A 57,671-nucleotide genomic window follows, 5' to 3' on the forward strand; every position below is an offset into this window, starting at 1 on the left:
CAAGCTATTCGCAAATGGAATGGTGAGGGGAGCCGCAAGGTGAATAGTAGTGCCATGACAATCATTGCTGCAAATATGCAGCAGGGGGATGCAATTAAAAAAAACTACTAGAGATGGAAGCCCAATAATCTTTAGTGAATGGAAGCTGTTACCGGTTATAAATGGTGTGCAAAAGGTACAACGAACAGAATACACACTGGACTCCATTATAAATGGTGGAGAGCCATTGGATGGTTCGACACCAAGTGGAAAGGTGGAGCAGCTGAATCTATTTGGCTTTGATGATGAGGTTGATGAAGGGCCAAAGAGACGGTTCAAGTCGTGCAAATTGGTTGATATTTATAAGGAAGAGATGGAGGAAGTTAAGAGTTAATTGGGTGAATAATTCGATAATATTGCCCATTCCCCAAATTATGGACTTGGAAAACCGTTGTAGTTAACTGTGTGGGTGCTGGTCCACGGCACGCAGACAAGGCAAATAAATAAAAATTTATGTGATTTCTGTTACGGCGTGATTCTGGTCTTTCATCGGGTTCATGCCGTTCATTTTTTTCTTTAGGGTATTTATAGCTGTACCAGTTGATTGCCGCCACCCTAGCGGTTTTTTTTGTTCGTAGCTTGAACATAACGCGTCTGACAGACGTTAGATGTAGGTGCGAAGTGACAATGCTTATAGCATAGCTTCCTTTTAAAACTGTTATTCTGCTAGGCGCTATTCCAAGTATTTGGACATCCTGATAGTATTTGCCCGAGTTATGTGCTTGGTTGTAAGGCGGTTAGCTAGCGGATTTCGCCAGCCCGCCGCGAGTGACGTCACAGCGAAATCACTACATTTTTAGAATGCTTTTGGGATTGAAATAGCTCACATGTTTTTAAATGACGGCAGGAGACGAAAACGCTGTAACTTGAAGCGTTGATTTAAGGGCAATAATCGAGTACAATTGCCTAAAATGACGGGGAGTGACGAAAATTGGCAAAAGTAAGTATATCGACGAAACAAAGCCTCCTGCGGCTGTTCAATGCGTATTTTAAGCAAGATGATGATGACTTCATAAAACAACTAAATGAATTTTTTTGGTTCTGAGCATAAAACGACTGAGAGAGGATTACCTTATGAAGTGGTTTTTGAACAAGTGAGAAGAGGTTATCGTGAGGGTTCTTATGTACCTCATCTGTGAAGTCTGATTCTTCACCTGCAGGAACTCTCCAACAGACATCGGCTCGCGATGAGTGGAGACGGCGGCATGGTGCCACTATTGAAAAAAACACGTATTAAATCTGAAACTGATAAATTGCTTTTACCTGTGAATATTAGGAAAAAGGTTGAGATTCTTGAAAATCAGTTTCTCCATCGTAAGGATCTTGAAGAACGAGGCCTACAAGCGATGAACAGAGTATTGCTTGTAGGAGCACCTGGGGGTGGGAAAACAAGCCTCGCAAAGCAAATATCTCTTGATTTAGATCTCAATATGGATTTTCATAGTATTGCTTCCATCATTGACGCTGCATTAGGAGGTACGGGTAAACAAATACATAACATTTTTAAATCCGTCTCCTCGGAAATGTTATTTTTAGATGAATTTGATGCGATAGGTGCGAGCCGCGATCAAGGGAATGATCTTGGGGAGATGAGAAGAGTTGTTAATGTCCTGCTGCAAGAGATGGATAACCTTAGTTCAGACTCATTATTGGTTGCTGCTACAAACTTTCCTGAAAAACTTGATTCTGCAGTGTTGAGAAGGTTTTCAACCGTTATTGAGCTCCCAAAGCCTGATATTAGGCAGCGAGTACGATATATGCAGGAATTTTCATTAGAGCATAAAATATCAATTGAGAAAAAGGAAGTAATTCGGACTGCCAAAATCACTGACGGTCTTAGTTACGCGGATTTAAGGTCGTTTATGATGAATTTCGCAATAGCAGAGGTTTCAGGATATGAAAAAGAATTGCGGTTATCTAAGTACTACATTGAAGAGCTTAGTATGAGGCAAACGATTAATGACCAGGCACTTGCGAAGTGGGTAAATGATAAGAGCATCTCAATAACTGATTTATCGGAGGCTCTCGATGTGCCAAGAACGACTTTGTCAGACCGATTGAAGAGGGTAGGTGGTAATGATGAAAAAGAATAAACCTCATTTTCAGATTTCAGACCAGGACACATTCGAAAGGAGAGCGAAGCATCGATTAATACCTAAGCCAAAGGAGAACTTCAATTACGAAGAACATTCGGATAACTTGGGGCGGGAATTTCATGCAGTAATTGCATCTAGCAATAAGTCAATGTTTACGATTCCAAATGCCGAAACAATATTTAAGCTTCAATTGGACGAGGGAGAAAAGATAGAGCAGCGGGGGCGCTATGAAGCAATTTTTACAGATCAGGGGCTAACGGTGCGTGCCATACTGGGAGAGTCAGAGGCAATCGTTTCGAGTACTGAGAGTAATGTTAGGCGACTGGCTCGGCAGATTAACGATTATGGGAAGTCCGAAAGAGAACGAGCGGTTTGGGATTATGTGCAGAATATTTCCCCGTTTTCACCAGCCGAAAAAAATAGACACATCATTAGCTAACGCTGCGTCTTCTTCTAAAAATATTGATATAAACGTTATCATTGCGGGAGTGTGGGATTTTCATAATCAGGAGCAGTTACAGATGTTGCTTGATCAGCTAAAGGACAAGTTTCCTGAACAACCTGAAATTGAAACCGCAGAGCTGAGTGATGATACCTTATCTGCACATATGATTATTCCGTCTAGCGCACTAGCAGAATTAGCTAATGAGAACTTTGTGCTTGCAATCGAACCGAACGACTATTTTGTTGGTGAAGCAACACTGGTAGATAAAGCTGGATCTCTCGCTAACGCAAAGCTAAATGACGATATTGATATTGAAAAGTTGCCTACTGTTGCGATAATCGATGACGGTATTAAGCTGCCTGGAGATCTCCAGGCGGCCGTAAAGTATGTGTATCGGCTACCTAATCAACTGGAGGAAATTTCCGGTGAGGCTAATCACGGCACTCGTGTAGCATCTCGTTGCATTTTTGGTGAAGATCTTGAGAAGCAGGCAAAGTTAGGGGCGTTTACTCCTAAAGTTCAGGTAATTGATGTTCCAATAATGTCAGAACGTAACTCAGCAACAGACTTAGTTAAGAAGATTAGGCAAGTTGTGAAGGACCTTCATGATGAATGTGCAACCTTTTTATTTGCTTATAACGCCGAGGTGCCTTTTACACAAAAAAAGTGTTAGTCTGCTCGGAGCCGAGTTAGATAGCTTGATCTATGAATATGGAGTCAACTTTGTGACACCAACAGGAAATCACAAGCTTCGTAATCGGTATCAATCCATGAGTGATGTGATATCAGATTCGGGGGCAAGGATTAGTGCCCCGGCTGATGGGCTGTTAATAACCAGCGTGGGATCAATATCGCAAAGCGGAGACCTATCGACCTTCAGCCGTGTGGGCACCGGATTCAATGAGTCCATGAAGCCTGGGTTAGTTTATCCTGGTGGTAATTTACCTCTGAACAACGAGAACGGAGGAGAGTTTGTCCAGGTAACTGATCGTGAGGGATTTCTCACACGTGACTCGGGGACGAGTTTCAGCTCGCCATTAGCGGCAGCTGACTTAGCTATAGTTCAAGCGTATTGCCTTAACACTTTTGCTAAAGCACAACTTTATAAAGATCGAAACCGAACCGCTTCATTTGAAGCTAAAGCGCTAATGTATCACCGTGGAAGCGAAGCCGACACCATGCCATTTAATTCGCAAATTGGATTTGGAGAAACAAATATTGAACGAGTCCTATCATCCGACAATGACAACGCAACCTACATTCGATATGGTACTTTGAAACGAAAGCAAGTGTTAACTGTTAAATTCTTAGTGCCAAAGGTATTGGAGAGCATTCGAAAACGAGGAGTGGCAAGCTTACGCGTTGCAGTAACGGTTGTTGATTTTCCAAGTGCAAGAAGAATTAATGGTAAGGACTATCTTGATGGATATGTCGATACTAGTTTTCATAGTGTAAATTCAAAAGGAAATGCTCAAACTCGTAACCCATCAGCTAAACAGGGACGGCAAAAATGGACAAATATTCATCATTTTTCAGAGGATTTCAATGCCTATCAATCAGGTGATTGGGAACTCACCCTTGAATATTATTCACGGCCAAGCATTCCTGATGACGATGAGATTGATTACGTTGTCCTAATTTCTGTTGAAGATATTAGTGGAAATAATGTCGATTTGTACAGCGAAATTGAAGCTACTAACCGATTCAATATTGAAAACTTTATTGCTGTTAATCATGAAGGTAAACTATATGAGGAGGACGAAAATGACGAGTAAAATATACATTCAACCAATTTCCGGGGAGAATGATAATTCAGCTGTTGGCGAATTATACATGCCATCATCCGTTGGTGAGGCAGGAGTGGAATTTACTTCAGAAATGATGCGCGACTTGAAGGAATCTCTTCGAAATTTTGTGGGTTCGTTGGCTGACAATCCAATCGATGGGTGGACAATTGAACAAATTGAACTAGGAATTTCATTTTCATCGGACGTCAAGGCGTGGGTGATTAATGTAGGTGGGTCCGGGACGATGAAGATTAAGCTGAAACCGGCAAAATAGGGAAACTGAACTGCCCTCCCATAGTTGAAGTAAATATTGACCAGTTAACTTGCGGGCATGGTCTAGTATCCTACTGGTGTCAAATCGGCTGGTTTTATTCTGATATATTCATTGTTCTAGTGTAAGCATCCAATGACCAACCGTATTGGGAAAAGGTTTTTTTTCGTCAAGTAGAGTTGATGGATCTTTATTGTTTTTCCGCCTTACTGAACTGAACTATGAATCAAACCCGTTCCAGGAATTTACGATTGATGAAATTATTCACGCTAGTTTAACTGTATGCTGTATTATTAATCTTCTTCGTGGTGCTGTTAATACCTTCAAGGAAGCCATTTTAGTACACATATATTTCATCAACTACTTGTGTATTATACTTATTCAATGTTTTAATAGGCTGATCTATCTGGTTTCTTTAATGACATGATCGATACCTGATTGGTACTGCAACGAGTTCTGGCGGGCTTGTTATAGCTGATTGCCTAGTAGATTACGCCGCTTTTGTTCCAGTTTCCTCATCTGGTTGATCAGACTAAAGGCGACCGACCGACGAAAGTGTTGGTTCGAGGTATTAGCGTATTCGAATAATTTCCTGCGAACACAGTCCCTGACAAGCGCAGTTTTGAATGTAAGATGTCCTACAATTTACGACGGATATTTCCACATTATTCCGTTACGACAACAGCCGCTCATAAAACGAGTTCAAATCCCGGGATTCCAAAATAGACTTAAACTTCTGATCATCCGACAGAAAGTCCATGAGATTCTCGTATATGCTCCGAAACTCGTCCTTATATTTTTCCGATATTGAAATGATGTACACCATATTTACTTCAGCACCATCCCAGGTAATGCCGTCTTCGTTGAGAATGACGGCTACTTTTGTTTTGGGCGAGTTAAAGCTCATCGGGTGTGGGATCGCAATATTCTTGAATGACGTCGAGCCCATCGATTCTCGTTCCAAAATTTCGTCGTAAAAGTTATCGTTCACAACCTGCTGTTTGCGCATTTCATCTATTGCTGGTTTGAGGACTTCATCTTTTGTTGTGTGCCCGGATAGATGCCAGAACAGCTTAGGTTCAAAGAAGGTGAAGAACTGATTGCGCACGTCATTTTTCTTTTTGTGCATGAACGCACGGTCGATTTTGTCCTGAATTTCTGATTTTTGGTTATCGAGATTGAACGGGTCGAGCTCGATGCTATATTTTGGTGAATAGTGCGTCGAGTCATTTGTGAACGAGGTGAAGACGACGTCGTATGGGGATGTGTCGTAGTCTGGCGAGACCTTTTCGACTGTTTGAATGATGGTAATATCGCGCGAAAAATTAACCCTTAGAAAATCATGAACGCGATTTGCAAGGTTTAGGTAGTTGGGTGCAATTAGGATCGCCCGTAGTTTCTGCGGTGTATGCTTTTGCCGCTCGATTTCTGCCCCAATGTGCAGGGCAATAAAGGCAGTTTCGTCCTCCGGAATATGAATGTTCCACAACTCGCCAATCTGAAAAGCTACATAGGTTGCGATATCGAATATCAGTGGGAAATTGTTCCGGATGTTGGGTCTGATAGGGTTGCGAATAGAGTGCTCATGCTGGATGCGGTAAACCAGGTTGTGCACGTGAATGGTGAAGGGTTCAACAAAGTTATTTGAGCTGAGGTCAACCATGTACAGACTCCGCACCAACTTTGCAATTGTCAGAATGTTGCTGCGTAGTTCTTCATCTACTTTGGTTGTATCCGTATCGTCGTGCGGAATGTTTGCGTTTGATTTAATCAGCACTTCAATCTCCGTGGCTTCAGAATTACTGATTGATATATCTAGTTCATGCTCGATCGAGGTAATGAAGAATTCAGTATAGTCTGACATTAAGCTCCGCTTAGTTTCACTGGATGACGATACCGTATTGCCTGATGATAATCGGGCAATCAAAATCAGTAGGTGTAGTAGTAAGTTATTGTAGGCGAATTCGTTAACGTTGAGATTGTATTTGTTAATCATCTCGTCAACGGCATATTGCAGTACGCTGGTTCTTCTTTTGCCAAATGCTTCCTCTAGGTAACGCACGCTCAGTAAGTTGCCCGTGTTTTCGCGGTAGATTAAATGGCTAAATAATTGCCGCTTACTACTTTCGGCGCCGGTTATGGATAGACGGTCCTTATTGGAAACTATTGTAAGCGACCACTTGGCTAGTTGTTGGTTACTATATTGAATGGTTCTTCTTAACGTTTGGTAGGAAACGTATAGTTCGTTTGCTAAATCAAAGATGTCTGCTGTTGCTGAACGCAACAGCTTTTTTTACTATGTAGGCATACCGTTCTTCATCGTTCTGTGGAATGTGGTCCCCGACCTCATTGCTGATACGTAGTAACTCAGTGGCTGCAAGTCGGTCTAGTACCTGGTAGCCTGATCAGAAGAATCGATGATTTTCGAGGGACTGAGGCCGTTAATTTCGTGGACATAGTTGCGGACTGTGCGGGTCGATATGTTAAGTTCGGTTGCGATTTGACGGCTTGTCAGCGCGCCATCCGTCTTCATTAGTAAGCGAATAAGCAAAACCAGTTTTTGTTTCATGATTCTTCTCCGTTTCTACGTAATAACCACTAACCCACACTTAATGATTAGGGTTATGGCAAGGCTGGTCAACTCATAGTTTGCCTATGGCGGGGAAATTAACTTTTCCGCTAGTAAGGCAATCACTGTTTCCGCAGCGCCGGCAAAAATCGAGTCGAGCGTAATCGAAGTTGCGAATATAGTTTAGGCATAAAGTAAGCTTACTTGATCAAACATTTTTGAACTATGGGTAATTCAAACACACTATTGGAGGCAATTATTATGGCAGAACAGAAGCGTATTCTCCTTGTCTGCGGAATGGGTATGTCGAGTGGCTTTTTAGCAACGAGTGCTCGCAAAGCGGCTAAGAAACTGGGGCAAGATTATAAAATTGAGGCTCGCAGTGAAACGGAAGCAACGTCCTTTCTATCCTCTATTGATGGGCTGTTAATTGGCCCGCACTACGCACAGAAGCTACCTGCTTTTCGGGAGGCAGCGTCCAAATTCAACGTGCCGGTTGACGTCATTCCTGAAGAGATTTACGGCACGCTCGATGGTAGGGGGCTCGTTGGTTTCATCAACGACAGCCTGTTAGCTCAGTAATGGGGGACACATACTATGAATAAGCTAGTCAATTGGCTTTCCGTTAAGGCGGCCCCGGCGATGAAGAAATTTATTTCTCGTCCATGGATTGCTGCCATCGCGGATTCAATGCAGAAAATCATTCCGTTCATTCTTGCTGGATCGATGATTTTCCTTTATAACGTTATCCGGTCATATGTACCTGTACTACCCGACCTCACAAACATTAGCAATTTTACGTTTGGCATGCTGGGCATCATTGTTTCTTACTTGATTGCCAGTGAAGCTATGGAAAATCTGAAGCATCCGCAGTATTTACAGATGGCGGGACTGACTTCAGTAGCGGTCTTCATCATCAACATTAACCCTAAAATTAATGCAAAGGGGCTGATGACCGTTGAGTTTGGTCGGTTTGGTGCTACCGGCCTACTTATTGGGATGTTAACGGGAATTGCTGTCGCATTGGTTTTCCATTTATGGAGTAAATTGCACATCCTTGAAGATTCCAGTATTCCGGACTTTGTGGTCGGGTGGATTAATACCATCATTCCAATTCTCATCAGTGTTGCAATCTTTACAACCATCGTGTTTATTGGCAACGTTGACTTATTTAACCTGGTTGCATGGCTCTTTAGCCCGCTACAGTCGTTTGGACAGACCTTGCCCGGGTTCATCCTCATTAGTCTTATTCCGTCATTGTTGTACACGATGGGTATTTCTTCTTGGGCGTTCAACGCGGTATCAACACCTATCTTTATGGCCGGAATCTCGGCGAACATTGCTGCGGTGGCCGCTGGTGGGGCTGCAACAAATATTTCTACTAGTGAAGTAATGTTTACTTCTGCGCTGATTACGATGGGCGGGATGGGAGCAACTTTGACCCTGAACATCCTCATGCTGTTTGCTAAATCTCGGCGTTTGAAGGCGATTGGACGTATCTGTATTGCCCCGTCAATCTTCAACATCAATGAGCCCTGATGTTCTCTGGCCCAGTTGTTATGAACCCAATTTTGATGATTCCGATGTGGATTAATTCGATTACAGGCCCACTAATTGTGTGGACGGTTATGCGTCTTGGCCTACTGAACATTCCTGCCAAGATGATTCAGGTTGGCCAGATTCCGGCACCGTTCTCGTCGATTATGATCACGGAAGACTGGCGGGCAGTTATTTGGTACGTTGTGCTGTTCGCGCTGTATATGGCTACATGGTACCCATTCTTGAAGGTGTACGATCACGAATTACTGGTTAAGGAGGCAGAAGAATAATGGCAGTATTTCCAAAGAATTTTTTTGTGGGGTGCTTCTACCAGTGCGTACCAGGTTGAGGGCGCTGCGTTAGAAGATGGTAAGGGCCTGTCCCAACAGGATGTGGTGAATAAGGGCAAGACGGGTTTTGCCGATGCCTCAGTGGCCAGTGATCATTACCATCGCTACAAGGAAGACGTGCAGTTGATGAAGAAACTGGGACTAAAATCATATCGCTTTTCTATCGCGTGGTCCCGCATTTTTCCCGAGGGGGTTGGGGAGCCCAATCCCAAAGGGGTAGAGTTCTACCACAATCTGATTGATGAGCTGGTAGTTAACGGTATTGAACCGATTCCGACTTTGTATCACTATGACATGCCCGAAGCACTGGTAGAAAAATACGATGGGTGGATTGGGCGGCAAAGTGTTGACGATTATGTTCACTATGCGGATTTTGTGATTCGCGAATACGGTTCAAAAATCAAGTACTGGCTCACCATTAATGAGCAGAGCATTATTGTTCAGTATTGGAAGCAAAAGAACCACATTCCTGACCGTTATGTAAATGATGAGCAAATTAAGTATCAAATTAATCACCATATGAACTTGGCCCAGGCGTATTCGGTTATTTTGGTCCACAAGTACTTTCCTGACGCCATGGCCGGTGCAGCGTTGGGCTACTCGCCCATTTACGCATTGACCTCAGAACCGAAGGACGCGTTGGCCGCGCAAAATGCCAATAACCTGCGCAACTTGTTCTACACGGACGTTTACTTCAAGGGCTTCTACAATGAATCAGCACTTAAATATCTACAGGATAATAACCTTGCACCACGCATGGAATTAGGTGATGAGGCCATCATGAAGGCGGGTATCTCCGATTTCTTGGCCATTAACTACTACAACAGTGATGCGGCTAAGTGGCCAGAGACTGGAGCCAAGCGCCGTTGGTCAGGGGTTAACCTGAGTGGTAAGAAGGGCGATATTTCGGGCTACGAGACCCAACCAGGCTATTACGAAATTTGTCGGAATCCTAACCTTGATACGACTGACTGGGATTGGGCAATTGACCCATCAGGTCTTGAGTATGCGCTTGAAGATTTGTATTCCCGGTACAATAAACCCTTGATGATTACCGAAAACGGTATTGGCGCTCATGATGAGCTGGTTGATGGGAAGGTGCACGATCAATACCGCATTGACTATATGTCTGACCACATCGCTGCCATTGGGCGTGCAATCGGACGAGGTGTTCCGGTCATTTCATATAACCCCTGGTCGTATATTGATTTGTTGAGTACCAGCAATGGGTACCAAAAGCGGTATGGCTTTGTCTATGTGGACCGGACTGATGATGATTTGAAGAATTTGGCCCGGATCAAGAAGGACTCGTTCTATTGGTACCAAGAGGTTATTAATAGTAATGGCGAAAATTTGAAGTAGGTGACGATGATGGGAAAACAGAAAAAAAAGCTGAAGAGTTAATACCAGTTTCGATGGAAATTATTCTACATGCGGGGAATGCTCGCAATATTGCCGACGATGCATTTAAGTTAGCAAAGCAACAGGATTTCGACGGTGCTGCCCAGAAGATGGACGAAGCGGATAAGGAGATGGTTTTGGCCCATAATTCGCAGACTAGTGTCATTCAGGGCGAAGCACAGGGCGTTGAGTACGAGTACTCACCACTGTTTGCCCATGCGCAAGATACATTGATGACCATTACTTCTGAATTGCTGACCACTAACAAGTTGATTGATGTATTGAAGTTAATGCTTGCCAAGAAGGAGTAGCTAATGAACAAGACATTTCCTAAAAGTTTTATGTTTGGTGGGGCCATCGCGGCTAATCAAGCAGAGGGTGCATTCGATGTTGATGGGAAAGGTTTAAGTACTGCGGATATCCAGCCGTATTTACCCAACGTTCCTAAGACGGAACTGCATTTCAATAACATGGATTCAAAGACGTTTGAAGACTACGTCAATGGTGATTATTACTACCCAAAACGCAACGGGGTACACTTCTACGCTCGGTATAAGGAGTACATTGACTCCTTAGCGAATATGGACTTTCAAACGTTGCGTTTGTCCATTGCATGGACACGTATTTTTCCTAATGGGGATGAGGCGGAACCGAACGAAAAGGGGTTACAGTTTTATCGTGACTTATTTACCTACATGCACGAAAAGGGCATTGAACCAATTATCACAATTAATCACTATGAACTACCACTCAACCTGGTCACGAAGTACGGCGGTTGGGCTAATCACGAATTGATTGATTTGTTTGTTAAGTATTCCAAAGTACTGTTGGACAACTTCCACGAGCAAGTGAAGTACTGGATTGTTATTAACCAGATTAATTTGATTCACTTCGAAGCATTTGCATCACTAGGTATCCTCGAGGACAAAGTAGCAAACTATACGCAGACCAAATTTCAGGCCGTTCATCATCAATTTGTTGCGTCAGCCGAGGTCACCGAGTATGCACATAAAATTGATAGTAACTTGCAGATGGGAGTCATGCTGGCGGATTCGCACACGGAACCAAACACGCCATCGCCAGAAGACGTCCTGCTTAGCTACAAGCGGGACCGGATGCAGTACTTCTTTGGTGACGTCCCTATTCTGGGTGAATACCCCCAGTACGCGCTGAACTTCTTCGCCGATGAGGGTATTAAGCTGGATATTCGTCCCGGAGAATTAGAGGTTATTAAGGCGAATACATCTGACTTTCTTTGCATTAGTTACTACTACTCAAGCGTGGTTGATGCCACTAAAGACACGATGGATCCTGGTACAACGACTTCAAATAAGTATATTAAGGCCAACGAGTGGGCTGGGGCGTCAACCCGAGCGGACTGTACGTATGCATGTCTAAGTACTGGGATCGTTATCGTGTGCCAATGATGATTGGCGAAAATGGTTTTGGATTCAACGACGTTTTGACGGATGATAAAAAGGTTCATGATGATTATCGGATTAGCTATACGGCCGATCATCTCAAGGCGCTTCGGGATGCGATTGATGATGGTGCAGACATCTTTGCTTACTGTTCCTGGGGCCCGTTCGATATTATCAGCGCCGGGACGGCAGAGATGAGCAAGCGTTATGGGTTCGTGTACGTAGACTACAACGATTTTGGTGAAGGCGACGGTAAACTTTATCAGAAGGATTCGGGCACTTGGTATAAGGGTGTAATTGATGCCAGAGGGGCTAATCTGTAAATTAATACAGCGTCAATGGTGTTTTGCATTGAGTGGCAATCGATACTGATTGTCACTCTTTTTATAGCGTGAGGTGTACGTAATGAAGCTGATTGGAAGGATATTTGAAGTCGTGGCGGCTGCATACTTTACAGGGTTGGGTGTTAGTCTGATTGTCGCGGCAAATTTAGGCTCGGATCCCTTAACAATCCTTGAGCAGGGACTGAGCCGGTTTTTGGGATCAACTTTGCGATGACGGTCTTTCTCGTAAGTTGCATTTTGTTAAGTGCGGCGGCGGCCGTAAACATTCACAAAATTGGGATGGCAACCGTCATTAATCCGTTTTTAGTCAGTATGACAATTTATCAGTTTGAAGGTTTGATTCCCCTTGTTACCGCGGTAAGCACTAACGTTATCGTCAGAATGATCATTGTTTTGGTTGGACAATGCGCATGCTCACTTGCATTTGGGCTGTTGATTTCATGTGGATTGGGACCATTTTCACTGGATGTGGTTATAATGCGTATGACAAAACGACTGAAAGTTTCGTATCCCATGATCAGATATGTTTTTGATATATCAATGTGTATTGTGGGCTGGAGACTGGGTGGGGTTATCGGAATAGGGACTGTTATTACCGCCTGTACACAAGGCCCACTAATTGCAACTTTTCAAAAATTTACCGCCAAATTTAGTGTTAATCAGATGTAAAAGCACGAGTATAAATATTTAGTAGCTAGGCACCTAATTGCGACCTTTGAATGTGCTTTGTCATTTTGATTTGGCGGGTGGTTATGCGGGTAGCTCACCTAACAAACACACTGTTCACCTAACACTGTGTTTGTTAGGTGAACAGTTAGTAGCATGTCATTGTCCACGTCCATTAGTGCTAGCCACACTGGATGTAAAAGTACGTGGGCCACTAGGTCACAAATCGTTCGAAGAAGTTTATGATAAAGTTACCGTTAAGTAATATTCAGTACCAAAAAGGGTTATTAGAACCGGGTGACGGGGTCAGCACTCGCCAGTTAGAGTCGATAGCTAGGGTTAACAAAAATATTGGAGGTCACACACATGCCATTAATGAAAATTGATATGCTCAAGGGCCGCACTGAGCAGGAAATTCGCGACATTCTGGATATCTCGTACCGCGTGATGCTTGACGCCTTTAACGCACCCGAGGGCGATCGGTACCAGGTCGTTACGCAGCATGAACCCTACGAGATGCAGATTTTGGATACCGGGCTGGGCATTGAACGGACTAAAGATGTCCTGATTTTCAGCCTCACGACGCGGCCGCGGACTACCGAGCAGAAGCAGGCGTTCTACAACCAGCTGGTGAGCGCGCTGCATGAGCAGTTAGGTATCGCGACGAGCGATGTGGTCATCAACCTGACCGTTAATGCGGATGAGGACTGGAGTTTTGGCTACGGGAAGGCACAGTTCCTTACTGGCGACTTGTAGTGACCATAAAACATGGAAGATAAAACGCATAAAACCTAGCCACGCGCAAAATTGTGTATGGATAGTAAAACCGCCCGGACATTAAAGTTTGTCCGGGCGGTCTTTGTAACTGAAGAAAGCATCAAACATAATCCTGCACAGTCGTCTTGTTATGAACAACCTCCGAGAAGTCCGTAAATATTTGATGACCAAGATCAACGCCATGATCATTGGTAATCAACCAGGCAAATAGTTGAATGGGAGTGACGGCTAGGATAGGGGCCTTAAATGGGTCGTCCACGGCTCCTAGATTTAGCGAATTATGACGACCGGTATCCTGATTCCTGCCAAGGTTGATGGTGAAGATGTTGTCGATGTAATTGGCCTCGTAGTTACGTAGTGCGGCCATCTTTTCTAGAACTACCTGCTGAGCGTTGGTGACCAAATAGAATTGCACATCATCTTTGTGGATGCCTAGGTAGGGACCGTGCATGAAGGCCTCTAGGTCATGGCCGCCCGCAGGATACCGTACTACTTCCACAAATTTTGTTTGAAATTCCATTGCGGTGCCTACTGTTGCCCCATAGCCAATAGCCGTGTATTGCCGCGGGGTCAGCATGTTCTGCTTATGTTGGGCATAGAACTCTTCGCTGTTTTTGATAACGTCGGGGATACGGCCGATAACATTGGCGAACTCGTTCAGTTCGGCCTTTTCTTGTGTTGAGTCGATGGTACCGGACTGCTTGGCAAAACGCAGTGCAAGCAACATTAACGACAAAACTGTTGCGTTAAAGCCCATCGTGACGTAGCCCACCCGTTCTTTGCCCGTGAGTATGTCCAAAGTAGTGTCACACGCCGCGGGTAGTTCTGTATCGGGACGGCTCGTGACCGCGATACGGTTAACGGAGCGTTGACGCGACACCTTTTCAATTGCATCAATAGTGGCGGTGCTTTGGCCGCTTTGGGATACACCTAATACCAGATCGGTATTGCGACTGACCGATTCGTACATTGTGTAGTTGAAGGGTTCCTCAATCTGCACGTGAATATTGGCGATGTTTTCCATGTAGAGTTTGGCGCTACGGGATGCGTTAATACTGGATCCTGTGGCTAGCACTAGCCAGTTCTGTGCATCCAATTTGATGTCCTTGAGCGCGGCGTCAACCTGTGTGGGGTAATTATCTAGTATTTTTGTGAGTGCTGAGTGTTCCTGGTTAATATACGTATACATAGTTGGAGTCATTTTTATACCTCGAAATATTTATTGAGAAAGTTTGCCACACCATCATCTAGGTTACTTTGGGTATGGTTAGGAACTGATTGTTGAACTTGCTTCTGTGCGTTGCCCATAGCCACGCCAACCGCCACCGCTTTGAGCATTGGCAGGTCGTTAAGACCATCCCCAAATGCTATTGATCGGTTGAGCGGTACACCGACTAACTCGCAGTATCTTTGTACTGCCGTCGCCTTCGTGACATCGTGGGGTAGTATCTCGATGTTATTGGGAGAAGAACTGGTGATGTCAAAGTGGTTGGAAGAGGACAATGCGGTCTTCGCTGCGGCCAACGCCGGGGGATTTTCGTCGCTGATGACAATACCATTAACGATTTCTTTCTGGTGGTCTACTAGTTCGTCAACGTTATTCACTTTTGCGTATTTAGGTTGACCAGTCCCGGCAACTCTTTGCTGTGCATCGGCCGAAAAATAATCTGGTAGCAGGTTGGTATAGAAAACCCGGTTGGTAGTGAAGAAGAACGTCGATAGGCGATACTTCTCGATAGTTGGATAGATGGTACGCAGGGCATTAGCACCTAGTAGTGACAAGCTCGTTTGCCCATTAGCGTGAATAACGGCTCCGTTACTTGCGATGACATCAACTTGAGTCCCTATTTGTTGGGCGATAGCAATACCCGATTCGAGCATTCGTCCTGTAGCAATGGAAAAGTGGTGGTGCTGGTCAATTAACGAGTTAATCGTCCGGATTGTGGTTGGTGACACCTGCTGTTGATTATCAACCAACGTACCGTCGATATCACTGAAGATTGCGTAGTTATTACTCATTTCGATTACTCCTCGAGGTTAAACCGGATGACTCACGAACCACTAATTCTGGTGGCAGTATGGTTAGGTCACCTAAATCGTATTTTTCTGGTGATATTTGGTGCAGTAATTTGCGGACCGCCACATTTGCCAATAACCGGTTGTGATGATTGATTGTAGTAATACGTGGAGTGAAGTAGTTGCTGTCCGGAAAAGCATCGCAACTGGCAATGGCCATGTCAGCAGGACAGCTCAGGCTGTTGTCATTCAGGGCGCGAACAGCCCCTAACGCTACTTGGTCGTTAATTGCAACAATAGCTTCCGGTCGTGTATCAGATTCCAATAGCTTCTGCATACTGCTATATCCGTCTTCAACATAGTAGTTACTGAGAAAAATTCGGTCATCACGTAACTTGCTGTAGGTGTTCATGGCATCCTTGTATCCGGCTAGTCGCTGTGTGGTAATGGTAATTCCTGGCTCGCCACCGATAAAACCGATATCGTGATACCCACTAGCCAGCAGGTGTTGAGTAATGATAGAACCACTTAGCTGCTGATACCGTGAAACGTACTGAAAGTCGTGATTCTGCAGAGGCTGGGCCATAATAACAACTGGCAGGTTGCCGGCCATTCTGGTGAGCGCGTCTAAATACTCCGGTCGCGGTTCCGACCGATCAATTTCACCACCAAGAATTAGAACTCCGTCCACCTTTTTTTTCTTCAAGTCGGGCAAATGCGTCGATTTCTACCTGAGTTGCATCTACGGGTGTCTCGCCAGCAGTCATGGTGTTGAACAGTAGAATGTTGTATCCGGCGGCCTTCGCCGGTGCCTCAATGTGTGAGACCAAGGTAGTGAAGTACGGATTAGCAATATCAGAAACAACCACCCCAAAGGTGTTGGTGTGCTTGGACACCATTCCGCGCGCAATTGCACTTGGCTGGAAACCCGATTGGTCCAGAACTTTCTGGACCCGATCACGTTTATCCGGTGCGACATGTGCCTGTTTGTTTAGTACGCGTGAAACGGTACTGGTTGACACGCCGGCCATTTGCGCGATTTCTTTGATAGTTAAATTATTAGCGTCCATGTTAGCACTCCCCCTGCTCATCAACGATTACAGTCAGTTTAAAACATAAAGTAAGGGCTTGCAAGATATTTTTGGGCACGTTACCAAATTAGTGTTTTGTGCTTGACAGTCGAGATAAGCCGCGATAGCATGGTGTCGAAAGATAAATAAAGCGGTTTCACGTATGTGGGAACGTTACCAAAGAGGGATGAGCTATGACAACAAATATACCGACCGTCCTGGCGATTGATCAAGGCGGAACAAAAATTGTGGTTGCTGAAGTCGATAGACAAGGCCACCTGCATCAACAAATGAAGTTTGCTTCCGACGTCGGTACGCAGGCGTTAGCAACAAAACAAATCATTAACGCGATAGATAACTATCTCAGCCATCCGCATTACGGACAAATTCAACAAATTAGTGTTAGTACGGTTGGCAGGATTAACGCTGATACGGGATATTGGTACGAGATTGATCCAGGGAGGTGCGAACCAATTGACCTCGCTGGTGCGATAACCGAACAGTTTGGAATACCAGCCATAGCTGCGAATGACGTTTATTCTGCTACATATGCAGAAAACAAGGTCGGTATTGGCCGAGGAACAGCTGATTTTATCTATCTTAATCTTGGTACGGGTATCGCGGGACGGATTGTGGAGAACAACCGAATTTTAACCGGTGCGCATTTTGATGCCGGCGAGGTGGGACACATGTCGGTCGATATTCATAGTACCGATAAGTGCGTTTGTGGCCGTTATGGTTGTGTTGAGCCAATTGCTTCGGGACTGGGTATCAGTACTAAGGCGCGGGTACTTATCGAGGAAGGTGCCAAGACTGAATTAAAGGTTGAAGAAAACGGCCGTGTTGGGGCAGAACAATTATTTAGTGCCTATGACAATGGTGACCTAGTGGCAATTGAGGTCATGGACGAAGCGTTAATTGCCCTAGCCGTTTTGATTGAGAACCTAATTCGTACTAGTGATCCTGACGCAGTTGTAATTGGTGGCGGCACCAGCAACGGAAATTGGTTGATTGACCGTATCTGTGCTCGAATTACCCCGGAGACTACACGTCTAATGAAAATGGGTATCGTAAAAAGTCAGATTAATCCTAATAATATTTCGATTGTTGGCGCAGGTTTACGTGGTTTTGAAACGGGGGTGAAAGTCGATGTCAATTCAAGAGGTATTGCAGAGGACAAATAATCTGCACCACTTATTGAAACTACAGCAATCTCCAAGTGAGAAGCATTTAAGCAAGGCGGTTGACCTGACGAGTATGACCACGTCTGTTTGGCAACATCGTGACCGGGGATCTATAACTTCACACGGTGTCGGGGTCGTCGCGCTAAAATCACCAACGAGGTACTCAAGCTGGCCACAAGGTTCTCCGACTGATGGTGACTATATTCAGTATGGGACGGTCACCGGGTATAAAACGTTGAATCGGCTCGACTGGGCCGGATATAACCGGATTATCTTTACGATTTGTTCTAACGATGTGAACGTCATTAACTCAAACGTGACCGTTGCGTTTAAAAATGATGGTGTTGTTAAGATTCCGGACAAGTACATGCGCGATGGGTTTCATTCCATCAACCTAGCTAACGATCACAAACCGCACCAATACCATCTAGACATTAGTGATTTGCCTCGTGATGCTATTACTGAGATTAGTTTTAGCTCGGCGGCGAATGGTTCATACATGAATATGCCGGGCAAAATCGACATTGAGATTAGTGATATCATCCTGGGAGTTACCCAAAATTCATCAAAAAATGTCGCTGGCGGCCAACGGACGGCGTGATTATTGCATCGCAACTGGGGTATGACCAACATGGTCGTAAATCCATCCTCGTTAGTGATAACGTCCCAGAAGCGAGTTTTGAGGTTATCGATCAAAGTACGAACCGCATTGTTCTGGACGGTAAATTAACCAAGCAGAGTGTTGACGGGCGGCAATTATTTAGTGGTGACTTTTCGGAGCTAAGTCAGCCCGGAAAATATGAGATTAGGGTATCGGGATGCCGACCGGAAACCGTTCAGATTCTTCCTAGTAACAAAATTTGGTCTGAATCAGTGCTTGATAGCCTGAACTTTATCTATAGTCAACGTTGCGGTGCTCCGGTACCAGGAGTACACGGAACGTGCCATACGGATGTGTTTGCAGAGCATAACGGCATGACAGTTCCGTTTAACGGTGGCTGGCACGATGCTGGCGACCTATCACAACAGAGCATGCAGACCGGTGAAGTCGCATTGAGCCTGTTGGAGGTGTCGAGTGTATATCAAAAAGAACAACCGGCATTTGCTGCTCGGCTCGAGGAAGAGGCCGAATGGGGTCTGGACTTCATTCTGAAGACGCGTTTTGGGGATGGATACCGCGCTACTAGTCTGGTACCTCCCGGTGGACGGATAACCAAATCGGCAACTTTGATGACGTTCGTGCTCGTACACACAACAGCGCGTATGATAATTTCCTGTTTGCGGGTATTGAGGGCAAAGCCGCGTTGGTCACCAACAACACTCAATTAAAGCGGGTGCTTACTCAGGCCGCAATCAGCGACTTTGAATTTGCGAGTGCCGTCTTCATGGAACACCCGTATAAGCGCGAACCAATTATGTGGGAGCACACCTATAACACGTCAAAGTCCTCTTATGATTCCACTATTGCATGGACGGCTGCAGTTCTTTTTAAATTAACCCATGACGATACCTACCAACAAAAAGCCATTAGTGCCGGTAAAAGGCTGTTAACTTATCAGGAACGTGGTGGAATTACCGTTAACGGTAGAGTGGTTAAAGGCGTGTTTTATCGCGATGAAACACACACTGTTTTTCAGCATTTTAACCACCAGTCACGTGAACACTTATTTGCCTTTGCGTTAGCAGAGCTGATCAAGATTACTACTGCTGATGAGCAGCAATTGTTTAAAGATGGTGCACGGATGTACGGCGATTATCTTCTGTGGCTACAGCAATATACAGCCCCGTACCCGATGATATCTTCCGGATTGTACTTTGACGATGAGCAACAAGATAAAGACAGTTTTCACATTCAGCATCTGCTGACCGACGCAACGGCCGAATCTGAGTATGGCAAACAATTGCAAAAGGGGATAAAGATAGCCGATCATCTGTACGTCAAGCGTTTTCCGGTTTGGTTCTCCTTCCGTGGTAATAACGGAATTCTTCTATCGACTGCATTAGGGGCCGCAACCCTAGGCGACGTTTTACACGACGCACAATTAAGACAATTAGCTGAAAACCAGCTTTACTGGATAGCCGGAGAAAATCCATTCGGTAAATCTTTAATGCTTGGTTTGGGTCACAAGTTTGATGATTTGTACGCGGTATCTAGCGGCCCCCAAGTTGGAGCTTTGCCGGTTGGTATTGAAACTCGTGATGACGAAGATGCACCATACTGGCCGCAGTTTAATAATGCAACTTACAAGGAAGTTTGGATTAGTAATAGTGGTCGGTGGCTATCGGTGATTGCCACACTCCTCAAATCATCCTCAAAGGAGAAACAACAATGAAGTCTAACAAATTTATCGACGGTTTATCTTCTTTCGCTGGTAAGCTGTCATCTAACAATTACATCATGGCCGTGCGTGATGCCTTTGCCGGAAGCATTCCGTTAACCATTACAGCAGCGTTTTTCCTTTTGGTAAACAACGTTCTATTGGCGCCGAAAACTGGATTATTACGGTCAATGCCTGGTCATGAGCAGATTATGGCAATTGGGACTCAGGCGTACAACGGTACTTTGGGGTTCTTGACGATTCTGATTACTTTTCTCATCGGTTACCGACTCGCTAAGTACCTCAAGGCCGATGGGTCAATCGGAGGGATGGTTTCGGTAGCTAGTTACATCGCGTTGGTGCCTAATCAACTCACCATTCAGAGTGCAACTGGTAAAAGTGTATCCGTCTTGGGTGCACTGAGCCAGAACGAAACATCGGCTAACGCCATGATGATGGGCATCATCGCAGGTCTAGTTGGCACGACCATCCTGGTAAAACTTTCGAAGAGTAAACGACTACAGATCAAGATGCCCAACGGTGTTCCACCAGCAGTATCGAAGGCCTTCAGCTCACTGTTCCCAGCATTTTTAACCATTACGTTCTTTGCTATTATTGAAGTACTGGTGCAGACGTTAACAGGAATGTCCCCGGCCGATGTTATCGTGAAGGTACTGCAAGCACCACTAGTTGGTGGTTTCCAGTCATTACCAGGTATTCTGTTATACGTATTCCTTGCTACCGTTGTATTTATCTTTGGTATCCATGGTGCCTTTGTTTTTGGCGCAATCTCTGGACCAATTCTATTAACCTCCTTGCAGCAGAACATTGATGCAATTAAGGCTGGGTCTTCGGCACCAAACATCGTTACTCAACCATTCTTGGATGCGTATGTGTACATGGGCGGCGGTGGCACAATGATTTGCCTGGTGTTAGCAATCATTATTTTCTCTCGTCGTAAGGATGAACGGATGATTGCTAACATCGGTGGTGTTGCTAGTCTGTTTAACATTAGTGAGCCAATGATGTTTGGTGTTCCAATTGTCTTTAACCCGGTTTACGCAATTCCGTTTGTGTTATCGCCACTAGTAGCAACGCTGATTGCTTATGTATCAACAGCAGCTGGCCTTGTTGCTAAAACCTATATTCTGATTCCTTGGGTAACTCCTCCCGTTATCTCTGGATATCTGGCAACGGGTGGTGACTGGCGTGCATCACTGATGCAAATCATTACGATTGTCATCGGTACACTCATTTACGCACCATTTGTAATTGCATCTAACCGAGTATTTCAGAAGCAACAGGCAGAACAACAAGCGTAGTTAATGCATGGACACTGGAATTTGAAAGGATGGTTCATTATGGCAAAAAAGGTAATTATGTTAGCTTGCTCCGCAGGTATGTCCACCAGCATGTTGGTCGCAAATATGCAGAAGCCGCGGCCAGTGACAATATTGACGTTGATATCTTTGCTACGGCATCGAGTGGTATTGATGACGCAATGGAGGAACAGAACCCGGATGTCCTGATGCTTGGACCTCAAGTCCGGTTTATGGAGAAGGATTTGAAGGGCAGGCTGGATATTCCCGTTGAAGTAATTGATATTCGTGACTACGGGACTATGAATGGCGAAAAGGTTTTGCAGACCGCGCTTGGTTTGATTAATCAAGCGTAGGCAGATATTGATTTCGATCGAATTTGTTGAAACAACGGAAGCTGATTTTACGCAGTACTAAAATAGGTTCAACAGTTGCCGGTGGGGGCGAGAGGGTTGAACCTACTTTTATTATGCTTGTTTTTGAGGTGTGTCTCGAAAAACATCCAGAGCAAACTGTTCAGCTAGATTTGCATTATCTATAACCATTGTGGTGTCGATATTATAGAATTTATCTTCTTTGTTGCGTTTTGCTGACAACCAATTGAAGGAGCCGTCTGCAAGAATGTGGTGATCAATCAGTATTTGCTTTGAGTGTATACGCCTGTGTGTCATTTTGATAGTCACACCCAGTGACGAAAGAGTATTAATACCAGACTGGAAATTTTGCAATTTATTTTTTTTCAGTATTCATTTCTGCACTTGGGTGAACAACCACCGAGACGCCTCGGTTAATACAGCTTTCCATGGCCACAAGTACCGGTTTTGCTTGATCTTGAAGTACAAGATTGGAAATGTAAGGAGCACTGATATCCACTCTTTCCTGGGCCCGAGAGAGTTGTCTAATTAGCCAGTCATCATGAGCCTTTGCACCTGTTAAATTTGCAATTATTTCGTCGGGTTGGAAACTTGATACTCCCACGATTTGATTGCTTTTATGCGCAAACAGTTTTCGCGCGAGTTGTCCGGATGGCAGGGATTCCTTCACAGGTAAAATGTCTACATTACCGAAATACAAAAAGCTATCCTTGGCTCTAGAAACGGCAACATTGAGCATATTGGTGTTTCTATCAAAGAAAAATTCCGTTTTATCACTATCGTAAACGGGGGAAAAGATGATCACTTTCCGTTCAGCACCTTGTAGAGCGTGAATTGTTCCGCACGTGAGCTCCTCATCTTTGAGCCCTTCTTTTTGTAATTCACGTTTGATTGTGTTCGATTGTTCCTTAAATGGGGTCACTATTGCGATTGTATCCTTTAACCGAGTTTTATGGCCATGATCCATAGATTCTATCCGGGTTTTATTTTCGCGAATCCACCTTGCAATTGCCTGTGCCTCTCGCTCATTGTAGCGACTACCATTTTTTTGTTTTTGCTTTACCAAGCAGAGTAGCATATCCGAACTGTGGCAATGACCATCCTGATGAGCCCTTTGGCGTGGAACGTTTGGGAATTAATTGGTTGTCGTAGGACATTTTGTTGAAATAGTCAACGATGTCGGGCAGACAGCGGAAGTGTTCTTTCAGCATTATGCTTTGTCTGTTATTCTCATTAGCGATAAAAGATGATTGATGCTGAGTTGCTGACATAAGGTCGCCGCTAGCAACAGAGAATCCATCATTTTCGATGGTTTCTATGTCATCTTCGCTGAAGTTAATTAGGTGGCGCATGTTGACCCGATCAATATTCTTTTCGAGGGCCCAAATTGGCTGAATTTGCTTAGTGTCCCCCACTACAAGTGCCTTTTTAGCTAGAGCAAAGCTGGCTAGGGCTATTTCCGGACTAACTTGGCCTGCTTCATCGACCACTAGCAGGTCGATATCGTTAAACATCGGCCGTTTACTGTCTTCTTTGAAAAAAATTATCCACTTGATAAAATGTTCCAACAATGCAAGGCATCAGCATTGAAATGATTTGCCAATCTCTCTTTTTAGTAATTTGGCTGGTTTCTTTTTGAGGTAAATCCTCTTGTTCTAACAACCATCGTGCTTCCCAGTAATGAGTGGATAGCATGAACGCTAGGTATCTCATGTTAGTGTCAATTTGGGCATCTAGTGGCTCGCCTTTCACGATGTGGTTTCTGAATATCGCATCAGTATATTCACCTTTCGCTTGGTATAGTCGATTAAGCTTCTCCTTTTGTTGGGCATACTTGTCCTGTGCCTTTGGCACGGCTTTTCTTGAACGCCTAAATTGTGCCACCAAGTTTACTTTTTCGTCTAGACCGTGTAGTTCGCAAAAGTTTTGACGCCGCTTTTTGGCCTGCTTTTTGCCTATGACTGGTAAGTAGTCGAGTATTGTGGTGTTTTTATGATCGTAGTCATACCAAGACTCCAACAATTGTTTGTTAGTAGCGAATAGAGTTTGCTGTTGGTGAAGATGTTCCTTTATTTGGACCAGTAAAGATTCTTCTTTCTTAACTTGACCATCAAAGTCACGCTTATCACCATCTAGTATTAGCTGGATATCGTCAACAACATCCATTAATGCCTGGTGCAGTTCGTCACGATAGACTTCAACAGATGCGTTGAGCTCTGGAAACAATTGTTGGCAATTTGAAAGGAATGCCTTAGTATTTTCCGCTAAGGATTCTGGTGTGCTTAAATTATTGAGGTACTGATGCTCCCGTGCTGTAATTTTAGCATCTATACCACTTGTGCTTTTATATTTTTCAGGGGATACCAGGTAGAGCCCAAATGTTTTATTACCAGGCAACCAATGGTCAGCAAACATAGCTTGCTTGTCCGTAAAATTTTTGTATATCTTAGTTGCTGGCCAGATAATTTGACTGTCCTCGGGGAGGCTGGCAGCATGGGTAAAGCTACTAATAATGTTCGTAACTGCCTGATTATTGGTTGATGAGGCTACACACACTTTAGGGTATTCGTCCATAACAGCTGACTTAACCCACTCAGTGGCTATAACGCTTTGCAGTAATGATGTTTTTCCTGTCCCAGGAGGGCCGCTAATGGCAAGCACTTGTCCCGGCTTTAGAGCAGTATAGTTTGCCAATGCTTGTCTTTGAGTGTCAGTGAGTCCATGCTCTGGGTTCATTTGACCGAGATGGTTCACGTGTTCCTCAGATAGTTGTTGCGCAGTTAGAACATGTTGGCTTTTATGTGAAGAGTTAGGAACCATTGAGGAGAATAACGGTAAGTTTTTCTTGGTATCAATAATCTTTTCATATGTGCGTTGGATGCTAAAGGACATACCCGAATTTTGCTCGCCTAATACAATTCTGAATTTATTGGTTTCGTTGTCGTCTGATGAGTGATTTTTATTAAAGTGAAAATTTACAAGTGATTGATGAGTGAGTTTTTCAAACAGCTCTGCTGATTGTACTGCAAAGGTGTTCCAATCATCAGTGCTAAAAGGATTAACCTCAATTTGTGTATTAAACTGCGCTAGGTCCGCGATAGGAGGCTGACCTTGATTTTGTTCAGAATCTTCTAACACGGGGCTTAATAACTTTCTGGGAATCCATGGGAAATTGTGTTCTATTGGTGTGAGCTCGCCGTCAGATGATATTTTTGCTGGAATAACCATCGGCGCAGGATTTCTAGTGTTATTGCGAATTATGGGCATTATTAAAACGCTTAGGGTATGATCTGTTTGTTTTTTTTGGATGAGTGTGACTACCAAAATTTTCCCACGGACTGGGATGGAATCTTTCCTGCAAAAAAATCTTCTGGTTCAATGTCGACGGATCCTTGCGGCTTGGCGGGACTGTCAGTTAATACACTTTGTCGAAGGGTTTGTAGATAGTAATCGGCTAATTTTTTTACTTGTAATCATTTTTGTACCCCGCTAGTAGAAATGTTGTCGTTATACTACAGATATAGTCATAGTTTACATCATGTACATTGAGCGGCAAGGATAAATAACTCTATGATGTAATGTGGATTATTGATACCACGTAGAATAATCCTATCGCCGGCTGTAACTAATGGTGGGTTCACAATGTTAAGTGATTTGGTTTTAGCGGAGTCGTTGATTTTAGCTCTAGCAAATATATCATTGACACATTTAACTTAGGCAAGGTGGACTCGCAAAATAGCATCATACTTTTTGACCGTTAAATGCGTCATCAAGGATAAAAACCGTTGCACACAACCAATGTGTACGACGGTTTTAAAATGGCGATTAATTTCACTATCTACGGTTTCTCCGTCTCCCTCAACGAATCCGCAAACTAAACGGTGACACGGGATACCCAACATCATTATACAAGGTCGGTACCGGCGCATTGTCCCAGCAGTACCGGACGGCGGCTGCATTTGCCGGTAGGTCGATTGTCAATTCGTTGCTGGTAACCGTGGCTTTTGTTGCGGTGACCGTACGCCAACCTTTTTGAACTAATACTTGAACTTCGAGTTGACCGTTAACTTGCAGCTGGTGTGATTGGCCAACGCAGAAGGTTACGTGGCGTAATCCGTCTGTGGGTCCGTCTTCCGTGGTTATTTGTTGAACCTGAGGAGTATCGCAGTATCCTGCCGCATTTGCCATCACCGCCCCAATCCGTGTGCCGGGAGTACGTTTGTCAGTCGGGTGAATGTTGTGGCGCTCACCCGTGTCGACAATGGAGACTAAGTGCACGTTAGGTAATTCCCGTGCTACCTTTGCCTGCGCCATACGTAGCAGTGGCCAGGCATCGATAGGTTCGTCGTTATACTGGGGTAGCTGTACCACGTAAAATGGGAGCCGCGGCTGTTTCAGGTCAGCCCGCCAGCGATTGATCAGACCACTCAACAACGCCGTATACGCGTGCGGGTGGGGAGCATCGTTCTCGCCCTGATACCAGATGACGCTACCAAATGTGAACGGCACAATCTTACTGAACTCAGTATGGTATAGCCCTGATGGTCGGAAAAAGGCGGCTGGAGTCATCGGCGGTGGCCATGGGGTATGCCCAACCCTTTGTTTAACGATGTTTTGCCCTAAATACGGGTGTGCACGCATGTAGGCAGCCTTCTTTTGCTGGTAGGCATTGAACACGGCGTCGTACTCAGCATTCTCCTTGTCAAAAGTAGTTTGCGCAACACCATCAACTGCTCGGTGATATGCATCCATGTATGTGGCCTTTAGCGTTGGTTCCCGGTTTAACGCATCCGCGGGTAGCCAACATGACGCTGAGGTGCCGCCGCGATAGCATTCCACAATACCGATAGGGCCACGTTGCCCATTCCGTAGTAGTTCCAAAGCCGCGTAGAAGGCAATGGCGGAATGGGAGCCAAAATTGCTGGCGGATAGCTGGTGCCATGCAGGCGCAGGGGAGCCAGGTACGTTGTATGCCGGCTCGTCCTCCGTATCAATTGACGCCACCTGGTAACAACTGATTTCCGTAGTTGGGAAAGCCTGACGCAATTCGGCAGCGTGTTTTTCCTCGTCCAGGGTGAATTCAATGTTGGATTGACCCGCGGCCAGTATGACGGTGCCGAAGCGTACCTCCGTACTGGTGGTATTGTCCGAGGTCTCTACGTGCAGTTGAGCACTTGTGCCAACTTTGCCAGTAGGCACTGATACGAGCCAGGCTCCATCTTCGCTGGCCTCTGTCTGTACGTTTGCCTGGGCCAGTGACACCCGCACCTGCTGGTAGGGGTGGGCGTGACCGAAAATGTTGACGGTAGTATTGGCCTGCAAAATTGCGCCGTCACCAAACAGTGGCGCAAGCAGGGTATCTTTGACCAGGGTCTGCACAATCATTCATCCCCCATCAACTTCATGGCGTCATGCAGAATGTGTGCCCCGTTCATTAGCCCATAATCCTGCATGTTAATCACTTGTACCGGAATGTCTAGCTGTTTCTTGAGGTCTGGTAGCATGTATCGTACTTGCGGCCCGAGCATTAATACTGATGGATGCTCGCTTTCGAGCTCCTCTTCGGCATTCACTGCCGCAGTTGCGAACACTTTGTAGTCCAGTTTTTCCTTAGCTGCGGCTGCTTGAATGTGTTTTACGATGAGGCTGGTCGAAAAACCGCCAGCACATGCGAGCATAATTGTTTTGGTCATAGCATTTCCTCCATGTGAGAACCCTCGTTCAACTAATTCTATTGGCATCGCTTACAAGGATAGTGTATGCTCGTTCTACTTTCATGTCAATACATGAACATCGTCAGGTATATACATGAAGGAATGAATAAAAAGCCGGCGATTTGCCAGCTTCTAGATGCTCTTACCGCTTAGATACGTGTATTTATGGTGGACACTGTACGGATGATGATCAATGGACATGTCAAAGGGGCGGCCGTCCTCGAGGTATGTCGTCTGCTCTACCTGCAGAACGGGCTCGTCCGGAGCGGAGCCGAGATATTTAACGTCATCATCGCCGGCTTTTTCCGCTGAAATTATCCGGTACTGACTACCAACCTTTAGCCCGCGTTCCTCCTTGAGGAAGGTGTAAAAGGATCCGAGTAACGCATCCTTATCCAGGTTGGGGATGATTTTCATTGTGAGGAATGTATGCTCCAAACCGTAAGGCTCGCCATTGACAATGCGTAGCCGCTTGATTTCGTACACCGGCTCATTTGCTTCCAGCTCTAGCGCCTCCTGTACCTTGGCGTCCGGAAAGTGGATGTCGAAGTACAAGACCTTACTGGTGACCGGCACGCCGAGGTCCTTACTGAGACCCTCATAGGCGTTGACTGGCAACTGACCGGCGGGGCGACCAGGTTGCTTTCTGACCAGCGTACCGATTCCGCGCTGGGGGATCACCACACCGTCCTCAGCAAGAATATCCATCGCCCGCTTAATGGTCATCCGACTAACCGCCAGTTCACTGGCCAGCTCCTCCTGCTTGGGTAACAATTCTCCCGGCTTGTAGGTTTTATTGGCAATTCTTGATTTAATTTTTTTTTATAATGCGTGCATACTTTGGCTCACCCATTTTGGGACACCCTCCACAACGTTTTCAAGGTAAGTGTAACCTAGTGTGTTTGTTGATTCCACATTTTTGCTAGTGTACCGCCGCTTTGCGCGAGTTACCTCCGTAAACTGCATGGTACTAGGACTAAAAGTGAATCAGAGGCACCAGGGATACGTCGTGCGGACAATGCGATATCAAAACGCCACATAATACCGGTACCGTGAGCCCACATAGTAGTTAACACTATACTCCACGTAGCCCGACGCCTTATCAGAAATTTTCCGCACGCGCTTGAGCAGCGGCTCGGGCTTAGTAATCCGCAACAGGCGCGTTAGCTCACTGTCCGGCTCGATGGCCTCAACGTACTCGGACTGGTCCGAAACGTGAATGCCAAAGTTGCTGAGGTATTCGTACAGCGAGCCCATGTAGGTCTCTTCCTTGAGGCTGTAACCGGCCCGAAATGGGGTGACCGTATCCGCAAGGGTAATGACCTCGTTGTCCGCACCACGGAGACGCAATAGGTGGAGGACGGGGGTGCCGATTTCGACGTGTAGGTGGCGCCGCACCGATTCATCGGCGGGAATCCTTTCGACCTTGACCCACATGGTGACAGGCTTGCGGCCCAGCTCCAGCATTTCGTTGGTGTAACTTTTGACAATCGTGAAGCTCGACTTACTGGCATTATCGTTGGTGGATTTAACAAAGGTGCCCTTGGCCCGTAACCGTTCCAAATAGCCGGCTTCGACGAGGGAGCTTAAGGCGCGGCGTACCGTAATGCGGCTGACACCGTACGTTTGACCCAGTTGCTGTTCCGTGGGAATCCGCTTGCCGACGTCCCATTCGCCGCTCTCAATTTTAAAGCGTAGTTCATCTTCAATTTGCGAATATAGTGGTTGACCGTTATTAAGCATAGGCGTGCCTCCAGCTTCTTGGTTATATTGATATGACAATTATAACTTTACGTATAACAAATACAAACGGAACATACCAAGACCGCTAAAAACATAACATTGTAAGCCTTTACACGTGCGCCCCGTGTACCTATACTGAGTTTTGTAATAATGTTATAACAATCTGACAGAGGAGATGTTCGGTATGGCAATTGTATTTTTTTCGGGTAGATGAACGTATTATTCACGGACAAGTCATCACACGGTGGCTTTCGGAGGTGGACGCACAGGGAATCGTCGCAATTGATGATCAAGCCGCGAACGACCCCATCATTTCCAAGGTGCTGAAGGGAGCCGTGCCACATGGCCTTAAAGGCTTCGTCATGCCGGTGGAACGTGTGGCCAAACGCTGGGACGACATTGTTGGTAGCGACAAGAAGTACATGGTGGTAGCCAAGACGCCAGCGACGTACAAGCGGTTAATTGAGGCGGGTGTTGATATGAAGGCAGCCTTCCCCAAGATCAACGTGGGTCCGATGAGTGAAAAGGCCGAAGCCAAGAGCGTTGGTCCGGGTGCGAACGTCAGTGCTGACGACATGGATGCCTTTGAATTTCTCAGCAACCATGGCATGGAAATATACTTCCAGTTGGTTCCAGATTCCAAAAAAAACGAGTTGGGCAGAGGCACAGAAGGTATTTGGCTGATTTTCCGTGAGGAGGGAACAGCATGCTATTTATACAAGCGTTTCTTATTTCAGTTTTGTGTTACTTAGGGGCGTTAGGAACCCCGTGGCTATTCGGGTTAACTGGTGGTTGGTACACAATCTCCCGACCACTGGTGTCTGGGCTACTAATCGGGATTATCTGTGGTGACGTGCAGCAGGGGATTATCATCGGGGCGGCTGTTCAGGCGGTATACATCGCCATGGTAACGCCTGGTGGCCAGATGCCTGCCGACCTGAACTACATTGCTTACCCAGCAATTGCGTTGGCGGTGCTGTCACACGCGTCGACTGGTGTGGCCGTAACGATGGCTACCACGATTGGGATTGTGGGTACGGTCATCTTCAACTTCTTTCAGGTGGCCAATTCGTACTGGAACCACCGGGCTGAAAAAGCAATCGAGGAGGGCAACGAGCGGTCATTCCACTTTAACGCCATATGGGGTCCACAAATCTTCAGTTTCGTGCTCCGCTTTGTGCCGTCATTCCTGGTTATCTACTTTGGCTCTGGCTTTGCCAAGCAGATGTTGGCTGCAATGCCACAGTACCTGCTGGACGTGATGACCTTCCTTGGTGGCGCCTTACCGGCCTTGGGGATTGTGATGTTGCTGAACGTGGTCATCAAGAACAACTACATGTGGGTGTTCTTCCTGTTCGGCTTTGTGGCGGTAGTGTTCATGAAGCTCAACATGATTGCACTCGCCATGGTGGCAGCTATGGTCGCGGTGATTTACTTCTTTGCCATTTCTAGCAACGGCAAGTCGAACTCCAAAGATGACGGTCAGGACGGTAATGATGACGACGAGGAGGAATTCTGATGACTCAAAACGAGAACAAATCACTTCTAGACAAAAAGACCCTCAACAAGTCCTACGTGCGGTGGATGATGTACAACCTGGCTTCCACTAGTTATGAATTTTTGGAGGCATTCGGGTTCGCCTACGCGATGGAGCCGGTGCTCAAGAAGTTATACGCCAAGGATCCTCAGGAATTCAAGGACGCGATGAAGCGGCACTCAGTCTTTTACAACACCGAGCCGCAGTTGGGTGCTTTGGTAAACGGGATTACCGTTGGTTTGGAAGAGCAGCGCGCACAGGGCAACTCTGATATTGATGGCGACTTCATCAACTCCATGAAGATTGGGTTGATGGGTCCCCTAGCCGGGATTGGTGACTCCATGATCCCGGAAATGCTGATTCCTATCCTGCTATCCATCGGTCTGGGATTGGCTAGTGGCGGGAGTGTGTTGGGCCCGTTGTTCTACATTGTGGCCTACAACCTCATTATGGTGTTGGGCTCACGGTTCTTGTTCTACAAAGGGTATTCGCTGGGTGCGAAGTCGGTCGACCTGTTCGTTGGTGAGACAGCGCAGAAGGTAACTGCCGCCATTACGGTTTTGGGCACGGTGGTGACTGGTGGTGTGGCGGCGTCTTACGTCAAGGTGCCACTACCAATCGTCATCAAGATGTCGCACTCCACTATTGATATCCAGAAAACTTTGGATGGCATCTTCCCTGCATTAATGCCGCTGTTGGTGGTCGTTGTATCCTGGTACTTCATGTCGAAGAAGCACGTTTCGCCATTACGCTTGATTCTAGCGTACTTTGTCCTCGCCTTTGTGGGTTACGGGATTGCGTACGGCATCAAGGCAATGATGTAGTTGGAGGTTAATTATGCAATTACTCATGGTGAGTCATAAAGGCTTGGCGTCCGGAATGCTGAGTGCTGCCCAGTTCGTCGCGGGAGACGTTGTCAAAGCCGACGTCCTCGAAATGGACGACGCGGGGTTGGCCGATTACCAGATCCGCTTGGCGCGGGTGCTTGATTCCTATTCACGGTCAGAGCCGGTCACGCTCTTGTCGGATATTCCGGCGGGCTCTGCTGGTAGTGCGGCCTATGCGGCTTTGCAAAGTGGTGGATTTAACGTCACCTATGTGTCTGGCATTAACCTGGCGTTTCTGCTGGAGTTTGTGCTGACTGGAGACTTGGAGCAGGCGGTACAGGCCGGGAAGCAGGCTTTGGCTATCGTTAGTGATACCGGTAATGATGGCGCGGACGACGAAGATTTTTAGGCGGAACAATGATTTGAGGGTGAAACGGATGAAGTATAATTTAAGGCCAGAAACCAAGGTGGCCGGGCAAACGGTTGGTATTCAGGGTGCTGAAAATATTGTGACCACGCTGCGTCAACGGATTGCCAAAGTGGATGCTCGTGACGTAACGGTGGTGCTGGAGTTTTATCCTGGCGTCAACCGGCACGAAGTTGAGGACACCATTATTAGTCAGTTGGGCGCGGATAACATGGTTTATGCTGATGATTACGCTTTGCCAGCAGAGCGGGTCAACGCTAAGATTGCTGATTCCATCACGGATGACCGGGTGTTGGGCCGCATGACGCAATACAGGATGCACGAATTCTTCCCGAACTTGGACGGTGACCGTGCCGCAATTGGTGCCCAGCACGGACTGACAGTGGTGTACGGTACTGGTGCTAGCTTATTGGCACCACGGCACGACCTGCTAGTGTACTTTGATTTGACGCGGTGGGAGGTTCAGCTCCGCTACCGTGCGGGCTTGAGCAACTGGCGGCAAGATAATGCTGACGAGGACGCACTGCGTAAGTTCAAGCGGGGATACTTCTTCGAATGGCGCATTGCTGACCGGTTGAAGAAGCAACTACTACCGCACGTTGATTATCTGGTCGATTCGAACGTGGTTCACGAACCCAAAATGATTGATGGGCCGAGCCTCGTGGCTGGTCTGGAGCAGTTAACCGCCCAGCCTTACCGCACCGTACCCTACTTTGATGAGAGCGTATGGGGCGGGCAGTGGATGAAGGAACACTTTGACCTGCCAGACGACGTACCCAATTACGGCTGGGCATTTGACGGGGTACCGGAGGAGAATAGCATCATCCTGCGTTATGGCGATGTGCCTATCGAGGTGCCGGCGACGGATTTACTACTGAACGATCCGGAACCCATCCTGGGTGCAAAGGTGTATGCGCGTTTTGGGGCGGAGTTCCCCATCCGCTTTGATTATCTCGATACCGTTGGTGGTGGCAATCTGAGTCTACAGGTGCACCCGCTCACGCAGTACATCAAGGATCGGTACGGCATGAATTACACCCAGGATGAGAGTTACTATATTCTGCACGCTGAAGAGGGTGCATCCGTATACCTGGGCAACAAGCCCAACGTGGACAAAGCAGCGCTGGCCGAAGTTCTCCGTGCGGCGGAGCGAGGCGACGAGCAGTTTCCCGACGATAAGTACATCAATAAGTTTCCCGCTAAGACGGGTGACCACTTTCTGATTCCCGCCGGCACGGTGCACTGCGGCGGTGGTAACACGGTCATTCTGGAAATTAGTGCGACACCGTACATCTTTACCTTCAAGATGTGGGACTGGGGGCGGATTGGACTGGATGGTAAGCCGCGGCCACTCCACGTTGAGGAGGGGCTGGACAATATTCGGCTTGAACGTGACACGCAGTGGGTGCAGGACAACCTGATTAATCAGTTCGTACCGGTGGGTCATAACCAGTACGAACGGGTGGATAAGACTGGTCTGGCGACGGACACGGAGTTTATTGAGACGTATCGACACGAAATCAATACGGTGGCGCACCTGAGTAATCACCATAGCGTCAACATGTTGAATATGGTTGATGGGCAGGAGGCCAAAGTGGTTAGTCAGGACGGCTCGTTTGATGATTTTACCGTGCACTTTGGCGAGACGTTCATCGTGCCGGCCAGCGTCAACGAGTATGAGATTCGCAATATGTATCCAGAACGACCAATCAAGGTCATTCAGGCATTCGTCAAGTGAAGGACGTGTTAATGTGTTTAATCCGGGATTTCCAGTCAGTGTGAACCACCAGTTAATGACGTTTGAGTACGGGCCAGGCGTCTTTGGTCCCCAAGTGGAACAACGGCACCTGGACGATATTCGGCCGAGTCTGCTGGATCCGCATGCCCAGGGCCCTGATGTGGTGTACTCAATTGCAATGGATATCGGCCTGGATGCAGACCGTGCGGACCTTGAGCAACGGATGCTCCTGTTTGGTGCGGTCACTTATGCGGCGGGTAGAATCGGGCGTGAACCCGTGCGCAGTCAGGGCCATATCCACGCCATCTCGCCGTCATGTAATTACTCGACGGCCGAGGTTTACGAGGTGTGGTCGGGTAAGTGTATTGTGTTAATGCAGGAAACGGCGCAGGACATTCCGGGGCGTGTGTACGCCGTCACGGCTAACCCGGGGGAAGTGCTGATTGTCCCGCCTGGGTGGGCGCACGCGACCATTAATGGTGATCCTGATACCCCGCTGTCCTTTGGTGCTTGGTGTATTCGTGATTATGGCTTTGAATATGCCGATGTACGGGCACACCACGGCTTGGCGTTTTATCCTATTTTAGATGATGGTGGTGCTATCAGCTGGCAACATAACGACAATTATGATGATGTCCAGCTCATTGAAAAGCGGCCACAGGACTATCACGCGTTGGGGATGGTCGCGGGCACTCCGATTTATCAGCAGTACCGTGAGAACCACGACCAGTTCAACTTTGTCACCCGGCCGCAAGAATACATGGATGTGTGGCGGAATTATGAACCATAAAAGGGGAAAAGTTCATGGATACTAGACTGAATACGGATGGTGATTTAGTGGGTGACGTGACTACTGGCGAGACTCACAAAGGTGCGTTGCGCGACCTGATGTTGGCCCCCGAATCATTTCGTGACGGTGAACAGGATGACATTGCCTACTGGGTGGAGTCTGACCACAACGGTGTTGAGCAGGGCCAAAGTGGCGGGCTGTTCTTTGGGGTATCACACTTGCATGCGGGAACGGTGGGGGATGAGTTTATCTTTACCCGCGGACACTACCACGAGGCCCGCGATACGGGCGAATACTACTGGGGATTAGCCGGTGACGGGCTACTACTGTTGCATTTTGACGACGGTAACGAAAAGTTGTTACCCATTGGCCCTGGCATTGTGCGCTACATTCCCGGCAATGTTGCCCACCGATTGATTAATATTGGTGATGACACTTTAAGTGTGGGTGCCGTTTGGCAGGCCGTTTCCGGGCATGACTACCGCGGTGCACTCGTGTTTAAGAGCCACGTGATGAAGACTGGTGAGGGGTATCGGGTGATTAACAAGTAGATATTTGATGTTAATTCAATAGGTATCCCTAGCCCTCTGGCATTAGCTGGAGGGCTTATTTTGACTTTCATTGGGATGGGTTAGAATGATTTGAATATATAATTGATTACTATTTCAGAACAAAGTCCTTAATTAGTTCGTAAAGCAAAGCAATCTCATAGTCTTGCACCTGGATATTGAATTTCTGTTCAATTGGCTGAAAGATGCCACTAGATATAGCGAAGAATTCTTGTTCCTGCTTTGTTAACGTCGCTCGGCTAATTGAGTTATTGCTCGGCCTACTGGTCATCATACGTTCAATCATTAAGGATAGGTGCATGTACAAGTTGAGTTTGATTCTAGAACTGAATTTGACGCTGTAAAAGTCTTCGTAGTGGTCAACAATGCGCTGACTTTCTTGAATAACAATATCAGGATTCAGTATTTGAAGACGACCACGAATACCTTCAATTGACAGAAAGCGTACTAGACGATCCACTAGCTCGTTTATGGAATGCGTGCTTTCACCGCAATTGCGAAGAATAGTTTGGATTTTTAAAGCGGCGGATTTATCGAAGATATTGTACACATTCATTATTTCGATACCAATATCGCTGGCGACATCAGTGGTTGTCATAATTAATTGGGTATTGGAAAAAAAACTTTTGATCATGATTGGTGAGCAGAGTATTTAGTTCTTTGTAATCAACTGTAATCACTTCAATATCAGACGAAAGTGTTGTGTTAATTAACTTTTTAATCTCCTCAGAAAGACCTACGCCTGACATGCAGGAGACAATAATATTCTTCTTGTTTGATAGACCTTCAAAATATTGTGTTTCCGTTGTTTCTCCATAATGTTCACTTGCTTCAGCAATAGATTGGAATTCATCGTTACGTTGGATTCGCAGACCAATATCTAAGGCCATTGCCGTTGTCACGTTGTTCACTACTAGTAATTCTTGATCTGAAACGGACTTAATCTCCCTAAACATTTGTCGTAAAGAACCCATGTCAAATAAAACAATGTTGCCTTTAGCCGATGGGCTTTGGTTAGATAGATATTCACTAACATGACTACTAATTTGATCAATTGTTACATCAATCGGCATATCAAATGCTCGAATACGTAATTACCACACAATGAATTTGCTACCTGCTGAATACTTGACGCAGTATTTTCGCCGTGCGAAAGCAAAATTGCATTATACTTTACAGACTCAATTGAGCTTGCACAGTTGGTCATTATCATGAAAAAAAGGTAAGTAACAGTATGGATTTTGTTCTTGTTGTTCATTTAAATTGTTTAAAAGCTGTGTGAAAAGATAGTAACTTCTTGGATAGCGATGCTTAATGGCCTTTTGCATTTGCCTAGCTGACTGAGTATCGGTCAGGTTATCCCGGCAAATCCCAGCAAAGACGAATCCCAGTGCTACGTTTTCCCAGAAGGTCTCGTCTCTAGGAAATTTAATTCCATAGTTGTGACTAATACATTTTGTAATTGTCTTTTGCACAGTTTGTGCAACCGAAAATAGAATCTTGTCATTCGATATAGTATCGATTTGGTTAAGCACTTTACTAAGAATAAATTGTTGTTCGGTTATTGACTCGCCATTGGTTAGCGAATCATTAAGCTTTTTTTAGCATGGAATCGGTCGTTGGACCAAGCTGCAGCGCGCTTGTTACTAACGATTTGATTCCTATTCGTAAATTTTGTTGATGCGGGGTCACCAAAATTGCGGCATCAGACGATGATCCTAACAATAAGTGTGTGTGATCTGGAGCCTTTGCATATGCATCAGCACAGAGTAACTGTACACGGTTGTTTAGTGCCGTAATGTTGTTGATGTGCTCAAAATTAGCTAAATTGATTAATTCACTTGGTGTAATCTGAATATCCGTATTAAGTTGGTCAGACTGTTGTTGAAGATAAAATGCAGCGAACTCAACGCGTTCGTTGAGCGGAAGACTACTGAATGAATTAAGCTTTAGTTGGACCGCCGCGCTTTTGAACCAAACACGAGCGGTCTCGAAAATATCATCAGTACCCGAATAGATATAGCGGAAGCTCTCGCTCTGCTGCTGGCTAGTGTGTGTAAAAAGGTAGTGTTGATCCGATGTGCTTAGCATCTGAATGTTTTTAACGTATATGTAAACCGCCTCGGTCGCGATATCTGAAGCTGTAGTAGTGTTCACACTTTGCAACTTCTTTTTTTAGTGTACCCACCTGATCCTTATAGTTTGCGCAGTCGATAAGTTTGAACACAGCGTTTGTGGATAATACATTTCGACGAATAGATTCGTGGTAGATTGCCTGCGCAAATGGCAGCTTGCCGCTTCCCGATGGTCCGGTAATAAAGATTGGCAGACCGTGTCTGGGATAAACGATGGCTTCAATGGCTAGCTGGATGTTAGTGCTCAAACTGCCATTACTTCCGATTAGGTCGTCAAATGCTGAATGTTCTCGCTTAATTTGCCAGTAAACTGGACGACTACCAGTTTTGATCAGTTTGCCTGTCTTATGCAGTTTGGACAAATAATTACTGGTTACACCACGAGTCAGGCCGACTGCCTCGGCTGCCTGCGTGGTCGTAATTCGCTCAGTTGGAAATTGTTCCAAAAGCTGACCATAAATTCTGTCTATTGCGTTCAAGAAAGTCACCTCGTTTTAATCACTATTTACGTAATTTAAGCACAACAACTTCGTGACTTTTAATGCTTCTGTGCTTAACATAATCATTGTAAGCGCTAGCCTTTATGACGTCCAGCAGAATATACAAAGCGGTTGGCGTTGAAATTATAGGAAGGAGGGTAGTTTACACGGCTGAGCAGACGCGTTGATGATATAACGAAAATGGATTGAACTAAGGTGTGATTTGGTTGACTGTCGTCTCTCACGGCGAATCCATATTTCAAAACTTTTAATAAAGGGATGATTTAGATGAAATATCTGCTTCTTGTCAGTCATGGGGAGCTATCAATTGGCTTAAAGCAAACACTGGGAATGTTTGCGGGTAATGATATGCAGGGTTCTCTGATTGCAGTTGGCCTGAGAACCGATGAAGCTGCTTCAACATTTGGTGAGCGGTTCAATGCATTGTTGAAGACATTGCCAGCGGATGCAGAGTTTGTCGTTTTGGCGGACATCGTTGGCGGCAGTCCACTTACAACTGTGTGCAACGTTTTGAGTGAGCACGGTAAGTTGAAAAACGCCCTGGTTCTGGGCGGAATGAATTTTTCAATGGCACTGACAATTCTAATGTCGAAGGATACTTTGGATAACGCGGCATTAAGGGAAAAGGCCTTTACAGAAGCTACTGCAGCAATTAAGGAATTTCAGACGGACCCAGAAGCGGGTTCCGAGGATGAAGATATTTAAGGGGGTGGGTAACATGGCAATTTCATTTGTACGTATTGATGACCGTATGATTCACGGGTTGATTACCGTTCGCTGGGGCAAAGAATACCCAATGGATGGAATTATAGCTGTAAACGATAAAGCAGCAAACAATCCAGTTTTAAAGGAAGCGTACATGGCTGCGTCTGATAAGAAAACCTTTGTGTGGACCTTGGACCACTTCAATAGCGTTAAGGATAAGGTTTTGAACTCAAGTACTAGGTATTTCCTCATTACTAAGAATCCACAGGATATGGAAAAGATTTTGGTTGATTTAAGTTTTGTGCCTGGTGATATTAAAACGGTTGTCGTTGGTCCGGGTAATGACAGGGAGAACGCAATTAAGCTTGGCGATAATCAGTCGTTCACGCCTGAAGAGGCTGCTTCATTCGAAGCTATTGAGAAGGCGGGTTACAAAGTTGAGTTTGCTTTGTTGCCTGATCAGCGCATTGGTAGTTGGGATAAGTTTAAATCACGTTTTGGGTATTGAAAGTTAAATATTAAATCAGCAATGGTTCTTACTTAAGAAGGAAGGTAAGGAGAATGACGATTAGTTGGTTTCAAGCAGCTATTTTAGGGCTATTTGCTTGCTTATGTTCCAACTCCTGTATGGCTGGTCAAGCAGTTGGTAATTATACAATTGGCCGCCCGCTAGTTGGTGGACTCGTTTGTGGCATTATCTTAGGGAATCTTCAGCTTGGTATTGCGTGTGGGGTCGCGATGCAACTTGTTTATATTGCATTAGTTACTCCTGGTGGGACTGTTTCCGCAGACGTTCGTGCTATTTCCTATATCGGCATCCCGCTGGCAATGGTCGCGATTACATCGCAGGGACTGAATCCCCTGAGTGGTGGCGCCGCTAATTTGGCTAAGTCGGTTGGTACCCTAGTCGGAACGGTTGGTACTGTTCTGTACTACGCCGTTGCAACAATGAATCTTGTATGGCAATCGTTTGGTTGGAAGGACGTTCACAATGGCAAACTAGATAAATTAACAGCAGTTAACTTTGGTTGGCCTTGGATCTCACACGCATTGTTCTCATTCTTGCCAACAATGTTGCTCACGTACTATGGTGCAACCGCGGTTTCCGCTTTGCGGAGTGCACTACCAATGGACGGCCTGGCAATGAAGACTCTGTTCACTGTTGGCGGTATGCTGCCATGTGTGGGGATTGCAATTCTTCTTCGACAGATTATTGGCCGGGCGGCTGACTTTATTCCGTTTTTAGTTGGGTTCACACTCGCCGCCTCACTTCATTTAAACCTAGTTTCCGTCACGGTCGTATCGCTATTGTTCGCGGTTATTATTTATGAGATTGAGATGTCTGGAAATTCTTCATCTAAGGGTGGAACTACGGCTGTTGCAGAAGGCCCAAGCGATGATGACGAGGAGGATATTTGATCATGGAAACAACAAACGAAATGAAAAAAAACTTGATCGTAAAACACTGACAAAATCGTTTCACCGTTGGTTCTGGGGCGCACTGACCTGTTTCTCACAGGAACATATGCAGACCTTTGGTTACATGGCATCAATGCTGCCCATCCTCAGAAAGCTCTACCCCAAACACGATGATCAGGTTAAGGCAATTCATGCTTATACTGCGTTCTTTAACACTAACCCCATGCTGGGGACGGTGATTGTTGGCATCACTGCCAGCATGGAACAGGCGCGTGCGAACGGTAAGGAAATTGACGGGGAAACCATTAACGATATGCGTGCAGGCCTTATGGGCCCCATTGCCGGTATTGGTGACTCGCTGATTGATGGAACTCTAATTCCTATTCTGTTAGGAATTTCCCTGGGGATGTCCACGGGTGGTTCGCCGGTGGGGGCCATTTTCTACATTATTGCCTGGGTATTAATTGCTTACTTTGGCCAACGTTTCTTGTATTTCCGTGGTTATCGCTTTGGTGATCAGGCAGTTAGCTTTTTGGTTGGCAAGCAGGGGGCTGCAGTTCGTCGTGCGATTGGTACTGTGGGTAGTATGGTTGTTGGTGGTGTTTTGGCGTCTTGGGTTAACGTGACAACATCGCTTAAATTGCACGGAGCAGATGGCAAAGTATTCCTCAATCTACAAGCAAAACTGGACAGTATCTTTCCTGGATTGCTAACAGTTATCGTGACCTTATTCTGCTGGTGGTTGATGACAAAGAAGCATGTTTCTGCAATCTGGACCATGCTGATACTAGTTGTTATCTCTCTTCTCGGGGTTATCGTTGGCTTCTTCAACCCGGGCCTGTCCTACTAAAGAAAAAGTCTGTGGAGGGAGGAGAATCACATGACTATTGACGAAATGACTAAGGGGTACGAACAGGAAGTAGCTTATCAGAAGCACATGCTGAAAAATTTAGGATACTGGTTTCAACTTTCCACAATTCTTAGTGGCGTTGGTATTGTTTTGATTTACTTCTTCCATGGAAAGATAATTTGGTTGCAAATCTTCGGAACTGTTCTGTTGGTTTTGGGTGCATTGGGAATGTTGGCGTTTGGCTATTCGGGATGGAAAGGTCAGCAGAATGTTCGCGCAGTTGTTGACGACTATGAGAAGAAAGTTCAGCACTTTCATAAGGTGACACGGAAGAATGTATAACGATTATAAGGTTGAAGAATTGTGTTTGACGGCCTGAGTAGTAATTTTTCCACACATTAATCCACAAAAAAAACGCCCGACATAAGGGGAAACCATAACTCCCCTAATGTCAGGCGTTTCTCGTGTTGGCTCTACTTCATCTTCTCTCCGTTCGACCCAATCACCCGCTTGTACCATTCAAACGAGGCCTTCCGGTACCGTTTCATGCTCCCGTGACCCTCATCATCCAGATCCACATAGATAAACCCATACCGCTTGGACATCTGCCCGGTCGACGCGCTCACCAGGTCGATGCATCCCCACGGCGTGTAGCCCATCACCTGCACCCCGTCGGCGATAGCGCCGCGGATGGCTTCGATGTGCTCGCGCAGGTAGTTGATGCGGTAGTCGTCCTGAACAAAGTGGTTGGCGTCGGGTTGATCAACTGCGCCCAGGCCGTTTTCAACCACGAAGACCGGCTTGTTGTATCGGTTGGCTAATTCGTTCAGCGCGATGCGGAGTCCAGTTGGATCAATCTGCCAGCCCCAATCACTCGATTTGAGGAATGGGTTCGTCACGCCGCCCACGAGGTTGCCGTTGGCAGTGGCCAGCGACTTGTCAGTTACATTGACCGCCGTAGACATGTAGTAGGAGAAGCCGATATAGTCTACCGGGTTCGCGGCGAGTACGGCGAGGTCCTCGTCAGTCACTTCCAGGTCTTTGAACGAGAAACCATAGTGGTTCATCAACGACTCCGTGTACAGCGGGTACTGGCCCCGTACTTGGACATCCCCACAAAAGTGATTCATGGCCTGATTTTCTTTGAGCGCCGCCAGCTGGTTAACAGGGTTAGCGTCGTACGCGTAGGTAGTTGCGTACAGCAACATGCAACCAATTTGCAGGTCGGATCGCAATTGGTGCCCGATAGCCACGGCTTTGGCGCCAGCAACAAACTGGTTGTGCCAAGCCTGATAACGGTTTTGCATCTCGTTGCCGCCGTTTGATGCGACGAGCCCTTGGCCCATGACCGGGAAGTGCAAAGCCGAGTTGATTTCGTTGAATGTCATCCAGTACTTAACCCGGCTGGCAAAGCGAGTCAGCACCACACGAGCGTACCGCTCATAGAAGCCGATCAGCGCGCGGTTCTTCCACCCGCCATAAGTGGTTACTAAGTTTAGCGGCATTTCGTAATGGCTGATGGTGATGACGGGTTCGATGTTGTACTTCAGGCACTCGTCAATGACGCGGTCATAGAACTGCAGGCCGTCCTCGTTGGGCTGCGTTTCATCCCCGTTCGGGAAAATACGCGACCAGGCGATGGAGAAACGGTAGCACTTGAACCCAATTTCGGCAAAAAGGGCGATATCCTCCTGGTAGTGGTGGTAAAAATCGATGCCTTTGTGGTTAGGATAGGTGTACTTGTCCTCATCGATGGACCAATCAAAGTCGGGTTGGTCGACAATTTTGAATCGTTCAGGGCCACCGGGGAGGGCGTCGGCGATAGATAGGCCCTTGCCGCCCTCTTGATAGGCACCTTCAAGTTGGTTGGCGGCGGTGGCGCCGCCCCAGAGAAATCCTTCGGGAAATTGTTGCATCATAAATGCTCCTTTCACTGTGATGAATAACTGTGTATGGTGTTGTGATCATCAAAACGTGACCAAATTTATTAGCGCCAACACACGCTAGATGACATACAGGGCGACTGCATTCTTGTCGACCGTGGTCACCTCGTTAGGCACGACATCAACAAAGTCTTTGGTGTTGGTCACAACTAACATCGTCGTGGTGTCATACCCGTCAGCCTTGATGGCGTCCAGGTCGGCGTCGAGTAGCAGGTCCCCTTGTTTAACGGTGGCACCCTGGTTAACGTGCGCGGTAAAGTGCGCACCCTTGAGGTCAACCGTATCAATCCCGACGTGAATCAAGAGTTCCACACCGTCTTTGCTTTTCAGACCAATCGCGTGCTTCGTCGGGAAGACCGTCTCCACGGTACCGTCGAAGGGCGCGTATAAGTGATCGTCGGTTGGGATGATGGCGGCACCGTCACCCATCATCTTTTGGGCAAAGGTGGGATCGGAGACGCTTTCAATGTTGATCAGCTCTCCGGCAACGGGGGCGAAGACCTTTTTAGTATCCTTCGCGCCGCCGTCAATATTGGCCATGCTGGTGGTGGCAGTAGTCGCAGGTTGTGCGTTATCCTTGGCGGCTTCCGGAGCATCCTCGTTGAAACCGAGAATCAGGGTCAAAGTAAAGGATAGAATTGCTGAAACGACGGCAACAATCACGGCGTAAACAATATTCTTCGGTGCCCCGTTGTAAATGAATTGCGGTAGTGCGATCACGGATGGCACCGCAAAGGCGTATGCCTTGAGGTTAACAATACCCATGAACAATCCGGTAATACCACCAGAAATCATGGCTGCATATAGTGGTTTGCGGTACTTGAGGGTGACCCCGTAAAGCGCCGGTTCGGTCACACCTGCAAGCAATGCCGAAATGGAAGCGGCTGACGCAACTTCGCGGGTTTGCTTGTTCTTAGTTTTAACGGCTACGGCGAGGCTGGCAGCCCCCTGAGCAATATTGGCGGCCAACATTGCGGGCAAAATTAAGGAGTCTGGGGTCGCCACGCTCGCAATGAGGAAGATTGAGGAGAATGCCCAGTGCATCCCGGTCATAACGATTAGCGGCATGAATGCGGCCATTAGGGCCATCGCTAACCAACCGGCGTGCTTTTGAATCAGGAGGATTAACCACGATAGCCCCTTACCAGCATAGGTGCCAATTGGGCCAATAACGATCAGGGCGAGGATACCAACAATGAGAATTTCAAGCAGCGGCTTCAGGATACTCTTTAAGCTGGCCGGACAAACTTTATCAATGCCAATTTCGATGTACTTCATGGCCCAAACCACCATCAGGATCGGAATAACGGAACTGGAATAGGTTGCCAGCGTGACTGGTAGACCCATCAGATGCACTGGCTTGGCGGCGGTTACCAGGGCGGTAAAGTTGGGGTGAATCATGATGCCGGCAACGGTGACTGCCAGAATGGTGTTGACCTTAAAGTACTTGGCACTGGTAATCGCTAGCTCAATCGGCAGGAAGTAGAAGGGCGCATCGCCGAATACTGATAGCAAGGTATAAGTTTGCGACTTGTCGCTCATCCAGCCGACAGTGGTGAGGAGAATCAAAATGACTTTGATCATCCCACCACCGATTAGTGCAGGAATTAGGGGCGACATGCAGGAACTAATGAAGTTGGCAAATTGGTCGAATAAATTGCCCGATTTTGTGTCTGCGTTAGCTGTGGTTGCGGACGCGTCCTCATCGGTGGGGAAGTCGCCAAGCTTAACGACTGCGTTGTAGTAGTCAGAAACGGCATTACCGATGATAACTTGGTACTGGCCGTTTTGGTGGTTAACGCCCATGACGCCAGCAATGTTTTTTTACCTTGGCGTCGTCAACTTTGCTTTCGTCCTTCAGGCGGAAGCGTAGCCGCGTGACACAGTGGGTTAAGTAATTGATGTTGCTTTCGCCACCAACGGCGTTATAAATCTGTTCAGCAGAATCCTTGGTGCTCATGATGATCACTCCTTTTTGAATAAAAAAAACCTAACGAATGCCCATAACGGCACCCATTAGGTCATGCTCGGGATTGTCCCGATAACACCCTATAAATTGCGGACTAACCGGTTGATGTGCACGGTTAGGTATAACAGTTCGGAATTATTGATTTCGAAGTGGTACTTGTCCATAATGAACGACTGGATTTTGAGCGTACAGGCGTAAGACTTAGAGTAACGGGACTTCAGCACTGTTAATAGCTCTTCGTCCTCATCGTCGTCATAGTGCTTACCCAGTAGAATACGTTGGGCAAAGAATTTTAGGTGGGTAATGAATCTGTAGTAGTTTAGTGACTGTTCGTCGAATTCGGTGTGGAAGTAATCTTTAACCAGGTCTTCGACTTCCTTAATAATCGTGGTGATTCCAACGGCTAGGTTTTGTTCCCGGGGACTATCGCTTTCCGCATTGATAAAGTGGACTGCGATGAACGCTGCCTCGTCGTCACCCAAATCAACGTTGAAGGCATCTTGAATGACGGCGACTGCCTTCTTACCCACCGCAAATTCGTCTGGTAGAAGCGAGCGATGTCCCACTTTAGCGGGTTAGATAGGTTGATACCTTCCTGTTGCTTACGCTTAATTGCCATCGACAAGTGGTCGGTGAGATTAACGTAGATCATTTCGTTAATCTGACGGCCGAGCTTGATTTTGGCGTAGTTAATAATGCGCTCGGCGACCTCTATCTCGGCTAACGGAACGTCAATGACTAGCTCAGTAAATTTACTCATGGTCGTGGGATCCTTCAGGAAGAAGTTTTTTCGACCTTGGCCATGTCGATGGATTGTCCTTGCTTTTTGCCAAACGCGATTCCTGGGCCCATCAACAGTACATCGACACCTTCGCGATTGGTGGAAATACAAGTATTGTTGTTGAGAACGCGTTTGATTCGCAAGTAAATCCCTCCAAAAAAATAGACTTGTCCACACATTAACCCGTGTAGATAAGTCATGCTCAATTACTTGATAACACCTTATCGATTCAATATATGCTTGTCACTCATGCTTGCGCACACCTAGTGAGAGCCGACGCAATAACATCGTAACTGCTTTCATGGTAGCAGGCGTTGTATCCGCTGTCAAATGGTTCATAACCAAAACCGACAAAGGCTGAGCTATTGAGTGGCGGAATGGTATTTGCAAGTTTTTTTGTGGGCAGGCTGAAGACCTTCATACTTTATATTGGATTGGATTAATCGACGCTTGGATTGAAACCGAATTTCACTTCCCCAGCTCCTCAGTCAACTTTGCGTAGTTCAAATACAGCGCGGTAAACCGGTTATCATGCTTGTCCGACCACGGCTTGGGCTTGCCGTTAAAGTGCAAAATGGCGGTGTTGGCCATCACCCAGTGGATGTCCTGCTTGCCCAATGAGCGGGTGAGGTAGGTGACGTAATTACGGGCGTCGTAATTCCACACCTCGTCGGGCACCTCCAGAATGGTTGAACCGTAGAGGTGATTGAGGATGTCCTGGTCCGGCAGCATCAGGTAGTCGCCGTATTCGTCGATGGTGCGCTTGATGTCGTCCCACTTGATGGTTTTGCGCGCTTGGTCCAGATCCATGAGCATGATGCCGGAGTTGAAGTAGCCGTGCTCCGTGTTTAAACGGAGGTTGTTCAAAGCCGTGGTGACGTCAATCACACCGGTATGGGTCGACGCCGTCAGCATGTACCCATTCAGGTCGGTGTTCCACAGTGGCAGTAACGAATTAATGACCAAAATATCTGGATCCAAGTACAGAACTTTATGGACTGTATCGGGTAAAATGTTACCGGCGAGCAATCTAAAGTACATTTCCCGCGGGTATCGGGCTTCCGTGGGTGCATTGTTAAACAAATTGCCGTTGACCGTAACGGGCTCAAAGCCCCAGCCATACAGGGCGGCTTGTTGCCGCACTTCCTCAAGTAGCTCCTCGTCGATACCGTCGTGAATCAGCCAAACGCGGATGGGGGCGTCATTGCTGTTCATGTGAATCGAGTTCAAGGCCACTTTGAAAGGTTGTATGTAGCCCGCATCAAGGGTGAATAATAACTCCAGTTTGGTCGTCATCGTCGAAACCTCCTCGTGATAACTACATTATAGCGGTTGCGGTCATTAAATCACTATTCGTATGTAATTTACTCTTGACTTTAATTGATTGACCAATTAATATTGAGCAAAGTTAATTAATTGACCAATCAATTATAAAAGAGGATACATCATGACTAAATTACAATCAGCCCAAAGTAATACAATTTCAGCGGCGGCGCGGCGCATGCTTGCTGATTTTAAATACTTTAACCTGCCAATTTTGTGCCCATTACAGCAAGAATGATTAACCGCATTCGTACGCAATTTCAAGCCGGTGAAAACGTGGTAGAGGAAGGGCTTATCGATACGGGACACCTGGCGACGGAGCCCATTAAGGTGAATGGCGTGGCGGGAATGAAAATAACCAGCCCCCATACTGACGACGCGGGACCCGTTATTGTGAACGTCCATGGCGGTGGCTTCATCATGGGCACCGCGCGGGAACGGACCGCCTTGCTGGCTGCGGCAGAGACAAATCTGCCCGTTTATTCAGTGGAGTATACTCTAGCTCCTGAAGGGCAGGCCCCGCTGGTGGTCCAGGAAGTATTGGACTTTTATCGCGGTGTCCGGGCAGTAGTGGGTGATCGCCCCATCGTGATGAGTGGCAGCTCCGCCGGCTCGGGAATTGCTGCAGCTGTGGTGCAGCAGGCGCACAATTTACAGGAACCGTTGCCCGTCGCCATGATTTTGTTTTGCCCAGCTTTGGACATCTCGGGTGACGGCGACTCCGCCATTTTTAACGAAAAACGTGACGTTGGCTCCGCTAAGATGGCGCTACGTTTGGCAGAGCGGTATATTGGTGATAATAATCCGCGCGACCCATTGGTGTCACCGATGTACGGCGAGGTGGGGGCGTGGTTTCCACCAACCTTTATGAGCACTGGTACGCGGGACCTGATGTTGAGCAACGTGGCGCGATTTAGCGATAAGCTGCGCGCGGCTGGCGTGGAATACACTGCCATCATCAAGGAAGGAATGTGGCACGGCTTCAACTGGGAACCCCAACTGGAGGAGGCCGTCACAACGCGGCGTGCGGCATGGCAATTTATTCAACAGCATACGGAGGCAGGTAACTAATGCGTGAACGGGACGATGATAAACAAAGACGAATTTTGGCTGCGGCGGGTCAGATCGTGATGGATGAGGCATTGCCGCCGTTTCTTTGAGCAAAATTGCGCAGGCCGCTGGCATCGCTTCGGGCACGCTTTACACGTACTTTAAGGATAAGAACGCCATGCTGAAGGCCTTGTATTTACACCACAAAGAGGCGATGGCAAAGGCAACCACTCAATTTGATCCTTCCGGTGACCCCGAGCGTGAGTTGCGCCACTACATGGACTTGGTCTATGCTTACGCACAACAACACCTTGCGGATATGCTACTCATCCGCGAGTTTAACCAGTCACCAGTGCTTCAACAACTCGGTGTCACCCGCGCAGAAGCGTATGCAGGGTACGAGCCCATCGTGCAGTTAACGGAGCGGGGTGTCGCGGCCGGGGTGTTCATGCCAGTTGTCTTCGACGTATTAATGTCGTACGCATATACGCCGGTGGTGGAGTATGCCGTGGCCGTGGCTAACGGCTTGATCGATCCGCAAACGGTTCCCTTCGACCGGATCAAAATGTTGTCCTGCCGCGCCATTTTGGTCCACCCGAAAGCATGATTTTGGCGATTAGTAGTTAGAATTGAGGTAATGTCATGACAGAATTACAAACCGGTATCCGCACTGCACGCCTCACTCTCCGCAACTTCCGTCCGGACGACGCTGAGGCGCTATTCCAGCTGTTCCGGGAGCCCGACACGTTGCGGTTTACGCGGTACAACGACGTGAAACTCCGCGGCGACTTTGACCAGCTGTTCACCGACCATTTCTTGAATAACCCCACCGCGGCGGCGATTGAGCTCACCACGACCGGCGCCGTCATCGGCTTGATTGAGATGCACACCGGTGGCGTATTGACCTATGCGGTGCGCCAGGCGTTCTGGAACCATGGCTACGTCACGGAGCCGGCCGGGCGTTCGTGGATACCATGTTCGCGACGCAGCCCATTACGATGGTCAAAGGTGAATTTGCCAACGAAAACCAGGCGTCCGGTCGCGTGCTGGCCAAGCTAGGACTCCACTTTGCTGGTGAAATCGGGCCGTTCACCACGAAGGATGGACAGGAAATCATGGCGACACAGTATACCCTGAGTCGAGAGGAGTGGGCGACGCGCAGGCGTGCCGAATGACGAGAGTGCTTGTCAACGCAAAGTATCCCCACAACAACCGCAGGACCATGCTCAGTCAGCACGGTCCTTTTTTTTACCCAACGATAACGCCGCCAACCGTGTCTATACACGCAATGCCAAGTCAGCTAGTTAACCCCATACCCTATAATCAACGTCAATTAGTCCCTACATTTTCGGGGCCGAATACCGTATAATGGATTAAAAATAACGACACTAAGGAGGCCGCTGCCATGGCCAAGTCCACCACACTTTCGTTCGGTAGCGTACTGCTGCTGGGCATTAACGGCATCATTGGCTCCGGGATATTCCTGTTGCCGGGTACGCTATTCAAAGCGGCGGGGTGGGCCAGCCTGGCAACAATCGGGTTGGCGGGCCTGGCCACGCTGATGATTGCGATGAACTACGCGGTGATGGCATCCAAAATTGATGAGGACGGCGGGGCGTGGGTGTACGCCAACCAAGCCTTTGGGCCGCACGCCGGCTTCCAGATTGGATGGTTCAGCTGGTTCCTCGGCGTCATCACCATCAGTACTGAAATTGCTGCGTTCCTGACCACACTGAGTGGCTTCTGGCCAGCAGCGCAGCACCGCTCAATCTACATTAGCGTGGCGCTCGCTATTTTGGGCGGCATCACCATCCTCAACGTCTTTGGCCCCGGCACGATGAAGGTGATCGACGACCTGTCTAGTGCCGTCAAAGTCGGCCTCATCCTGCTCTTCATCATCGGGAGTGGCTCATGATTGCCGTCCACGGGCACATCGGCAGCCCCGTGGTGGGGGCGTCCGGACACGATTTGGTCGGGGCGTTCACCACGGCTTTCTACATGTTCACCGGCTTTTCGTTCCTCCCGGTGGCGGCAAAGCAGATGCGCAACGCCGAGCTCACGTTGCCCCGCGCGCTCATCGTGGTGATGGTCATCGTGACGGTGTTGTACTTACTGACGCAATTTCTAACCGTCACGTTGCTGGGGTCGCAAATCGTGGCGGAAAAGTTGCCGGTGGCGGCCGCGTTCATGCGCGTAGTCGGACCGGTGGGGCGCGGCGTGATCCTGGCGGGGATGTTGGTGTCCACTCTGGGGGTCGCCATCGCGGTTTCCTTCGACACTCCGGTGGAGCTGGCCTCGCTCGCCACCGAGAAGAAGTTGCTCCCACGCGAGTTTGGTCAGCAAAATCGCTTTGGGGCGCCGATTGTCGCCCTGTTGGCCACCATGGTGCTGGCCGCTGGGTTGGTGCTGAGTGGTAGCTACCTGTTCCTAGTCAACCTGATTGTCCTGAGCTCCTTTGTGCAGTACATCTCCACCGTACTGGCGACCTTCAAGTTGCGCAATGACACCACGTTGCCGCGCGGCGTCCGGTTGTGGGGCGGGCGGACGATCCCAGCGCTGTCGCTGGTTCTGCTTGCGTACCTCATCCTGCAGTTCAACCCGGTGACTTACGCCATCGGGATTGGCTTTGCCGCGGCGGGTGAGCTGGTCTACTGGCCGATGACCGGCGCAAGCGGCGTCAGGCTACCTAGCCGCACCCGTTACCGCAATTATCAATTTTGACCACACATAACTGTGTACCACGAAAGGAATTGGAAGCTGTGAAAAATCGACAAAACTGGGTGATTATCGGCGTCGTGCTGGCGTTGACCGTCATTCTCTGGGGCGGCTTTGGCTGGGGGCAGCCTGACGTCCGCGTTATTCATCCCGAACCGGAAACGTCGCGGACGACGACGAGTACTGGTAGCGTGTACTCTCTGGCAACCGTCAGCCGGGCCGTTGACTCTTCGCCTGACCTCAAAGGCGCGGTGCTGGCTGGCTCCTCGCCGATGGATGGCGGGGCCGTGGATATGGCCAAGATGCCCATCGTGCCGGGGCTGCGCGCCACGCGTACGCGTAACGCCCAGGCACCCTGGGGATGAGCACGATGATGACGCCACAAGGGGTGGACGTTGCGGGGCATTACCTGATTTCGTCGGCGTACGATCACGGGGAGCAGTACAACTCGACCCTGTACATTCAGGATATTCGGACCAACAAGTTAGTGAAAACCGTTGTCCTGCAAGGGCGGCCACACGTTGGTGGCATTACGTACGATGCCGACCACCAACAGTTGTTTGTGTGTGGTGAGTATCAGGGAACGGCCGAAATCATTGGCATCAAGCTCAAGCGCCTGTTGGCATACGACGACAAGAGCGCGCGCCCGATTAAATATGACAGCCGGACTTCGTTGGGTACGCAAAGTCGCGCCTCCTTCATAACGTATCACTCCGGTATTCTATTCGTCGGATTCTTCAACCCAAAGAGTAGTGGCTACATGCAGCATTACGACGTGAATAAGAAGGGCCAGATTGTTGGTGCCGGGCCGCTCCAGCAATTGCAGAACCAGGTGAGCGTGGTTTCGACGGCCTTGTTTAAGCAGCACACCCTCAGCAAAGTTCAGGGGGCGGTGTTCTACGGTGGCTACGCGTTCCTGTCGCAATCGTTTGGCCCGGGGCCATCCAAGCTGTACGTGTTCAAGGAGAACCTACTGAAGGAATCGTTTAGTGAACGTGATGCCGTGTTGGTGCTCAAGATGCCGAGCCACCTCGAGCAGATTAGTACGTATCAAGGCCGTATGTACCTCATCTTTGAATCGAGCGCAGCGGCGTACCGGAAGACCAGCCAGGACCACGTCGACCGAATTCTGTCGCTCGACCTCGCAACACTAGTGAAGGAGGTGCGCCATGCAAAGTAGTCGCAAATCATTACCGTGGCCCTTCGCGCCGCGCTTGACTCTTAATCAGTGGCTCCGCTTCTTTGCGGCTGCTGGGTAGCTTACCTACTCTTCAATACGAACAATCCCTTAGCACAAGTATTGTTCTTGACGAAACAGGCGTACCTTCACACCACCCCGTGGTTGGCCGCATTGAAGGTGATTGGCGGAGGTGCCATTTACGCCGCAATTATCTTCGCCGGCCTGTGGTGGGCTGGTGGCCGCGGCGCATTCCGGCAACTGTTTCCGCGCATTCGGTGGCGAGACTTTGGAATTTACTGTGGGTACGGGTTGTTGTACCCCGTGTTCGGGATTCTTGGCCACGTGGCTACCATCTTTGTGGCAACGGGTCCGAGTGCCAACATTAAGGAGAGCCTCGCTTCGTGGCAGCAATACTCGTGGCCGGCGTACCGGCTGATGTCTTGGCAGGGAGTATTCACGACGACCGCTAACGTTTTGGTGACCCTGATGATCTTCCTAGCCATCATCCAGGTGCTGGACGGGCGGATGCAGCATCATCCCCACTGGCGCAATTTATGCGTGTACCTCATCACGGGTATTCTGGCCGGGGCGTTTGCCACCACGCCGTCGTCGCCAGATCTCTGGTCCAACGTGGTGGTCACCATCTTCACGCAACTGCCACTGCTATGGAGCTACCGGCGCAGCCGTAACCTGGGTGTGCCCGCGCTCATTGTGTGGGGTGGGCACCGGTTGCTCACGGGATTAATGTTGATGTTGAATATTTTGTAGAGGGTAACGCAAAGGCCCGCAACTGTTATGGTTGCGGGCCTTTACGATGATGTCGGATTATTTTGTCGGGCCCGCCATCTTATTCACATTGCTTGCCCGGCATAACTCATCCGTACCATAAATTTGCGGTATAATAACGTTATCTATTTATTCGAGGTGAGGGCAACATGAGTCGCGCACGATTAGAGGCATTTACCGATGGTGTCATCGCAATTCTCATCACAATTTTAGTTCTGGAAATCCATTTACCTGATACCCAGCATTCGTGGACGGTGGTGTGGCGTATGGCCCCCGTGTTCGCGGCCTACGTACTCAGCTTTCTGGTGATTGCTGGATTTTGGATATCGCACCACACGTTGATGTTGCAAACGGAAAACGTGACCGTACAAGCTTTGTGGGCGAACCTGCATTTCTTGTTCTGGCTCTCGCTCACACCAGCCGTCACCGCCTGGTTCGGCACGGATATTCATTCGGTGCCGGCCGCGGTTTTGTTTCAGCTGAACGTCATTGCGGTTAACCTCTCGTTCTTATTGTTGCGGGCGGTGGTTCGACGCTCGAACCCGCATCTGATCAACCTCGCAATCAAGATGGAGGTCATGTCTTTTGGCATCAACTTTGTCACGCTTGTAGCCGTCATCTTTGCCCCGCCGTTACTGTTTGTCGGGCTGGGCGTGAATAGCCTCGTATGGTTGATTCCGACGACGCAGAACATGCGCTTGGTGACGTCGCCGAGGGATTGAGTATTTTGGCCGTATGAAAAGTATGGCTTTGCCCGTAGATGACAATCACCGACAAGTGGCTGTCCACTTGGGACCAACATGGTCTGGTCCGACGCCAGCCCTTTGCGGTATATAAAGGCCACCCCAACCATTGTCAAGGTAGGGGTGGCTTTTGCGATTCTATTTGCGGAGATGTAATAATTTTTCTGCATTTTGGTACGCGACTTTTGCTTGCTCGTCCGGCGTCAAAATGGAATCCGTCAAGAACTTTGCGGCGTCTGCCGGGTGGTTGTATGGGTAGTCGAGGGAGTACATCAGGTGGTCGGCACCAACTTCAGTGTAGATGAGCTGGAGCTGTGCTGGGAAAAACATGCCACTTGGAGTGATGTAAAAGTTTTCACGGTACGTCTGGCTAATGCTCCGTTGTAAGTTGACGGTCAGGCCCAGTGTTTGGTCCATGCGTTCAAGGAATGCGGGGACCAGTTCGCCCCAGTGGCCCGTGATGATTTTGAGGTTGGGGTGACGGTCGAAGGTGCCGGCGAGAATCAAGCGAATCATTTGCACGCCAAGATCCTCATGCCAACCCCAACCGGCACCAGCGAACGTGAAGGCGGTCAGCTCGGACCAACCCTGGCCTTCGTAGTAGTATTCACTGATTTCTGCGGGAATAAAGGCGGGGTGGAAGTATAGTGGCACATCCAACTTTTCGGCCGCCGCCAAAATTGGTTCGTAGAAGGGATCGTCAAAGAAGCGGTGGTCGTAATAGCCGTGGATCATTGCCCCACTGAGACCTAGTTGAGTTACCGCGCGTTCCAGTTCAGCCGCCGCGGCCTCCGGATCACCGACGGGTAACGTTGCCCAGCCGCCGAAACGGTCCGGATGCTGGCTAATGGCGTCTGCTAGGTCATCATTGGCCATCTGGCATAGCTCGATGCCTACTTTGGGATCCAGATTTTTGGGAGTGTTGTCGCCATAACCCATAATTTGCATTTGGATGTTGTTGGCGTCCATGAAGTCCAGCCGCTGCTGCCCGGCACTAATCAGTTCGGTGTTATCCCGCTGCGACTTGGCCGCAAATTCCGCGATACTATGGTCGTCGGGGTTTTGGTGTGGGTAGGATGGTGCCGACATGTATGGCTTAGCAGCCTGGTTGACGCGGTCAGATTCCCAATGCTCTTCAAGTGTAATTAATTTCATTTCGAGGCCTCCTAGTTGATGAGACCAATTATAGGTGCCTAGGGAACGCTGCGGCAGGTCCGTTACGCTACAAAAACGCGGTATTTGTCATGCATCGTCTCGGCTGGCCACTAGATATCCGCGGGTGGCGACGGTATGGTTTGTTTGAACAAAGAAACGAAGTCAGCACGAGTGAATTCCGGATGCAAAGTTAACGTTTTGGCGAATGCTATGAGGATCCGCGCATCCATTTCCAAACGGAGGGTGTCGTCGCGCTTGGCGGTTTTGATGTAGCCGTGTACTCGGTGCATATCCCTCTTGATGTATTGAATCACTTGTTCGGTCACGTCGCCCCAGAACATCATCTCTAGGGTAGTACGGTTGGCCAGCATTAGCTTGACCGCTATTTCGGCGGACTGGGCCGTACCCCCGACGGTGTGGTCGATTTGTTGGAGAAACTCATTCACCATCACGGCCATGTCGTACTCGATTACTTGGCCCACATTTTGGTAATGGCGATAAAATGTTTGGCGGGGGATGCCGGCCTGTCGGCAAAGCCGAGTAATGGTGACGTCCGCATAAGGAGTCTGTGCGGTGTACAGTTGGCGTAGCGCGGTGAACAATTTTTCTTGGGTGGCGCGTAGGCGTTTGTCCGGTTGGTGGTAATATGCCAGTGGCACTTTGGGATTACTCAATACAATGCACCTCGTTCAAGTATGTATGGCCCTAAACACCGGCCGTACATGCTTGCGTTTTAACTGATCAAAGGTGGCTGGCGTTGGACCGGCCCATACAATCAAGCTTATTCTCGTTATACGGTATTGCTGGCCGGAAAGCAATCGGTGGTGCCGATACGTGTTGACCTGGTTTTGAATTGACTACTGAGACGGATAATGGCCGACCAATTCAATATGAGCATGGTTGTAGTTAACTGCGCACGATTATACGTTGAGTTGCGGACAATTATGGCACCAATAATGCCTGTTATTGACTCTTGACAGACAATAACGTCTATTCTTTAATAGTGTGAAATAAACACGATAACTGGCAGAGCAGGAGGCCTAATTATGCAAAAAGTACTAGTAGTGGAAACCAACGTGACGCGCTACGCCGGCACCAACGACCCCACCGGTTTGTGGCTGGGCGAGGCGGCCGAGTTTGTGGACGCAATGCAGCAGGCGGGCATTGGCGTTGATTACGTCAGCCCCCGCGGCGGCTTTGTTCCGCTCGATCCCCGTAGCATGAAGTATACGGATGCCGACATTATGCGGGTGTACGAGGACGCCGATTTTGTGGACCGCGCCCTGCGCAACACGTTGCGGCCGGACCAGGTTAATCCAGCTGACTACGTGGCCATTTATTACACGGGTGGTCACGGCGTGATGTGGGATTTTCCGGACAATCCCGAGTTGCAACAGCTGGCCCTGAGTATTTACAACCAGGGCGGCTACGTTACCTCGGTGTGCCACGGCATTGCGGGGTTGCTGAACATCAAAGACGCGGCGGGTAACTACCTCATTGCCGGCAAGCACGTGACTGGTTTTACCACCGCGGAGGAGATTATCGCCGGTAAGAAGTCGGTGGTCCCGTTCTTGAACCGGACGGTGGCGACGGAGCACGGTGCCCACTTTGATCAGAAGCGTTTCTACAGTGAGTATGCCGTGCAGGATGGCCGGCTGCTGACGGGGCAGAACCCGTTCTCCGTGCGGGCGGTGGCGAAGTTGCTCGTTGATGCGGTAGGTAACGCCGGATAATATAATTAGGGCACCACGGTTGCGTAGGGGAACGCTGCCGTGGTGCCCTGTTGCGTTAAGTGGTCGTGGTTAGTACAGGTAATCGTTCACTGCCTTTGCCACCCCATCGTTTTCGTGTAGTTGGCTATGTTGCGCCTTGGCACCGGTGAACATCATCTCGGTGTAATTCTTGTACCGGCTCCGCAGCAGGTAACGCAGCGACCGGCTGGAAACATTGGTGACGTCGCCGTCAGAGTTGGTACCATCATCCTTGTTGCCGTAAATATTGAGGATGTCGACCTGCTGCTTGGGAAAGTTATCGCGGTTGCGCAGCATCTCTTTGTACCGCGCATCCAGAATGGTGGGGCGGCCGGACTTGGTCAGCGTGTTGCGGTTGGGTTCATCGTCCATACCGACAATACCGTCGAAGTGACCGGCAATATTGACCTGTTTGTGCAGCTTGGGCGCGTTGAACGTGTGCTGCTGGAACAGAACGTAGTACATGAAGCCGAGGTTGCCCATGGAGTGTGCGACGACGTTGTAGTTAGCAAAGTGGTGTTTGCGGTTGACGGCCTGCAGCACGTTTTTAATCCACTTGGCGTCCGTTTGGAGATTGGCGTTCTTGTTGTCCTTGAACACTACCTGAACGATAGGATTCTTGGTGGACTTAGGCCAACGACCTTTGAGCGTGACCTCGCCGTTGGTATCGACTACAGCCTGGTAGACCTTGTGGGCGTGGTAGTTCGTGACCGCGTACTGAATGAGGTGGTTGGTGGAGTTGGCCGACCCGCTGTAACCGTGGAAGTAGAACGTGGGTGTGGTGCTGGTCGTAGCGTTGGCGGGTGCGGCGGTGCCTTTGGCTGAACAGGCCGACAGGGTGACGGCGACAATTAACGTGGCGAATAATGCGAGAATCTTTTTATGCTTCATGCTCGATTTCCTCCCAGAATAACGTTACCTGAGGTTATTTTATCTTCTTCAAGGCCAATGGTGCCACACCCTGGCGATTGGAGCAATGTACATTTTCGGGACTGGTGTAGTTGTAGTGAAGAACGGATATTTGATCAAGTCGTAACGCATTGATGGCTGGGACCCGGGCTTTTTTTCGTCAAAAAAAACGCACCCAAAGTAAGGGTGCGTTTAATTAGGCCTGCTAGTAATGATCGCGACAAGAATATATTTGTATTGCTTTGCCCGCGTTGGCACCCACAATTGAGTACACGATGCGATGTTCTTGCGTGATGTGACGCGACCACTTACCTGTCAGGTCGTGTTTGAGTGGCTCTGGTTTACCAATACCAGTAAATGGAGTGCGATCAATGGCCTTGATCAGCCGATTAATACGTTTAACCATGTATTTATCGGCATGATCGT

57 protein-coding genes and 7 pseudogenes (2 of these 64 cut by a window edge) are annotated in these 57,671 nt (G+C 47.9%); 42 read left to right on the forward strand and 22 right to left on the reverse strand.

Annotation, left to right across the window (positions count from 1 at the left end; translation table 11 throughout):
- From JCM12539_RS15035 to JCM12539_RS02655, 7 genes are all read left to right on the forward strand, one after another.
- Positions 1-111: the 3' end of an N-6 DNA methylase gene (locus tag JCM12539_RS15035; RefSeq protein WP_369396044.1), read on the forward strand. The gene continues 345 nt to the left of window position 1, outside the view; the window shows 111 of its 456 coding nt (coding positions 346-456); the start codon falls outside the window, past its left edge; it ends in the stop codon at positions 109-111.
- Complete coding sequence (locus JCM12539_RS15040; RefSeq protein WP_369396045.1) at positions 89-373, forward strand: hypothetical protein; 285 nt, start codon at positions 89-91, stop codon at positions 371-373. The genes JCM12539_RS15035 and JCM12539_RS15040 overlap by 23 nt, the downstream gene beginning before the upstream one ends.
- A gap of 871 nt (positions 374-1,244) precedes the next feature.
- Positions 1,245-2,132: an AAA family ATPase gene (locus JCM12539_RS02635; RefSeq protein ID WP_054649033.1), complete on the forward strand. Its 888-nt coding sequence runs from the start codon at positions 1,245-1,247 to the stop codon at positions 2,130-2,132.
- Positions 2,116-2,574 carry a hypothetical protein gene (locus JCM12539_RS02640; RefSeq protein WP_156302012.1) on the forward strand — a complete coding sequence of 153 codons (459 nt, stop codon included), beginning with the start codon at positions 2,116-2,118 and terminating at the stop codon, positions 2,572-2,574. The genes JCM12539_RS02635 and JCM12539_RS02640 overlap by 17 nt, the downstream gene beginning before the upstream one ends.
- Before the next feature lie 82 nt (positions 2,575-2,656).
- Positions 2,657-3,253, forward strand: a complete 597-nt coding sequence (locus JCM12539_RS02645) for a S8/S53 family peptidase (protein WP_054649037.1) — start codon at positions 2,657-2,659, stop codon at positions 3,251-3,253.
- Positions 3,189-4,355 carry a S8 family serine peptidase gene (locus JCM12539_RS02650; protein WP_225350210.1) on the forward strand — a complete coding sequence of 389 codons (1,167 nt, stop codon included), beginning with the start codon at positions 3,189-3,191 and terminating at the stop codon, positions 4,353-4,355. The genes JCM12539_RS02645 and JCM12539_RS02650 overlap by 65 nt, the downstream gene beginning before the upstream one ends.
- Positions 4,345-4,641, forward strand: a complete 297-nt coding sequence (locus JCM12539_RS02655; protein WP_054649041.1) for a hypothetical protein — start codon at positions 4,345-4,347, stop codon at positions 4,639-4,641. Before JCM12539_RS02650 ends, JCM12539_RS02655 begins: the two co-directional genes overlap by 11 nt.
- 670 nt (positions 4,642-5,311) lie before the next feature.
- Here JCM12539_RS02655 and JCM12539_RS02660 read toward each other — a convergent pair.
- Positions 5,312-6,922: a BglG family transcription antiterminator gene (locus JCM12539_RS02660; protein WP_054649043.1), complete on the reverse strand. Its 1,611-nt coding sequence runs from the start codon at positions 6,920-6,922 to the stop codon at positions 5,312-5,314.
- A gap of 102 nt (positions 6,923-7,024) precedes the next feature.
- The gene (locus tag JCM12539_RS15045) at positions 7,025-7,207 is read right to left on the reverse strand and encodes a helix-turn-helix domain-containing protein (RefSeq protein ID WP_054649045.1); all 183 of its coding nucleotides are present in this window, start codon (positions 7,205-7,207) and stop codon (positions 7,025-7,027) included.
- Positions 7,208-7,468: 261 nt separating this feature from the next.
- On the opposite strand from JCM12539_RS15045, the gene JCM12539_RS02670 reads away from it, so the two are divergent.
- From JCM12539_RS02670 to JCM12539_RS02700, 7 genes and pseudogenes are all read left to right on the forward strand, one after another.
- The gene (locus tag JCM12539_RS02670; protein ID WP_054649047.1) at positions 7,469-7,789 is read left to right on the forward strand and encodes a PTS sugar transporter subunit IIB; all 321 of its coding nucleotides are present in this window, start codon (positions 7,469-7,471) and stop codon (positions 7,787-7,789) included.
- Positions 7,790-7,804: 15 nt separating this feature from the next.
- Positions 7,805-9,036: pseudogene (locus tag JCM12539_RS02675) on the forward strand (PTS sugar transporter subunit IIC).
- Positions 9,037-9,054: 18 nt separating this feature from the next.
- Positions 9,055-10,458, forward strand: a complete 1,404-nt coding sequence (locus tag JCM12539_RS02680; RefSeq protein ID WP_054649049.1) for a glycoside hydrolase family 1 protein — start codon at positions 9,055-9,057, stop codon at positions 10,456-10,458.
- A 53-nt stretch (positions 10,459-10,511) separates the two neighbouring features.
- Entirely contained in the window at positions 10,512-10,808 is a 297-nt protein-coding gene (locus tag JCM12539_RS02685; RefSeq protein WP_054649051.1) for a PTS sugar transporter subunit IIA, read from the forward strand.
- Positions 10,809-10,838: 30 nt separating this feature from the next.
- Positions 10,839-12,241, forward strand: a pseudogene (locus tag JCM12539_RS02690) (glycoside hydrolase family 1 protein).
- A gap of 219 nt (positions 12,242-12,460) precedes the next feature.
- Positions 12,461-12,931 (forward strand): DUF6198 family protein, encoded by a 471-nt coding sequence (locus tag JCM12539_RS02695; RefSeq protein WP_500778461.1) that lies wholly within the window; start codon positions 12,461-12,463, stop codon positions 12,929-12,931.
- Positions 12,932-13,294: 363 nt separating this feature from the next.
- Positions 13,295-13,684, forward strand: coding sequence for a tautomerase family protein (locus tag JCM12539_RS02700; protein ID WP_054649055.1), 390 nt, complete (start codon positions 13,295-13,297; stop codon positions 13,682-13,684).
- A 121-nt stretch (positions 13,685-13,805) separates the two neighbouring features.
- Here JCM12539_RS02700 and JCM12539_RS02705 read toward each other — a convergent pair whose 3' ends face one another.
- From JCM12539_RS02705 to JCM12539_RS13815, 4 genes are read right to left on the reverse strand one after another with little or no spacing between them, the layout of a single operon-like run.
- Entirely contained in the window at positions 13,806-14,906 is a 1,101-nt protein-coding gene (locus JCM12539_RS02705; protein ID WP_054649057.1) for an SIS domain-containing protein, read from the reverse strand.
- Between the two features lie 2 nt (positions 14,907-14,908).
- A complete protein-coding gene (locus JCM12539_RS02710; protein ID WP_054649059.1) occupies positions 14,909-15,724 on the reverse strand; it encodes a Cof-type HAD-IIB family hydrolase in 816 nt (271 codons plus the stop codon).
- The gene (locus JCM12539_RS13810; protein WP_225350202.1) at positions 15,717-16,412 is read right to left on the reverse strand and encodes a substrate-binding domain-containing protein; all 696 of its coding nucleotides are present in this window, start codon (positions 16,410-16,412) and stop codon (positions 15,717-15,719) included. Before JCM12539_RS13810 ends, JCM12539_RS02710 begins: the two co-directional genes overlap by 8 nt.
- Entirely contained in the window at positions 16,384-16,791 is a 408-nt protein-coding gene (locus JCM12539_RS13815) for a LacI family DNA-binding transcriptional regulator (protein WP_225350203.1), read from the reverse strand. The genes JCM12539_RS13810 and JCM12539_RS13815 overlap by 29 nt, the downstream gene beginning before the upstream one ends.
- Positions 16,792-16,985: 194 nt before the next feature.
- Between JCM12539_RS13815 and JCM12539_RS02720 the strand changes: the two genes are divergently transcribed.
- From JCM12539_RS02720 to JCM12539_RS02745, 6 genes and pseudogenes are all read left to right on the forward strand, one after another.
- Entirely contained in the window at positions 16,986-17,975 is a 990-nt protein-coding gene (locus JCM12539_RS02720; RefSeq protein ID WP_054649061.1) for an ROK family protein, read from the forward strand.
- Positions 17,941-18,576 (forward strand): hypothetical protein, encoded by a 636-nt coding sequence (locus JCM12539_RS02725; protein ID WP_156302014.1) that lies wholly within the window; start codon positions 17,941-17,943, stop codon positions 18,574-18,576. The genes JCM12539_RS02720 and JCM12539_RS02725 overlap by 35 nt, the downstream gene beginning before the upstream one ends.
- Positions 18,573-19,304 (forward strand): glycoside hydrolase family 9 protein, encoded by a 732-nt coding sequence (locus JCM12539_RS02730; RefSeq protein ID WP_054649065.1) that lies wholly within the window; start codon positions 18,573-18,575, stop codon positions 19,302-19,304. The genes JCM12539_RS02725 and JCM12539_RS02730 overlap by 4 nt, the downstream gene beginning before the upstream one ends.
- Positions 19,280-20,308 (forward strand): glycoside hydrolase family 9 protein, encoded by a 1,029-nt coding sequence (locus JCM12539_RS02735; RefSeq protein ID WP_054649067.1) that lies wholly within the window; start codon positions 19,280-19,282, stop codon positions 20,306-20,308. Before JCM12539_RS02730 ends, JCM12539_RS02735 begins: the two co-directional genes overlap by 25 nt.
- Positions 20,305-21,615, forward strand: a complete 1,311-nt coding sequence (locus JCM12539_RS02740; RefSeq protein WP_054649069.1) for a PTS sugar transporter subunit IIC — start codon at positions 20,305-20,307, stop codon at positions 21,613-21,615. The genes JCM12539_RS02735 and JCM12539_RS02740 overlap by 4 nt, the downstream gene beginning before the upstream one ends.
- A 39-nt stretch (positions 21,616-21,654) precedes the next feature.
- Positions 21,655-21,968: pseudogene (locus tag JCM12539_RS02745) on the forward strand (PTS sugar transporter subunit IIB).
- Positions 21,969-22,341: 373 nt separating this feature from the next.
- Here the strand turns inward: JCM12539_RS02745 and JCM12539_RS02755 are convergent.
- The 7 genes from JCM12539_RS02755 to JCM12539_RS02785 form a co-directional block, all read right to left on the reverse strand.
- Positions 22,342-23,052: an AAA domain-containing protein gene (locus JCM12539_RS02755; RefSeq protein ID WP_162203994.1), complete on the reverse strand. Its 711-nt coding sequence runs from the start codon at positions 23,050-23,052 to the stop codon at positions 22,342-22,344.
- Complete coding sequence (locus JCM12539_RS02760; RefSeq protein ID WP_054649075.1) at positions 23,024-23,500, reverse strand: hypothetical protein; 477 nt, start codon at positions 23,498-23,500, stop codon at positions 23,024-23,026. The genes JCM12539_RS02755 and JCM12539_RS02760 overlap by 29 nt, the downstream gene beginning before the upstream one ends.
- A gap of 7 nt (positions 23,501-23,507) precedes the next feature.
- Positions 23,508-25,310 carry a DEAD/DEAH box helicase family protein gene (locus tag JCM12539_RS02765; protein WP_054649077.1) on the reverse strand — a complete coding sequence of 601 codons (1,803 nt, stop codon included), beginning with the start codon at positions 25,308-25,310 and terminating at the stop codon, positions 23,508-23,510.
- 534 nt (positions 25,311-25,844) lie between these two features.
- Entirely contained in the window at positions 25,845-27,371 is a 1,527-nt protein-coding gene (locus JCM12539_RS02770) for a sialate O-acetylesterase (RefSeq protein ID WP_054649079.1), read from the reverse strand.
- Positions 27,368-27,679, reverse strand: a complete 312-nt coding sequence (locus tag JCM12539_RS02775) for a PTS sugar transporter subunit IIB (RefSeq protein WP_054649081.1) — start codon at positions 27,677-27,679, stop codon at positions 27,368-27,370. The genes JCM12539_RS02770 and JCM12539_RS02775 overlap by 4 nt, the downstream gene beginning before the upstream one ends.
- A 153-nt stretch (positions 27,680-27,832) precedes the next feature.
- Positions 27,833-28,516, reverse strand: coding sequence for a GntR family transcriptional regulator (locus tag JCM12539_RS02780; RefSeq protein ID WP_225350211.1), 684 nt, complete (start codon positions 28,514-28,516; stop codon positions 27,833-27,835).
- Between the two features lie 210 nt (positions 28,517-28,726).
- A complete protein-coding gene (locus JCM12539_RS02785; protein ID WP_054649085.1) occupies positions 28,727-29,443 on the reverse strand; it encodes a GntR family transcriptional regulator in 717 nt (238 codons plus the stop codon).
- A 257-nt stretch (positions 29,444-29,700) separates the two neighbouring features.
- Here JCM12539_RS02785 and JCM12539_RS02790 point away from each other — a divergent pair, with 257 nt between their 5' ends.
- The 7 genes from JCM12539_RS02790 to JCM12539_RS02820 are packed head-to-tail and all read left to right on the forward strand — an operon-like array spanning position 29,701 to position 35,313.
- Entirely contained in the window at positions 29,701-30,195 is a 495-nt protein-coding gene (locus tag JCM12539_RS02790; RefSeq protein WP_439645112.1) for a PTS sugar transporter subunit IIB, read from the forward strand.
- Positions 30,150-30,962 (forward strand): PTS mannose/fructose/sorbose/N-acetylgalactosamine transporter subunit IIC, encoded by an 813-nt coding sequence (locus tag JCM12539_RS02795; RefSeq protein WP_054649087.1) that lies wholly within the window; start codon positions 30,150-30,152, stop codon positions 30,960-30,962. The genes JCM12539_RS02790 and JCM12539_RS02795 overlap by 46 nt, the downstream gene beginning before the upstream one ends.
- Positions 30,962-31,804, forward strand: a complete 843-nt coding sequence (locus JCM12539_RS02800; protein WP_054649089.1) for a PTS system mannose/fructose/sorbose family transporter subunit IID — start codon at positions 30,962-30,964, stop codon at positions 31,802-31,804. Before JCM12539_RS02795 ends, JCM12539_RS02800 begins: the two co-directional genes overlap by 1 nt.
- A 13-nt stretch (positions 31,805-31,817) precedes the next feature.
- The gene (locus tag JCM12539_RS02805; RefSeq protein ID WP_054649091.1) at positions 31,818-32,216 is read left to right on the forward strand and encodes a PTS sugar transporter subunit IIA domain-containing protein; all 399 of its coding nucleotides are present in this window, start codon (positions 31,818-31,820) and stop codon (positions 32,214-32,216) included.
- 28 nt (positions 32,217-32,244) lie between these two features.
- Positions 32,245-33,972: a class I mannose-6-phosphate isomerase gene (locus tag JCM12539_RS02810; RefSeq protein ID WP_054649093.1), complete on the forward strand. Its 1,728-nt coding sequence runs from the start codon at positions 32,245-32,247 to the stop codon at positions 33,970-33,972.
- 13 nt (positions 33,973-33,985) lie between these two features.
- Complete coding sequence (locus JCM12539_RS02815) at positions 33,986-34,762, forward strand: glucose-6-phosphate isomerase family protein (RefSeq protein ID WP_225350204.1); 777 nt, start codon at positions 33,986-33,988, stop codon at positions 34,760-34,762.
- A gap of 14 nt (positions 34,763-34,776) precedes the next feature.
- On the forward strand, positions 34,777-35,313 hold the full coding sequence (locus JCM12539_RS02820) for a glucose-6-phosphate isomerase family protein (RefSeq protein ID WP_054649095.1): 537 nt from the start codon (positions 34,777-34,779) through the stop codon (positions 35,311-35,313).
- Between the two features lie 109 nt (positions 35,314-35,422).
- Here JCM12539_RS02820 and JCM12539_RS02825 read toward each other — a convergent pair.
- Positions 35,423-37,945, reverse strand: a pseudogene (locus JCM12539_RS02825) (PRD domain-containing protein).
- Positions 37,946-38,233: 288 nt separating this feature from the next.
- On the opposite strand from JCM12539_RS02825, the gene JCM12539_RS02830 reads away from it, so the two are divergent.
- Genes JCM12539_RS02830 through JCM12539_RS02850 form a run of 5 tightly spaced genes read left to right on the forward strand, consistent with a single transcriptional unit; the run spans position 38,234 to position 41,282 of the window.
- Positions 38,234-38,671 carry a PTS sugar transporter subunit IIA gene (locus JCM12539_RS02830; RefSeq protein WP_054649097.1) on the forward strand — a complete coding sequence of 146 codons (438 nt, stop codon included), beginning with the start codon at positions 38,234-38,236 and terminating at the stop codon, positions 38,669-38,671.
- A gap of 13 nt (positions 38,672-38,684) precedes the next feature.
- A complete protein-coding gene (locus JCM12539_RS02835; protein ID WP_054649099.1) occupies positions 38,685-39,179 on the forward strand; it encodes a PTS sugar transporter subunit IIB in 495 nt (164 codons plus the stop codon).
- A 53-nt stretch (positions 39,180-39,232) separates the two neighbouring features.
- A complete protein-coding gene (locus JCM12539_RS02840) occupies positions 39,233-40,090 on the forward strand; it encodes a PTS mannose/fructose/sorbose/N-acetylgalactosamine transporter subunit IIC (RefSeq protein ID WP_054649101.1) in 858 nt (285 codons plus the stop codon).
- The gene (locus JCM12539_RS02845) at positions 40,068-40,940 is read left to right on the forward strand and encodes a PTS system mannose/fructose/sorbose family transporter subunit IID (protein WP_054649103.1); all 873 of its coding nucleotides are present in this window, start codon (positions 40,068-40,070) and stop codon (positions 40,938-40,940) included. Before JCM12539_RS02840 ends, JCM12539_RS02845 begins: the two co-directional genes overlap by 23 nt.
- 30 nt (positions 40,941-40,970) lie before the next feature.
- Positions 40,971-41,282 (forward strand): hypothetical protein, encoded by a 312-nt coding sequence (locus JCM12539_RS02850; RefSeq protein ID WP_054649105.1) that lies wholly within the window; start codon positions 40,971-40,973, stop codon positions 41,280-41,282.
- 131 nt (positions 41,283-41,413) lie between these two features.
- Here the strand turns inward: JCM12539_RS02850 and JCM12539_RS02855 are convergent, their stop codons facing one another.
- From JCM12539_RS02855 to JCM12539_RS02870, 4 genes and pseudogenes are all read right to left on the reverse strand, one after another.
- Positions 41,414-42,856: a glycoside hydrolase family 1 protein gene (locus JCM12539_RS02855; RefSeq protein WP_054649107.1), complete on the reverse strand. Its 1,443-nt coding sequence runs from the start codon at positions 42,854-42,856 to the stop codon at positions 41,414-41,416.
- An 87-nt stretch (positions 42,857-42,943) separates the two neighbouring features.
- Positions 42,944-44,843: pseudogene (locus JCM12539_RS02860) on the reverse strand (beta-glucoside-specific PTS transporter subunit IIABC).
- Positions 44,844-44,932: 89 nt separating this feature from the next.
- Positions 44,933-45,776: pseudogene (gene licT / locus JCM12539_RS02865) on the reverse strand (BglG family transcription antiterminator LicT).
- Positions 45,777-46,101: 325 nt separating this feature from the next.
- A complete protein-coding gene (locus tag JCM12539_RS02870) occupies positions 46,102-46,929 on the reverse strand; it encodes a glycosyltransferase family 8 protein (protein WP_054649109.1) in 828 nt (275 codons plus the stop codon).
- Positions 46,930-47,190: 261 nt separating this feature from the next.
- Between JCM12539_RS02870 and JCM12539_RS02875 the strand changes: the two genes are divergently transcribed.
- From JCM12539_RS02875 to JCM12539_RS02910, 9 genes and pseudogenes are all read left to right on the forward strand, one after another.
- Complete coding sequence (locus tag JCM12539_RS02875) at positions 47,191-48,027, forward strand: alpha/beta hydrolase (protein WP_225350205.1); 837 nt, start codon at positions 47,191-47,193, stop codon at positions 48,025-48,027.
- 85 nt (positions 48,028-48,112) lie between these two features.
- Positions 48,113-48,613 (forward strand): TetR/AcrR family transcriptional regulator, encoded by a 501-nt coding sequence (locus JCM12539_RS02880; protein ID WP_225350206.1) that lies wholly within the window; start codon positions 48,113-48,115, stop codon positions 48,611-48,613.
- A 35-nt stretch (positions 48,614-48,648) separates the two neighbouring features.
- Positions 48,649-49,065, forward strand: coding sequence for a GNAT family N-acetyltransferase (locus JCM12539_RS02885; protein WP_054649111.1), 417 nt, complete (start codon positions 48,649-48,651; stop codon positions 49,063-49,065).
- The gene (locus JCM12539_RS14505) at positions 49,050-49,181 is read left to right on the forward strand and encodes a hypothetical protein (protein ID WP_263849727.1); all 132 of its coding nucleotides are present in this window, start codon (positions 49,050-49,052) and stop codon (positions 49,179-49,181) included. The genes JCM12539_RS02885 and JCM12539_RS14505 overlap by 16 nt, the downstream gene beginning before the upstream one ends.
- A 230-nt stretch (positions 49,182-49,411) precedes the next feature.
- Positions 49,412-50,727: pseudogene (locus JCM12539_RS15495) on the forward strand (APC family permease).
- Positions 50,728-50,765: 38 nt separating this feature from the next.
- The gene (locus JCM12539_RS02895; RefSeq protein ID WP_054649113.1) at positions 50,766-51,086 is read left to right on the forward strand and encodes a hypothetical protein; all 321 of its coding nucleotides are present in this window, start codon (positions 50,766-50,768) and stop codon (positions 51,084-51,086) included.
- A 5-nt stretch (positions 51,087-51,091) separates the two neighbouring features.
- Positions 51,092-51,901: a YncE family protein gene (locus tag JCM12539_RS02900; RefSeq protein WP_054649115.1), complete on the forward strand. Its 810-nt coding sequence runs from the start codon at positions 51,092-51,094 to the stop codon at positions 51,899-51,901.
- Positions 51,902-52,027: 126 nt separating this feature from the next.
- Positions 52,028-52,669, forward strand: coding sequence for a hypothetical protein (locus JCM12539_RS02905; RefSeq protein WP_054649117.1), 642 nt, complete (start codon positions 52,028-52,030; stop codon positions 52,667-52,669).
- Between the two features lie 167 nt (positions 52,670-52,836).
- On the forward strand, positions 52,837-53,409 hold the full coding sequence (locus tag JCM12539_RS02910; RefSeq protein ID WP_054649119.1) for a TMEM175 family protein: 573 nt from the start codon (positions 52,837-52,839) through the stop codon (positions 53,407-53,409).
- A 159-nt stretch (positions 53,410-53,568) separates the two neighbouring features.
- On the opposite strand, the gene JCM12539_RS02915 is transcribed toward JCM12539_RS02910, so the two are convergent.
- Complete coding sequence (locus JCM12539_RS02915; protein ID WP_156302015.1) at positions 53,569-54,585, reverse strand: amidohydrolase family protein; 1,017 nt, start codon at positions 54,583-54,585, stop codon at positions 53,569-53,571.
- A gap of 110 nt (positions 54,586-54,695) precedes the next feature.
- On the reverse strand, positions 54,696-55,259 hold the full coding sequence (locus tag JCM12539_RS02920) for a TetR/AcrR family transcriptional regulator (protein WP_054649121.1): 564 nt from the start codon (positions 55,257-55,259) through the stop codon (positions 54,696-54,698).
- A 372-nt stretch (positions 55,260-55,631) separates the two neighbouring features.
- On the opposite strand from JCM12539_RS02920, the gene JCM12539_RS02925 reads away from it, so the two are divergent.
- Positions 55,632-56,318, forward strand: coding sequence for a type 1 glutamine amidotransferase domain-containing protein (locus JCM12539_RS02925; protein WP_054649123.1), 687 nt, complete (start codon positions 55,632-55,634; stop codon positions 56,316-56,318).
- A gap of 69 nt (positions 56,319-56,387) precedes the next feature.
- Here the strand turns inward: JCM12539_RS02925 and JCM12539_RS02930 are convergent, their stop codons facing one another.
- Both JCM12539_RS02930 and JCM12539_RS02935 read right to left on the reverse strand, forming a co-directional pair.
- On the reverse strand, positions 56,388-57,227 hold the full coding sequence (locus JCM12539_RS02930) for an alpha/beta hydrolase (protein ID WP_054649125.1): 840 nt from the start codon (positions 57,225-57,227) through the stop codon (positions 56,388-56,390).
- Positions 57,228-57,450: 223 nt separating this feature from the next.
- Positions 57,451-57,671, reverse strand: the 3' portion of a protein-coding gene (locus JCM12539_RS02935) for a Txe/YoeB family addiction module toxin (RefSeq protein WP_054649127.1). The gene runs 49 nt beyond the window's last position; the window shows 221 of its 270 coding nt (coding positions 50-270); its start codon lies beyond the right edge, outside the window — the gene reads right to left on this strand; it ends in the stop codon at positions 57,451-57,453.

The organism is Lacticaseibacillus pantheris DSM 15945 = JCM 12539 = NBRC 106106 (assembly GCF_001311175.1).
GTDB classification, from domain to species: Bacteria; Bacillota; Bacilli; order Lactobacillales; family Lactobacillaceae; genus Lacticaseibacillus; species Lacticaseibacillus pantheris.

Bases quoted from the DNA above. Each gene is read 5' to 3' on its own strand.
- JCM12539_RS02875 (WP_225350205.1), top strand. From the start codon at position 47,191: ATGATTAACCGCATTCGTACGCAATTTCAAGCCGGTGAAAACGTGGTA.
- JCM12539_RS02800 (WP_054649089.1), top strand. From the start codon at position 30,962: ATGACTCAAAACGAGAACAAATCACTTCTAGACAAAAAGACCCTCAAC.
- JCM12539_RS02650 (WP_225350210.1), top strand. From the start codon at position 3,189: ATGAATGTGCAACCTTTTTATTTGCTTATAACGCCGAGGTGCCTTTTA.
- JCM12539_RS15040 (WP_369396045.1), top strand. From the start codon at position 89: ATGCAATTAAAAAAAACTACTAGAGATGGAAGCCCAATAATCTTTAGT.
- JCM12539_RS02740 (WP_054649069.1), top strand. From the start codon at position 20,305: ATGAAGTCTAACAAATTTATCGACGGTTTATCTTCTTTCGCTGGTAAG.
- JCM12539_RS02770 (WP_054649079.1), bottom strand. From the start codon at position 27,371: ATGATTGTGCAGACCCTGGTCAAAGATACCCTGCTTGCGCCACTGTTT.
- JCM12539_RS02700 (WP_054649055.1), top strand. From the start codon at position 13,295: ATGCCATTAATGAAAATTGATATGCTCAAGGGCCGCACTGAGCAGGAA.
- JCM12539_RS02930 (WP_054649125.1), bottom strand. From the start codon at position 57,227: ATGAAGCATAAAAAGATTCTCGCATTATTCGCCACGTTAATTGTCGCC.
- JCM12539_RS15045 (WP_054649045.1), bottom strand. From the start codon at position 7,207: ATGAAACAAAAACTGGTTTTGCTTATTCGCTTACTAATGAAGACGGAT.
- JCM12539_RS02925 (WP_054649123.1), top strand. From the start codon at position 55,632: ATGCAAAAAGTACTAGTAGTGGAAACCAACGTGACGCGCTACGCCGGC.
- JCM12539_RS02645 (WP_054649037.1), top strand. From the start codon at position 2,657: ATGTTGCTTGATCAGCTAAAGGACAAGTTTCCTGAACAACCTGAAATT.
- JCM12539_RS02835 (WP_054649099.1), top strand. From the start codon at position 38,685: ATGGCAATTTCATTTGTACGTATTGATGACCGTATGATTCACGGGTTG.
- JCM12539_RS02635 (WP_054649033.1), top strand. From the start codon at position 1,245: ATGGTGCCACTATTGAAAAAAACACGTATTAAATCTGAAACTGATAAA.
- JCM12539_RS02705 (WP_054649057.1), bottom strand. From the start codon at position 14,906: ATGACTCCAACTATGTATACGTATATTAACCAGGAACACTCAGCACTC.
- JCM12539_RS02820 (WP_054649095.1), top strand. From the start codon at position 34,777: ATGGATACTAGACTGAATACGGATGGTGATTTAGTGGGTGACGTGACT.
- JCM12539_RS02840 (WP_054649101.1), top strand. From the start codon at position 39,233: ATGACGATTAGTTGGTTTCAAGCAGCTATTTTAGGGCTATTTGCTTGC.
- JCM12539_RS02850 (WP_054649105.1), top strand. From the start codon at position 40,971: ATGACTATTGACGAAATGACTAAGGGGTACGAACAGGAAGTAGCTTAT.
- JCM12539_RS02810 (WP_054649093.1), top strand. From the start codon at position 32,245: ATGAAGTATAATTTAAGGCCAGAAACCAAGGTGGCCGGGCAAACGGTT.
- JCM12539_RS02685 (WP_054649051.1), top strand. From the start codon at position 10,512: ATGGAAATTATTCTACATGCGGGGAATGCTCGCAATATTGCCGACGAT.
- JCM12539_RS02775 (WP_054649081.1), bottom strand. From the start codon at position 27,679: ATGACCAAAACAATTATGCTCGCATGTGCTGGCGGTTTTTCGACCAGC.
- JCM12539_RS02785 (WP_054649085.1), bottom strand. From the start codon at position 29,443: ATGCTTAATAACGGTCAACCACTATATTCGCAAATTGAAGATGAACTA.
- JCM12539_RS02670 (WP_054649047.1), top strand. From the start codon at position 7,469: ATGGCAGAACAGAAGCGTATTCTCCTTGTCTGCGGAATGGGTATGTCG.
- JCM12539_RS13815 (WP_225350203.1), bottom strand. From the start codon at position 16,791: ATGGACGCTAATAATTTAACTATCAAAGAAATCGCGCAAATGGCCGGC.
- JCM12539_RS02795 (WP_054649087.1), top strand. From the start codon at position 30,150: ATGCTATTTATACAAGCGTTTCTTATTTCAGTTTTGTGTTACTTAGGG.
- JCM12539_RS02900 (WP_054649115.1), top strand. From the start codon at position 51,092: ATGATGACGCCACAAGGGGTGGACGTTGCGGGGCATTACCTGATTTCG.
- JCM12539_RS02710 (WP_054649059.1), bottom strand. From the start codon at position 15,724: ATGAGTAATAACTACGCAATCTTCAGTGATATCGACGGTACGTTGGTT.
- JCM12539_RS02915 (WP_156302015.1), bottom strand. From the start codon at position 54,585: ATGAAATTAATTACACTTGAAGAGCATTGGGAATCTGACCGCGTCAAC.
- JCM12539_RS02855 (WP_054649107.1), bottom strand. From the start codon at position 42,856: ATGCAACAATTTCCCGAAGGATTTCTCTGGGGCGGCGCCACCGCCGCC.
- JCM12539_RS02830 (WP_054649097.1), top strand. From the start codon at position 38,234: ATGAAATATCTGCTTCTTGTCAGTCATGGGGAGCTATCAATTGGCTTA.
- JCM12539_RS02885 (WP_054649111.1), top strand. From the start codon at position 48,649: ATGACAGAATTACAAACCGGTATCCGCACTGCACGCCTCACTCTCCGC.
- JCM12539_RS02725 (WP_156302014.1), top strand. From the start codon at position 17,941: ATGTCAATTCAAGAGGTATTGCAGAGGACAAATAATCTGCACCACTTA.
- JCM12539_RS02760 (WP_054649075.1), bottom strand. From the start codon at position 23,500: ATGTTTAACGATATCGACCTGCTAGTGGTCGATGAAGCAGGCCAAGTT.
- JCM12539_RS02640 (WP_156302012.1), top strand. From the start codon at position 2,116: ATGATGAAAAAGAATAAACCTCATTTTCAGATTTCAGACCAGGACACA.
- JCM12539_RS02720 (WP_054649061.1), top strand. From the start codon at position 16,986: ATGACAACAAATATACCGACCGTCCTGGCGATTGATCAAGGCGGAACA.
- JCM12539_RS02805 (WP_054649091.1), top strand. From the start codon at position 31,818: ATGCAATTACTCATGGTGAGTCATAAAGGCTTGGCGTCCGGAATGCTG.
- JCM12539_RS02870 (WP_054649109.1), bottom strand. From the start codon at position 46,929: ATGACGACCAAACTGGAGTTATTATTCACCCTTGATGCGGGCTACATA.
- JCM12539_RS02655 (WP_054649041.1), top strand. From the start codon at position 4,345: ATGACGAGTAAAATATACATTCAACCAATTTCCGGGGAGAATGATAAT.
- JCM12539_RS02910 (WP_054649119.1), top strand. From the start codon at position 52,837: ATGAGTCGCGCACGATTAGAGGCATTTACCGATGGTGTCATCGCAATT.
- JCM12539_RS02845 (WP_054649103.1), top strand. From the start codon at position 40,068: ATGATGACGAGGAGGATATTTGATCATGGAAACAACAAACGAAATGAA.